This is a genomic window from Streptomyces sp. bgisy130, assembly GCF_057708345.1.
This window is the reverse complement of the sequence record NZ_JBYISA010000003.1, coordinates 1-56,013: the sequence shown is the minus strand read 5'-3', so window position 1 is coordinate 56,013 and position 56,013 is coordinate 1. Positions and strand designations below refer to the sequence as shown.

The following is a 56,013-nucleotide window of genomic DNA, read 5'->3' as shown; positions in this document are numbered from 1 at the left end:
CGCCCTGCGGCGCTTCACCGGCGAGCAGGAAGTGCCCGGCTACGACGCGGGCCTCGTGCCCGACTTCGAAGCTCACGCCAGCCTCGTACGCACCGCCTTGGCCGCACTCGATGAAGAAGAGCAGGCACGGTTCGCGGTCAAGACGGCAACCAGCCGTGCCCAGCAGGAAGAAGCTGAGCGCAAGCGGACCACGTACGCCGACCAGGCCATCTCGGCCAAGTACAACCTCCGCCACCTCCGTCGGGACCTCCGCGACGACGGAGCCACCCCGCCCGACCTGCCACCCGCACTCAACGACGTCGACCCACCCGAAGCCGACGCCAACGCCACCCCGGAGAAACGCCTTTGAAGGGCTCCACCCACCGCCGCTGCTACTGCCGCGACCCCAAGACCGGCAAGCCGCTCGGCAAGAACTGCCCCAAGCTCACCAGCCGCAAGCACGGCTCGTACTCCATACGCCAGGAGCTCCCACCCCGCGAGGACGGCACCCGCCGCTCTTTCAGCCGCGCCGGCTACGAGTCCCTCAAAGCCGCACAGGCCGACCTCGACCACATACGCGCCCTGCTCGGGCTCTCCGACGCCGACGACCCCGAGGGCCTGGCCCAGATCGCCGAGCTGCTGGAGAAGGTGGCGGACGAGAAGGCGCCCCTGCCGAACGTCGAAGAGACCCGGCGGCGCCTCAGCCACGGCCTGGACCTGACCAGCCGCCTCACTGTCGGCGACTGGCTGGACATGTGGCTGGCGGGCAAGAAGGGGCGACCGAGTGCCATCAGCCGGGATGAGGGCAACATCCGCCTCCACCTCAAACCGCGGATCGGGCACCTCCGCCTTGACCGTCTTCGCGTCAGCCACCTGTCGGAGATGTTCGAGGCCATCAGCGAGGCCAACGTCGACATCACCGAGGCAAATGCCACCCGTCGCAGGGCGATTGAGGACCTGGCCGAGATTCCCTGGAAGGGTCGCGTCCACCGCGCCCGCCGCCAGGTGTTGAAGGCTGCCATCGCTGAGATGGATCCTTTCCGCCGCGTCGTCACTCCAGCCACGCGTCAGCGCATCCGCTCCACGCTGCGAGCCGCGTTGAACGCTGCGATCGCCCAGCAGCTGATTACCTTCAACCCGGCCTCCCACGTCGAGTTGGAGGCCGGCAAGCGCCCCAAGGCTCTGGTGTGGACAGAGGAGCGCATCCTCCACTGGAAGCGCACCGGCGAGAAGCCCTCGCCCGTGATGGTCTGGACACCGGAGCACACCGGCCTCTTCCTCGACCACGTCGCCGAGGACCGTCTCTACGCGCTGTGGCACCTGATCGTCTTCCGTGGACTGCGGCGAGGCGAGGCGTGCGGGCAGAGGTGGACCGACACGCACCTGGATGACGGCCGCATCACCGTCGCCAAGCAACTCGTCGTGAGCGGCTGGGAGGTGTACGAGGACGATCCCAAGACCGACGCGGGCGCTCGGACGATCGCGCTCGACTCAGACACGGTCCGGGCCCTCAAGCGGCACCGCATCCAGCAGGACAAGGACCGCGAGGAGTGGGGCAGCGCCTGGGCGGAGACCGGACGCGTCTTCACCAAGGAGAACGGCGAGATACTCCACCCTGCCAACGTCACCCGCCGCTTCATCGAGCTGTGCGAGGAGATCGACCTCCCGCCGATCCGGCTCCACGACCTGCGCCATGGGGCGGCGACCCTCGCCCACGCGGCCGGCGCCGACCTGAAGGACATCCAGGAGATGCTCGGCCACTCCTCGATCGCCATCACGGCGGACACCTACACGAGCTTGCTGCCCGAGACCGACCGGGCAATCGCCGAAGCCGCCGCCCGCCTCGTCCCCCGCGCACGCCCGACGAAGCCGACCCCCGCGACTGAGGTGGACCTCGAAGCGGACGAAGAACCCAGAACCGAAGCCGAAGCTGTGGCGGACAGTGCCGGAGAATCCGCGGCCGAGGGCGGCTCTGGTGCCCCATCCGCTCACGCACCGCGCACGCAAACGGCCCCGGACGAGGAGTCCGAGGCCGAATAGAACGCCTCCCCAGGGAGAAATCCCAGGTCAGCGCGGTGTACGTAGAGCCCCCTGTCGGATTCGAACCGACGACCTTCGCTTTACAAGAGCGGTGCTCTGGCCAGCTGAGCTAAGGAGGCGTGCGTGAAGCAGTGTACCCAGGCGCGCCGGATGCCGGTTCCCATTTCGTGACTGCCGGGCTACTGACATCGGGGCCCGCCGCGGGTAGCGTCACGGAGAGTCCATATCAGTGGACTACACCACTCCTTTTACTCGGATCGTCCGGCACGTTCCTGCCGGTGAAGGGACTTTTCACCATGGCTACGGTCACGTATGACCAGGCAACCCGCATCTACCCGGGTTCCGACAAGCCCGCCGTCGACAAACTGGACATCGCCATCGAAGACGGCGAATTCCTTGTTCTGGTCGGCCCCTCCGGATGTGGCAAGTCCACCTCGCTGCGGATGCTCGCGGGGCTGGAGGACGTCGACGGAGGCGCCATCCGTATCGGGGACCGCGATGTCACCCACCTTCCGCCCAAGGACCGGGACATCGCCATGGTGTTCCAGAACTACGCGCTGTATCCGCACATGACGGTCGCCGACAACATGGGCTTCGCGCTCAAGATCGCCGGTGTACCGAAGGCGGAGATCCGGCAGAAGGTCGAGGACGCGGCCAAGATCCTGGATCTGACCGAGTACCTGGGGCGCAAGCCCAAGGCGCTGTCCGGTGGCCAGCGGCAGCGTGTCGCCATGGGGCGGGCGATCGTCCGGGAGCCGCAGGTCTTCCTGATGGACGAGCCGCTGTCCAACCTGGACGCCAAGCTGCGCGTCCAGACCCGTACGCAGATCGCGGGGCTCCAGCGCCGGCTCGGGATCACGACGGTGTACGTCACGCACGACCAGGTCGAGGCGATGACGATGGGCGACCGGGTCGCCGTGCTCAAGGACGGTCTGCTCCAGCAGATCGATTCGCCGCGGAACATGTACGACCGGCCGGCGAACCTGTTCGTGGCGGGCTTCATCGGCTCGCCCGCGATGAACCTCGTCGAGGTGCCGATCACCGACGGCGGGGTGAAGTTCGGCAACAGCGTCGTCCCGGTCCCTCGTGAGGCGCTGGCCTCGGCGGCCGACAAGGGCGACCGGACGGTGACCGTGGGCGTGCGCCCCGAGCACTTCGACATCGTCGAGCAGAACGGTGCCGCCGCGCAGTCGCTGTCCAAGGAGTCCGCGGACGCGCCGGCCGGTCTGGCCATCACGGTCAATGTCGTCGAGGAACTCGGCGCCGACGGCTATGTGTACGGCACCGCGGAGGTCGGCGGCGAGGTCAAGGATCTCGTCGTACGGGTCAACGGCCGCCAGGTCCCGGAGAAGGGCAGCCGGCTGCACGTGGTGCCGCGGGCGGGCGAGACGCATGTCTTCTCGACGTCGTCCGGGGAGCGCCTCACCGACTGACACGGGCGGAGAGCGAGCGTGGCGGCGGTCCCGGGCGTATCCGGGGCCGCCGCCGCGGCGTTCGCCGGCACCAGCTCCCGCACCACTGCGGCGTCCGCCCGCCGGCAACAACTCCCGCACCGCCGCCACCAAGTCGGCACCAAGTCGCCGCCAAGTCGGCACCATAGGGACATAACCCGACTTTCCACACCAGTGCGTCAACCCCACAACCGCACCGACGAGCCATTGCGTCCCCCAATAAGGTGACCAAATGTCGCCAAATCATCACTCCTCGCTACGATCGCGACCGTGAACTCCGCAGCCCGCCGCATCGGCAGAACTCTCGCCTTCGTCCTCCCCGTCGTCCTGGTGCTGTCCGGGACCCTCGCCGTCACCGCCGTCCCCTGGGCGTCGTCGACGGCCACCGACTCCCAGGTACTCACCGCGGCCGCCGGCCAGGCCGTCACCAAGACCGCCGCCCGCGCCCCCGAGGAGGCCCTGCGCAAGCGCCTCCTGGTCGAGCTCCAGGAGAAGGATCCGGGCGTCGCCCTGACCCACCTCCAGGAGGCGACCACCAAGCGGCCCTCGCTGGCCAAGCACTGCGTCTCCATCGCCCGTGACCTCGGCCGTGCCGCGGTCGCCAAGTACGGCGCCGCACACCGCGCTCAGGCCTTCTCCCGCCCGGTCTGCGACACCTCCTTCGCCACCGGCGTCGCCGCCGCCCAGTGACCCCGTCTCGCACCGCATAGGGTGCGATCCATGACAGGTGCCCCGCATCCTTATCCCACGCAGGCCGTGGTCCTGGCCGGCGGCCAGGGCTCACGTCTCCGCCCGTACACCGACGACCGCCCCAAGCCGATGGTCGAGATTCCCGGCACCGGGACCCCGATCATCGGCCACCAGCTGAACTGGCTGGCCGAGGAAGGCGTCACGGACGCGGTCATCTCCTGCGGGCACCTCGCCGGAGTACTCCAGGACTGGCTGGACCGGGCCGAACTCCCGTTGCGCGTCACGACCGTTGTCGAGACCGAGCCGCTGGGCCGCGGCGGCGGCCTCAAGTACGCGGCCGGCTCACTGCCCCGCCCGGACGAGCCCTGGTACGCCACCAACGGCGACATCTGGACCCGCTTCCCGCTCCGCGAGATGGCCGCCTTCCACCACGAGCGCGCCGCCGAGGCCACCCTCGCGCTGGCCCGCCCCCGCATCCCCTGGGGCGCCGTGGAGACCGACGCGTTCGGGCATGTGCTGGACTTCATCGAGTCGCCGCCCTCGCCGTATCTCATCAACGCCGGTGTCTACGTCTTCTCCGCCGCCTTCACGGAACTGCTCCCCGACCGCGGCGACCACGAGCGCACCACCTTCCCGCGCCTCGCCCGCGAACGCCGGCTGGCCGGCTTCCCGCTCCCCCAGGGCGCCTACTGGCGCGCCATCGACACCGCCAAGGACCTCACCGAGGCCGCCAAGGAACTGAGCGCCCAAGGGCGTTGAAGGGGAGGGCGGGGCGTACGCAGGGCCGTGGCGGGCCCTGAGGGCCCAGGAAGCCGTACGACGCCCCTGCCCCGCCACCACGGCCACCACACGCACGCTGCCGCCAGGTCGGCCGTACGCCGCGCCCCGCCCGCCACCCTCGGCCGTGCACGCCATCCCGCTGCCACCCTCCGGCGCCCCCCACACACAACAGCCCCCGACCACCCCCTCCCCCAACGGCCGGTGCAGAAGAGCCGTGCGGGGAGATCGGGGCGATCGGGGGCGGTGGGTGCGGGGGCGGTGGGTCAGCCCAGGAGGCCGCCGAGGGCGTCGCGGCCGGAGTCGCTTCCGGAGTCGCTGCTGCTGCCGCTGCTGCCGGTGGTGCCGCCGCCGGTGCCGCCCGCCGAGGGCGGTACCCGGCTCGGTACCGGGGCCCGGCGGGTCGGCACGCTCTGCTGCGGTGCGCTGGTGGTCGCGCCGGGCTGCTCCGCGAGGCCGCTGCTGCTGCCCGTCGACCGTCCGGTGCCGGGGGCCGAGGCGGCCGGTGTGCCGGGCTTGCGGGCCTTGTGCGAGGCGCCCGCGGAGGGCGTTCCGGGGCGCGGTGCGGCGCTGCCGGTGTGGCGGTGGCCGGGACGGGTGGCGCGCTTGCCGGGGCGGGGCAGCGGGGAGCCGGGGAGGTTGTTGATCGCGGGCTCGCCGGGACGGGGGACGGTCGCCACGGTCGCGGAGCGGACGGCGCCGCCGAGCAGCGAGCCGATGAGCAGGGTCAGCCCGGCCACCATCGCGGTCATCAGGGCGCCGCGGCGCAGTACCCGGCGCCGCAGGTCGGCCACCTCGACGCGGGGACCGAGCCGCCGCCAGGCCTCACCGGCCAGCCGCCCGTCCATGGAGTAGACCGGGGCGCCCGCGATGATCAGCGGGCTCCAGGCGGCGAGGTAGATGATGTCGGGGGCGTCGTAGGCGGGGACGGTGCGCCAGGTGACGGTCATCAGCAGCGCCGCGGACAGCAGCGTGCCGATCGACGCGGCGACCCGCTGCCACAGTCCGCAGATGGTCAGGACGCCGACGACGACCTGGAGGAAGGCGACGGTCAGGCCGGCGCCGACGGGGTGCGAGACGGCGAAGTCGCGCAGCGGCACGGCCAGCGCCCAAGGGTCGAGCGACAGCAGCCACTTGACCATCGAGCCGCGCTCACCGCCGTCGAAGTAGACGGGGTCGCAGAGCTTGCCCATCCCGGCGTAGACGGAGATCAGGCCGAGGAAGATGCGCAGCGGCAGCAGGACGACGCCGAGGTTCATCCGGCGGCCGGGGTAGTACGCGTGCCGCACGGAGTCGGCGTTGCGCCGCCGGCCGCCGGGGTCGTAGCCGTCCGGTGCCTCGAACCGGTCGTCCTCGTAGCCGTCGTCGAGCGGACCGCGGCTGCCGTACGAGGTGTTCCGGTAGGGGGTGTCGCGGTAGGTGTCGGCGTACGCGCTGCCCACGGGGCGTACGCCGCGCAGCAGCTTGGTGTCGTTCTGGGCGGGGCCGCGCTGGCCGATCACGGTCTGGGCGGGGGGCGCGTCGTCGAGGCGGACCCGGGGCAGGACCTGGGTCGTGCCGACGTCCTCGCCCGGTCCGTCGAGGCCGATGCCCGCGTCGCGTACCGCGTGCAGGAGTTGGGTGGTGGCGCCGGCCGTGCCGCCCGGTGCGGTGCGGCCGCTCCACACCACGGGCGCCCGGCGTCTGGCACCGGCGGACGGGCCCCGGCCGGCGGGGATGTGCGCGGTGTCGGCGGCGCCGCCCGCCACGGGCGCGGCGAGCTGTACGCGGAAGCTGGCGTGGTTGACGATGACCTGCGCGGGATCGCACGGCACCTTGACCGAGCTCAGGCCCGGCTCGTCATCGAAGCCCGGCGAGCGTCCCCCCGTAGGCGTGCGGGGTGTTCTGGTGTCCACGCTCATCTAACCGAGTGACTCGCGGGAAAGACACTGCCTTGACCGGGTCGATCTGTCCGAGACCCGTCAAAAGATCACGGGATCCGGCGAAGACGTACGGAGGGTCAGGCCCTGCCCCGGGGTGGCGCGGCGGTGTGCCGGGCGCCCCGGGGCACCGGACTCAGGCGCGGCGGCGGGCCGCCTCCCACAGGACGACACCGGCCGCGACACCGGCGTTCAGCGACTCCGCGCCGCCCGGCATCGGGATCCGCACCCGGACGTCACAGGTCTCGCCGACCAGCCGCGACAGGCCCTTGCCCTCGCTGCCGACGACGATCACGACCGGGCCGTCCAGCGCCTCGACGTCCTGGAGCTCCAGCTCGCCGTCCGCGGCCAGCCCGACGACCGTCAGACCGGCCTTCTGGTACGACTCCAGGGTCCGGGTCAGGTTGGTGGCGCGGGCGACCGGCGTACGGGCCGCGGTGCCCGCCGAGGTCTTCCACGCACCGGCCGTCATCCCGGCCGCCCGGCGCTCCGGCACGACCACGCCGTGGCCGCCGAAGGCACACACGGAGCGGACCACGGCGCCGAGGTTGCGCGGGTCGGTGACGCCGTCGAGCGCGACGATCAGCGGGTCGGCACCCTCGTCGAAGGCGGCCGCGGCCAGGTCCTCGGGGTGCGCGTAGTCGTACGGCGGGACCTGGAGGACCAGGCCCTGGTGGTTGAGGCCGTTGGTCATCCGGTCCAGCTCGGGGCGCGGCGCCTCCATCAGGTTGATGTCGCCGCGCTCCGAGGCGAGCTGGAGTGCGGCGCGCACCCGCTCGTCGGTGTCGATGAACTGCTGGACGTAGAGGGTGGTCGCGGGCACGCCGTCGCGCAGCGCCTCGAAGACCGGGTTACGGCCGACGACCAGCTCCGCGGTGCCCTTGGCACCGCCGCGCCGCGGGGCCGGGCGGCGCGCCGCGGCCTGCTTCGCCTGGGCGTTGGCCACGCGGTTCTTGACGTGTCCCTTGCGCGCGGAGGCGGGCGGGGTCGGGCCCTTGCCTTCCAGGCCCCGGCGCCGCTTGCCGCCGCTGCCGACCTGCGCGCCCTTCTTGTTGGACGTGCGGCGGTTCCTGCGCTGGCTGTTGCCGGCCATGGGTCACCTGTTTCTTCACTGCTCTCGACGTCTCGCGACGTGGAGTGGGGACGTACGTATGGAATGAGTGTCGCCCGCGGCCACCGGGGCGGTCGAATCCGGGTGGCCGGTGACGGGCGGGACGGGGGTCAGGACAGCGACCAGCGCGGGCCCGAGGGGGTGTCCTCGATGGCGAGTCCGGACTGCTGGAGCTGGTCGCGGATGGCGTCGGCGGTGGCGTAGTCCTTGCGGGAGCGGGCGGCCTGGCGCTGGTCGAGGACCAGGCGGACCAGGGAGTCGACCACGCCGTGGAGGTCGTCGCCGCGGTCCGTCCCGGCGCCGGACCAGCGCTCGTCGAGCGGGTCCAGGCCGAGCACCCCGAGCATCGCCCGCAGCTCGGCGAGCCGGGCCACCGCCGATTCCTTGTCGTCGGCGAGCAGCGCGGAGTTGCCCTGGCGGACGGTGGTGTGCACGATCGCCAGCGCCTGCGGGACGCCCAGGTCGTCGTCCATCGCCTCGGCGAAGGCCGGCGGCACCTCGGGCGCGGGCTCGACGGCGCCGGCCTTCTCGACCGCGCGCTGGATGAAGCCCTCGATCCGCGCGAACGCGGACTCGGCCTCCCGCAGCGCTTCCTCGCTGTACTCGATCATCGAGCGGTAGTGCGGGGTGCCCAGGTAGTAGCGCAGCACGATCGGGCGCCAGTGCTTGACCATCTCCGCGACCAGCAGGGAGTTGCCGAGCGACTTGGACATCTTCTCGCCGCTCATGGTCACCCAGGCGTTGTGGGTCCAGTACGCGGCGAAGTCGTCGCCGTACGCCTTGGCCTGCGCGATCTCGTTCTCGTGGTGCGGGAAGACGAGGTCGACGCCGCCGCCGTGGATGTCGAAGGCCGAGCCCAGGTACTTGTGGGCCATCGCCGAGCACTCCAGATGCCAGCCGGGCCGGCCGCGGCCCCAGGGGGTCTCCCAGCTGGGCTCGCCCTCCCTGGCCGCCTTCCACATCGCGAAGTCGCGGGGGTCCCGCTTGCCGGTCTCGCCCTCGCCCTCCGGCTGGCGGAGGTTGTCCAACTCCTGGTTGGACAGCTGGAGATACTCCGGGAAGGACTTCACGTCGAAGTAGACGTTGCCGTCGGCGGCGTAGGCGTGGCCCCGCTCGATCAGGCCGCGCATCATCTCGATCATCTCGGGGATGTGGCCGGTGGCGCGCGGCTCATAGGTGGGACGCAGGCAGCCGAGAGCGTCATAGGCCGTGTTGAAGGCGACCTCGTTCTCGTAGCCGATCGACCACCAGGGACGGCCCTGCTCGGCCGCCTTCTTGATGATCTTGTCGTCGATGTCCGTGACATTGCGCACGAATGTCACGTCGTAGCCGCGGTAGTCGAACCAGCGGCGCATGATGTCGAAGTTCAGTCCCGACCTGATGTGCCCGATGTGCGGGGCGGCCTGCACGGTCGCGCCACACAGGTAGATCGAGACACAGCCCGGCACGAGCGGGGTGAAGTCGCGAATCTGCCGGGCGCTGGTGTCGTACAGGCGAATCGTCACGGAACCAGGGTAGTCGGAACGAGGCAGTGCCCCGCGACCCATTGGGCCACGGGGAAACAGATCCGCCACAACCGCCCGATTCGCCCGAAGTGCCACCCCGCCCGGAGCGGCCCGGGGCCTGGTCAGATGCTGCCCACGATCTTGCGCGGGGTGATCCGCACCACGACCCGCTCGGCGTCCTCGGCCGACGCCGGGTTGAACTCCGCGTACGGCTTGCCGGTGTACTTCCGCGACAGCTCGTCGATCAGCTCCGGCCCGCCCTCCGTGCTGAGCGAAGCGGAGCCGCGGACCTCGGCGTACGTATAGGGCGCGTCGAAGGGCTGCACGACAACGGAGACTCGGGCATCGCGGCGGAGGTTGCGCTCCTTGCGGCGGCCGACGGTCGTCGAGATCAGCAGATCGTCGCCGTCCCGCTTCACCCAGACCGGGGAGACCTGGGGGCTGCCGTCGGGCTGGACGGTCGCCACGGTCACGAAGACCGGGGTGTCGAGGAGCTGCTTGAGGTCGTCCGACAGGGTGGCAGTCACGAGGGGTCCTTCCAGCGGGCCGTTCCGAGGGACACGAGTACTCCGATGCTCCCCCCAACACCCGCGCGGCGCCCGGCATTCCCGCGCCATACGGGGGAATGCCGGGCGCCGCGTCCGCCGGTCCGGGCCCTGCCGGAAACCGGTCAGGCCGTACGGAAGACGATCGCCGTGGCGACCGCGGCCAGGCCCTCGGCGCGGCCGGTCAGGCCCAGCCCGTCCGAGGTCGTGCCGGAGACCGAGACCGGCGCCCCGACGGCCGCCGACAGCGCCTTCTGGGCCTCGTCCCGGCGCTTGCCGACCTTCGGGCGGACGCCGATGACCTGCACCGCGACATTGCCGATGGTGAAGCCCTCGGCCCGCACGATCCGCGCGGCCTCGGCCAGCAGGGTCACCCCGGACGCGCCGGACCACTCGGGGCGGCCGGTGCCGAAGTGCGCCCCCAGGTCGCCGACGCCGGCCGCCGAGAACAGCGCGTCACAGGCGGCGTGGGCGGCCACATCGCCGTCACTGTGGCCGGCCAGGCCGTAGCCGTCGCTCTCCGCGGCGTCCCAGAGCAGCCCGGCGCACCACAGCTCACGGCCCTGCTCGAAGGCGTGCACATCCGTGCCGATGCCGACGAGCGGGAGCAGCGGGGCGGCGGGGGCCCCGGCGGGGATCGGCTCAGACATAGCCATCGGTGGCCCTCCTGCGGGCGAGTACGGCCTCGGCCAGGACCAGGTCCAGCGGCCGGGTCACCTTGAATGCCTCCTCGTGGCCGGGAACGACCACGACCGGCGAGCCGAGCCGTTCGACCAGCCCGGCGTCGTCGGTGGCACCCTCGCCCTCGACGACGGTGTCATGCGCCTTGCGCAGGGTCGCCAGGTCGAAGCCCTGCGGGGTCTGTACGGCGCGCAGCAGCGCCCGCTCCGGGGTGCCGACGACCGGCTCGGGGGAGCCCTGCGGCTGCGGATCGACCTGCTTGACGGTGTCGGCCAGCGGCAGCGCCGGGACGACGGCGGGCGCACCTGCACGGACGGCGGCGACCACCGCGTCGACCGTGTCGACCGGGACCAGCGGCCGCGCGGCGTCGTGCACCAGCACCACGTCGACGGTGTCCGGGAGGGCGGCCAGACCGAGCTGGACGGACTCCTGGCGGGTCCCGCCGCCGGGGACGACCCGCAGTTCGGTCCGCTCGGGCAGCGGATGCTCGTCGAGCAGGCGGCTGACCTCGGCGGCGCCGTCGGGCGGGGCGACCACCACGATCACGGAGATCGCGCGAGAGGCGGCCATCGCGCGGACGGCGTGCACCAGCATCGGGGTGCCGCCCAGGGTGCGCAGCGCCTTGGGGGTGCCGGGACCGAGCCGGACACCGCGGCCGGCGGCGGGAATCACCGCGGCGGTGCGGAGGGGACGGGAGGGATCTGACATCGATGGCTCCGGAGTCCGGGGCGAGCCCGGAATTGACGCAGACAGGTTTGTTTCCTCGGACGAGGTGGGTATGGCCTGGGCGTGCCCCCTACGGGGGGAGTGCCGGGCGCGACGCCTTGACCGGACCCTTCCGTGACATCGGTCGAGCCAGCTGCCCGGGCCCGGCACGTCACAGGGGGGCGGTGGTCCTCGCGGGTACCAGCTGATCGCCCCCCATGGATCCATCGCAACACCCGCAGATATGCCGCAGCGCCCGGCAACGGACCGCTCCCCTCGGGGAGTCGATCGTCACTCGGGCACCGCGGCATTGCTACGTCGTCGCTGCGTAGGATTTCCTTGGCTGGGATTTCCTGGCGCTGGATTTGCCTGCGTTGGATGGCGCCAACGCCGGGCAGGGCCAGCGCTTCAGCGTCGTCAGGACGCGAGTACCTCGTCGAGCAGGGCCTCGGCCTTGTCCTCGTTGGTGTTCTCCGCGAGGGCGAGCTCGCTCACCAGGATCTGGCGCGCCTTCGCGAGCATCCTCTTCTCACCGGCGGAGAGGCCGCGCTCACGCTCACGCCGCCACAGGTCACGCACCACTTCGGCAACCTTGATCACATCGCCGGAGGCGAGCTTCTCGAGATTTGCCTTGTAGCGACGGGACCAGTTCGTGGGCTCTTCGGCATACGGTGCGCGAAGCACCTCGAAGACCCGGTCCAGCCCGTCCTGACCAACCACGTCGCGTACGCCGACGAACTCCGCATTGTCCGCTGGCACACGAACAGTCAAGTCGCCCTGGGCGACCTTCAGCACCAAGTAGGTCTTGTCCACGCCTTTGATCTGGCGAGTTTCGATGGCCTCGATCAGCGCGGCCCCGTGATGGGGATAGACCACGGTGTCGCCAACCTTGAACGTCATGTGACAGGTACCCCTTCCGTGGCTATCCATGCTAACACGGGAACGGGCCGTTCTGAATGGCGTTTTCGCAGGTCAGGGCATATCTCGGGGCTTGACAACAGCGACCGGAACGTGCTGCGAGGGGTCTCGGGAGATGGGAATTCGCAGGTCGGAGGGGCTGCACGGGTGAGCGGAAACATGCCCGTCATGTACCGGGAAGGCGATGACCGACAGGCCGAACGTCCCGGTTTGCACGGATCCACACGAGCGAGTTCCGGTACTCCGTTCGGCTGCTCAGGGGCCTCTTCGGACGGATTCCGGAATTGATCACGAACCGGCGGGCGAAGAGTGTGATCAATTCCGCGTGCCCTTCACATTCCCTGCGAATACCGCTTTTCCCAGGAAGGAAACCAGCCGCTCGCCACCCGAACGGCCTCTTGCCGAAAATTCATGCCCGTTCTTGAGAACGTTCTCGACTCCGTCTGATCTGCGAAGCGTTCCGTGTGCCGTTCCGCCGGCCGTTCCATCGGTCGTTCCATCGGTCGTTCCGGGTACCGCGTGCGGCCGGCCGTTTCGCGGTGCGTTCTCCCGTCGCTTCCCGGGGGCTCCGGCCGCCGTCGGGTCCCGTACAGGGGCCGCGTACGAGGGCGGTGGAACGGGGCCCGGGCGGCGGTGGCGGGCCGCTGATCGCGCTGGGGGCGGGTCGGGTGCGGCGGCGCGAGGGCGGCTCGGTAACCTAGCGGCGCTGACACACCCTTAGGGCGGCTTTACGCACCCGTCGTCATGACGCGTACGGAGGGCCGCCCCAGCCGTCCATCCGCGACCGGGCACGAACGTTCGGCCGCCGTAGCTCGTCAAGGAGATGCCGCCGCCGTGAGCCGCAGCCTTCGACGCGGCGTCCTCGCCGCCACCGTCCTCTCGCTCTCGATCGCCACGCTGTCCGCGTGCGGGGCCGGGAACGACGCCCAGACGCTGGAGGTCAAGCCGGACAACGCCGCGACCTCCGTGGGCGACATCAAGATTCAGAACGCCAACGTGATCACCCAGCCCGAGGTGGACGCCAAGGGCCCGGCCGTGGTCTCCGCGACGGTGTTCAACAGCGGCACCAAGGACCAGAAGCTGACCGCGCTCTCCGTCGACGGCACCGGCCAGACGGCCAAGCTCGCGCCGGCCGACCACGGCTCCGGCCCGATCACCGTGCCCGCCGGCGGCTCCGTCGTGATCGGCGGCGAGGGCAACCCCTCGGCCGTCCTCGCCAGCGGCCGGGAGGCCGTCCAGGACGGCAACGCGCAGCCGCTGACCTTCAAGTTCAGCTCCACCGGGCAGGTGCGGATCAACGCCTACGTCGTCCCGGCGAAGAACTACTTCGAGGGCTACGGGCCCTCGAAGGTGCCGTCGCCCTCCGGCTCGCCGTCGGCGTCCGGGTCCGGCAAGCCCTCGGGCAAGCCGTCGGGGTCGGCGTCCCCGTCCGGTTCCGGCGAGCCGACCACCGCGGCGGACCACGCCGAGCACTGAGCCGGCCGCACGACGGCGGCAGGCCGTCACCACCACGCGTCAGGGGCGCCCGTCCGATCCGGAGGGGCGCCCCTGACGCGTGGCGTGGCGCAGCGCCGCAGGGCGCCGCGCGGGCCGGTTTACGGCTCGAACTTGTAGCCCAGGCCGCGGACCGTGACGAGGTAGCGCGGCGCGCCCGGGTCGGGCTCGATCTTGGCGCGCAGCCGCTTGACGTGCACGTCCAGGGTCTTGGTGTCGCCCACGTAGTCGGCGCCCCAGACCCTGTCGATGAGCTGCATGCGGGTCAGCACCCGGCCGGCGTTGCGCAGCAGCATCTCCAGGAGGTCGAACTCCTTCAGCGGCAGATCGACCTTGCCGCCGGCGACCGTGACGACATGGCGGTCCACGTCCATCCGGACCGGGCCGGCCTCCAGGGCCTGCGGGGCGACCTCCTCCGGCTCGCCGCGGCGGCGCAGCACGGCGCGGATACGGGCGACCAGTTCGCGGGAGGAGAAGGGCTTGGTGACGTAGTCGTCGGCTCCTATTTCCAGGCCGACGACCTTGTCGATCTCACTGTCCTTGGCGGTCACCATGATGACCGGGACATTGGAGCGGCCGCGGAGCTGGCGGCAGACCTCGGTGCCGGGCAGGCCGGGCAGCATCAGGTCCAGCAGCACGAGATCGGCGCCGTTGCGCTCGAACTCGTCCAGTCCGTCAGGGCCCGTAGCCGCGATGGCGACCTCGAAGCCCTCCTTGCGAAGCATGTACGACAGTGCATCGCTGAACGATTCCTCGTCCTCGACGACAAGCACTCGGGTCACGGAAGGACCTCCGGGGCTGGGTGAGCAGGGAGCGGATCGTTGAAGGTCTCGTACGGGCGGTCCTCGTCGTCGAGGCCCTCCGCGGAGAGGTCGGCGGGCCGTTCGCGGTCGCGTACGGCCCCGGCTTCCGGGAGACGCAGGGTGAAGGTGGAACCTTGTCCCTCGGCGCTCCACACCGTGACCTCCCCGCCGTGCGAGGCGGCCACATGCTTGACGATGGCGAGGCCGAGGCCGGTCCCGCCGGTGGCGCGCGAGCGCGCCGGGTCCACACGGTAGAACCGCTCGAAGATGCGGTCCCGGTCCTTCTCGGATATCCCGATGCCCTGGTCGGTCACCGCGATCTCGATCAGGTCGCCGCCGGGCGCGGAGACATGGCGCCCGGCGATCCCGACGCGGGTGCGCGCCGGGGAGTAGTTGACGGCGTTCTCGACGAGGTTGCCCAGGGCCGCCGCGAGCTGGCCGCGATTGCCCCAGACGCTGAGCTCGGCGGTGCCGCCGGCGGCCATCGTGATCTGCTTCGCGCCGGCCTGCTGGCGGCAGCGGTCCACCGCCTCGGCGACCAGCTCGTCGACCCGGACCGGCTCGGCGTCCTCCAGCGGGTCGTCGTTCTGCACCCGGGAGAGATCGATGAGCTCCTGGACGAGGCTGGTCAGGCGGGTGGCCTCGTTCTGCATCCGGCCGGCGAAGCGCTCGACGGCCTCGGGGTCGTCGCTGGCGTCCATCACGGCCTCGGAGAGCAGCGACAGGGCGCCGACCGGCGTCTTGAGCTCATGGCTGACGTTGGCCACGAAGTCGCGGCGGACGGCCTCTATGCGGCGGGCCTCGGTGAGGTCCTCGACCAGCAGCAGGACGAGCCGGGAGCCGAGCGGGGCGACTCTGGCGGAGACCGCGAGGGCCTCGCCGCGGCCGGTGCCGCGGCGCGGGAGATCCAGCTCGACCTGGCGTATCTCCCCGTCCCTGCGGGTGTCGCGGGCCATCTGCATCATCGGTTCGACGGCGAGCTTGCCGCCGCGGACCAGCCCGAGGGCGTACGCGGCGGAGCTGGCCTTGACGACGGCGTCGGCCTCGTCGAGCACCACCGCGGAGGAGCGGAGCACCGAGAGCACGGTGTCGACGCCGGGCGGCAGCGCGGCGTCGGTGTGCAGCGAGCTGCGGGTGGGCTTGGCCTGATCGCGCTCGCTCCAGCGGAACGCCAGCATGGCGAAGACGCCGGTGCACAAGCCGGCGATCGCTGCCACTGCGGCGACGGCCGCATCCACGTTCATGACTCCAGGTTATGCGCCGGGTCGGACACTTCCCCAGCCGTGCGAGGCCCTGCTCGAACAGCCGTCGCCCAGAGTTCACTGTGGCGTCCCTACGGGTTCACTCCGGAGGCCGGTGCGGAGCGTGCGCCCGTCCACCGGATGCCCCTAGGGAAACCGGCGCGTGCGCCCCACCGATCCGGCGCACGGCCAGGTGAACCGCCCGGCCGGCCCCGGGGCAGCGGTTGCGTCGCCCAGAGTTCACCTTCACGTCGGTGCTGGTTCACCCCCGGTGGCACCGCAGGTCGCGCGGCGCCCGCAGGGTGAGGGTGCGGGTGCCGGACCGGTTCCGCTCCGACCCGCGACCGGACACCCTGAGCGACCGCGGGCGGGCGCCCCTCCGGAGCACGGCACCGCGGAGTACCGGCTCCGCGGAGCGCTCCTCCGGGATCCGCGCCGCGCGGGCACCGGCCGTGAGAGCGTGGGCACAGGTCACCCTGCACCCCGTTCCACCTCCCACCCCACGCCACATCACCACATCGAAGCGAGAGAAGGTCACTGATGCGGGACGCGTACCACGAGGAGCTGGATTCGATCGGCGAGGGCCTGGTCGAGATGGCCCGGCTCGTCGGCTCCGCGATCGGGCGCGCCACCACGGCGATACTCGACGCGGACCTCAAGCTGGCCGAGAACGTCATCGCCGGCGACGAGAAGGTCGATGACCTCCAGCGCGACCTGGAGGCCCGTGCGATCGCCCTGCTCGCGCGGCAGCAGCCGGTCGCCACCGACCTGCGGATCGTCGTCACCTCGCTGCGGATGAGCGCCGACCTGGAGCGCTCCGGCGACCTGGCCCAGCATGTGGCCAAGCTGGCCCGGCTGCGCTTCCCGGAGTCGGCCGTTCCGCGCGATCTGCACGCCACCATTCTGGAGATGGGGCAGCTGGCGCAGCGCCTGATGGCCAAGGCCGCCGAGGTCATCATCACCAAGGACGTCGACCTCGCGCTCCAGCTGGAGCAGGACGACGACGCGATGGACATGCTGCACCGCACGCTCTTCCAGCACCTGATGGACGACCGCTGGAAGCACGGCATCGAGACGGCCGTGGATGTGACCCTGCTGGGCCGCTACTACGAGCGCTTCGCGGACCACGCGGTGTCCGTCGCCAAGCGGGTCGTCTACCTGGTCACCGGTGAGCACGCCGACGAGATCGCCCCGCCGACGGCGGTGGAGGGGGCCTGACGGCACCGGCGGGCGGAGGGCGCGAGTCCGCCCCATGAGCCACCGTGCGCCGTTGACGTGTGCTTCCACGCGCCGTTGACGCGCCTCGTCACCCGGGCTTGCAATGGGCAGCAGGTGACCCCTAGGAGGCAATGCATGGCACCCATGGCGGACTCCCCCAGCCCCGCGGCCGAGGCCCCGACGGCCGTCGACCGCCCGCGGCTCCCGCTGCTCGGCGCCTGTGGCTGCGGCCCCGGCTGTAGCTGCGGCTGCCAGTCGGGCGGACCGTGCCAGTGCGGCGGCGGCTGCTAGCGACCTCGACGGCACAGCGCCACGGCGGCCCCGACCGGTCGGTTCCGGTCGGGGCCGCCGCCGTGTCCCGCGGCCGCGGCGCTCCCCTTACGGGCCGCCGCGAGGCCGGGTCACACAGTGAGCGTCAGCGGATGGATCTCGTCCGCCTTGTGGCCGGCGCGCTCGTGGATGCGCTGCACGGCCCCCGCCGACGGCGCCTCCGACAGACAGAACACATCGCCGGACTCCGTGTCGGCCCAGGCGTGCTCGAAGGTCACGCCCTCCTCGCTCTGGATGGCGAGATCGGCCTGATGCGCGGCTTGGAACTCATCGCGCGTGAGGTCCTTCATACCGTGATGGATGTCCATGAACTTGGGCATCGGGCTCATCCTCCAGGTTGCAGACGACACCCCCTCTTCCATGCTGCACGCTGCCCTTGCTCTCAGCTACGGCTGCCCGCCGGGCGGCGCCGGAGCAGGAGCCGGATGCCGCCCCGGCACGAGGAGGAAGCACCAAGGCCCCCGGCCGACGGCGTCATCGCCGCAGGCCGGGGGCCTTGCTCCGCACGCGGTGCGGACTGCGCTGGCGTGGGCTACTTCTTCTTGCCCTGGTTCTTCACTGCCTCGATGGCGGCCTTGGCGGCCTCCGGGTCGAGGTAGGTGCCGCCGGGCTTGACCGGGCGGAAGTCGGCGTCCAGCTCGTAGGCGAGCGGGATGCCGGTGGGGATGTTCAGGCCGGCGATGTTCTCGTCGGAGATGCCGTCGAGGTGCTTGACCAGCGCGCGCAGGCTGTTGCCGTGCGCGGCGACCAGGACCGTGCGGCCGGCGAGGAGGTCCGGGACGATGCCGTCGTACCAGTACGGCAGCATGCGGACGACGACGTCCTTGAGGCACTCGGTCTTCGGGCGCAGCTCCGGCGGGATCGACGCGTAGCGCGGGTCGTCCGACTGGGAGAACTCGGCGCCGTCCTCCAGGGCGGGCGGCGGGGTGTCGTACGAGCGGCGCCAGAGCATGAACTGCTCCTCGCCGAACTCGGCCAGCGTCTGCGCCTTGTCCTTGCCCTGGAGCGCACCGTAGTGGCGCTCGTTCAGCCGCCAGCTGCGGTGGACCGGGATCCAGTGCCGGTCGGCGGACTCCAGGGCCAGCTGCGCGGTGCGGATGGCGCGCTTCTGGAGGGAGGTGTGCACTACGTCGGGGAGCAGGCCGGCGTCCTTGAGCAGCTCTCCGCCGCGGACTGCCTCCTTCTCGCCCTTCTCGTTGAGATTGACGTCCACCCAGCCGGTGAACAGGTTCTTCGCGTTCCACTCGCTCTCGCCGTGGCGGAGGAGGATCAGCTTGTACGGTGCGTCGGCCATGGCGTCGAGCGTAATCGACGGCCGGACCAGGCCCTGCGCGGGTCCAGGAGCTGGGATCCCCGGCGACGTTTGACGCTTCCCGTCAATTGAGTGGCGGGTCGGGCCGGGCGCTCAGTAGGGTGCGGATGCCGCAGTCACCACTTACACCGCTCGCCTCTTCCGTGCCCGCCGCCCGCCCTTACGGCGCCCGACGCGGCCGGACCTGCCCGCATCCCTGCCACGCACCGCTTCACCATTCGACGGGGGAAATGTCATGTCCGCATCCACACCCGGCCCCACCAGGCGGTCCGGTTTCCGAAGGGCCGCCCTGGAGAGCGTCTCCGGCCTCCCCCGGCAGTTCTGGTGGCTGTGGACCAGCACCTTGATCAACCGGCTGGGTGCCTTCGTCGCCACCTTCCTCGCCCTCTATCTGACCGTCGAGCGCGGCTACTCGGCCTCGTACGCGGGACTGGTGGCGGCGCTGCACGGGCTGGGCGGCGTGATCTCGTCCGTGGGTGCCGGGGTGATGACCGACCGGCTCGGCCGGCGGCCCACCATGCTGATCGCGCAGCTGTCGACGGCAGCGTCCGTCCTGCTGCTCGGCTTCATGACGGACCCGGTCGCCATCGCGGTGGTGGCGGGCCTGGTCGGTATGGCGAGCAACGCCTCCCGCCCCGCCGTCCAGGCGATGATGGCGGACATCGTCGCCCCCGAGGACCGCGTCCGCGCCTTCTCCCTGAACTACTGGGCGATCAACCTCGGCTTCGCCATCTCCTCCACCGCCGCCGGACTCATCGCCGAACACGGCTACTTGGCCCTCTTCGTGGGCGAGGCCACGCTCGTGCTGGCCTGTGCGCTGGTGGTTTTCTGGAAGCTCCCGGAATCGCGCCCCGACCCGAGCACCCCGGGCGGCCCGGACGACGGTGCCACCGGTCCGGCCCCCGCCCCGGTCTCCATGCTGACCGTCCTGCGCGACGGCCGGTTCATGACCGTCGTCGGCCTCAACCTGCTGCTCGCGCTGCTCTTCCAGCAGGCCTATGTCTCGATGCCCGTGTCGATGGGTCAGGACGGCTTCTCCAGCGCCCAGTTCGGCATGGTCATCGCGGTCAACGGCGTGCTCGTCGTCCTGCTTCAGATCCCGGTGACGCGCTTCATCGAACACCGCAGCCCGGCCCTGCTGCTCATCGGCTCCGCCCTGCTCGCCGGCTACGGCTTCGGGCTGACCGCGCTGGCCGGCTCGGTCGCCATGTACGCGGTCGCCGTCACCGTCTGGACCCTCGGCGAGATCATCAACTCCCCTACCCAGATGGGGCTGGTGGTGCGGCTGTCCCCGCTGCACGGCCGCGGCCGCTACCAGGGCATGTACAACCTGTCCTGGTCGGTCGCCTCCCTCGCGGCCCCTCTGCTCGGCGGCGTGGTGATCGACCAGTACGGGGCGGATGTCCTGTGGGCCGGCTGCGCGGCCGTGGGCACGGTGGCGGCGGTGGGCTACGGGCTGCTGCTCCGGGGCCTGCCGGCGGTGGAGGGCACGGGGGCGGTGGCCGCGGGGCAGCCCGTAGGTGACACGCGGGAGTCGGCGGAGCCGGTGTCGTCGCAGTCGGTGTCGTCGGAGCCGGTGCCGCCTTCCGGGCGTGCGCGGGAGGTTGGGGCGCCGGTGGGGGCGGGCGAGCCGGTGGCGTGAGGGGGCGCCGGGCCCTTCGGCGTAACGGCTACGCGGAGGGCCGCTGGGTCAGATGCGCGAAGGCGTCGAGGTTGCGGGTGGACTCGCCGCGGGACACCCGCCAGGCGTACTCCTTGCGGATCGCCGTGGCGAAGCCCATCTCCAGCAGGGTGTTGAAGCTGCCGTCGGCGTTCTCCAGGACCGTGCCGAGGATGCGGTCGAGTTCGTCGGGGGTGACGGCGGCCAGCGGGAGCTTGCCCACGAGGTAGATGTCGCCGAGCTTGTCGATCGCGTAACCGACGCCGTAGAGGCGGGTGTTGCGTTCGAGGAGCCAGCGGTGCACGGCCTCGTGGTTCTCGTCGGGGCGGCGGACGACGAAGGCGTTGATGGAGAGCGAGTGCCGGCCGACGATCAGCGAGCAGGTCGTGGAGAGCTTGCGGGTCCCGGGGAGCTTGATGACGTAGGTGCCGTGGGAGGGGGACTCCCAGTCGAGACCGGCGTCGTTCAGCGTCTGCTCGATCACCTCGTGCGCGGTCGCCCCCGGGGGCACGGCCGGCCCGGCCTGCCCCGTCGCCTTGCTCACGCCGTGGTCCTCGCCCGTGTCACCCATGGAGCGATCGTAGGTGACGGCGGTGCTCCTGCATGGCGGCGGTGTAGACGTCACCGGTCGCCGCGGCGGCGGTGTCCCAGCCGAAGGACTGGGCGTGCCGGGCCGCGTCGGTGCCCATCCGGGTGGGCAGGTCCGGGTCCGCGACGAAGCGGGCGAGCGCGCGGGCGTAGTCGGCCGGGTCATGGCCGGCGACGAGGAAGCCGCTGACACCGTCGCGCACCGCCACCGGCAGCCCGCCGACCGCGGCCGCGATGACCGGGGTGCCACAGGCCTGGGCCTCGATGGCGACCAGTCCGAACGACTCGCTGTACGAGGGCATGACCAGCACGGAGGCGGCGCGGTACCAGTCGGCGAGCTGTTCCTGGCCGACCGGCGGGCGGAACTGCACCAGATCCGCGATGCCGAGCCGGGCGGCCAGCTTCTGGAGGCCCTCGGGCTTGGCCAGACCGCTGCCACTGGGCCCGCCGACCACGGGCACCACCAGACGGGAGCGCAGCGAGGGGTCCCCCGCCAGCAGGGCGGCGGCCGCGCGCAGCAGGATGTCGGGGGCCTTCAGCGGCTGTATTCGGCCGGCGAAGAGCGGAATGACCGCGTCCTGAGGCAGGCCGAGGCGGGCGCGGGCGGCGGCCCGGCTCTCGGCGACATCGCCGCCGGTGGGCCGGAAGCGGTCGAGGTTGACGCCGGGGTGCACCACCGCGATCTTGTCGGGCTCGGCCTCGTAATGCCGGGCGAGCTCGTCCGCCTCCTCGGCGGTGTTGGCTATCAGCCGGTCCGCTGCCCGGACGATCTGGGTCTCGCCGATGACCCGGGCGGCCGGCTCGGGGGTGTCACCCACGGCCAGCGCGGCGTTCTTGACCTTGGCCATGGTGTGCATGGCGTGCACCAGCGGGACGCCCCAGCGCTCGCCGGCCAGCCAGCCGACATGGCCGGAGAGCCAGTAGTGGGAGTGCACCAGGTCGTAGTAGCCGGGGCGGTGGCCGGCCCACGCCTGCATCACGCCATGGGTGAAGGCGCACAGCTGGGCGGGCAGCTCCTCCTTGGCCAGGCCCTCGTACGGGCCGGCGTCCACATGCCGTACGAGGACGCCGGGGGCGAGCTCGACGGCAGGCGGGAGGGTACCCGTCGTGGCGCGGGTGAAGATCTCCACCTCGATGTTGATCGAGGCGAGCTTCCTGGCCAGCTCGACGATGTAGACGTTCATGCCGCCGGCGTCGCCGGTGCCGGGCTGATGCAGCGGGGAGGTGTGCACGCTGAGCATCGCCACCCGCCGCGGACGGCGGGGGCTGCCGGGCAGCCGCAGCCGGGCCTGGCCCGGGAACTGGCCATGGGGACGACTGCGGAGCCGGGACACGTATTGGCTCACGTCGAGCTACCTCCTAGGCGAGGCGGCGGCGCGCCTCCGACCCCGTCCAACAACCGACCGCGGCCATCCATTTCCGTTCGGCACGCACTCCGCGTACTTTGCCAAAGCGTGACCGAGCGGGGGCGGGCGGGTTCTCTGGGAGAGTGGCCGGGAACGGGGCGGGAGGGGCCGGGAGGGCGCGGCCAGGTGGGGCCCGGTGGATGCTCGGCGGGGGCTCGGCGGGGCCCGGCGGGACCTCGGCCGGCCCCGGCAGGACCTTGGCCGGCCCCGGCGGGGGACCTCGGCGGGCGGCGCACCCGCGGCCACCCCATACTCTCGATGCCATGGCCCGCCGCCCCTCCGTCCCCGCCGCCGCCCCGGCGGCCGCACCCTCCCGCCCCGTCGGCACCGCCACCCGCGGGACCACCAACCCCAACCGGCTGCGCCGCATGGACCGCTGGATCGCCGCGGAACACGGCGCCGTGCTGCGCCGCGCCGCCGACCCCGTCGCGGTCGACCTCGGCTACGGCGCCGCGCCCTGGACCGCGGTGGAGCTGCTGGGCCGGCTGCGGACCGTCCGGCCGGACGCCCGGGTCGTCGGCATCGAGATCGACCCGGCGCGGGTCGCGGCCGCGCGGACCTACGAGCGGCCCGGGCTGGACTTCCTCCACGGTGGCTTCGAGGTGCCGCTGCCGGGTCAGCGGACGCGGGCGCCGGTCCTCATCCGGGCCGCGAATGTGCTGCGGCAGTACGACGAGGCCGAGGTGGCGGCCGTGTGGCGGCGGCTGTGCGCACGGCTGGCGCCCGGCGGGCTGCTGGTCGAGGGCACCTGCGACGAGATCGGGCGACGGCACGTCTGGGTGGCGCTGGGCCCCGAGGGGCCCCGCACGGTCACCTTCGCGGCCCGCCTCAGCGCCCTCCAAACCCCCTCTGAACTGGCCGAACGTCTCCCGAAGGCGCTAATCCACCGCAATGTGCCGGGCGAGCCGGTCCATGCCTTCCTACGGGACTTCGACCGCGCCTGGGCCACCGCCGCCCCGCTCGGCGCGCTGGGCGCCCGCCAGCGCTGGCGGGCGGCCGTGGCGGCGCTGGCCACGGACTGGCCGCTGACCGGCGACCCGCGGCGCCGCCGCCAGGGCGAGGTCACCGTGCGCTGGGAGGCGCTGGCCCCTAAGGGGTGAGCAGGGCAGCCCCGGCCCTACACAGGTCAGCGCCGGCCCCCAGGGGATGACCCGGGCCCCGCCCCTACGCGATCAGCGCCGGCTCCGCCAGGGCCCGCCCCAGCTCCCGGATGCGCCGCTCCGTCTCCGAGCCGTGCGGCGCCGTGTACGTCACCAGCGCCTGGTCCGGGTCGTTGCCCAGCCGGAAGCTCTCGAAGGTGACGACGAGCTCGCCCACCTGGGGATGCAGAATCCGCTTGGTGCCGCGCAGACACTCGTGCACCGACTGCGTCTCCCAGATCCGCCGGAAGTCCGGGCTGTGGGCGAGGAGTTCATTGACCACCTCGCAGATCCGCGGGTCGTCGGGGTGCCGGCCGCTGTCGGCGCGCAGATTGCCGACCACCTCCTCGGCCTTCGCCTCCCAGTCCGGGTGCAGGTCACGCGCCGCCGGGTCGAGGAAGACCAGCAGCGCGGTGTTGCGCCGGTCCGGGGCGAGCCCCTCCAGGTCGAAGGCGATCCGGCCGCCCAGCGTGTTCCAGGCCAGGATGTCCAGCCCGCGGCCGACCACGATGGCCGGGACGGTGTCCGCCATCGCGTCCAGGACCTGCTGGATCTCGGGGCGTACGGTCCGCCGGGGCGCGGGGCCGGCGGCGCAGCAGTCCGCACCGGGGCGCCGGGGTACGGCGATATTGCGCAGGTAGGTGATCTCGCCGTCGGTCAGCCGCAGCGCCCGCGCGATGGCGTCCAGGACGGAGTCGGAGATGGCGGGGGCCCGGCCCTGCTCGATCCGGGTGTAGTAGTCGACGCTGATGCCGGCGAGCTGGGCGACCTCCTCGCGCCGCAGCCCGCGCACCCGGCGCCGGTTCACGCCACCGGGCAGGCCCAGGTCGGCCGGGTCGAGCGCCGCGCGGCGCGCCTTGAGGAACGAGCTGATCTCGATTTCCGCGTACAGCATCGGTCCAGTATGCGACGCACGGCCGGTTGGGTGGTTCCCCCCGTCCCAGGATGCGACGGGCCTGGTCCGCTCCCCGTACGGGCAGCAAGGTGGTGCCCGTACGTCTCGGGGGCGCCCCGGAGCGGAGGTCCCCGGGGCGCGCCCCGGAACGCGCTCCGGCACGCCCCGGAGACGCCGTTCGGGACGACCCCTAAGACCTCGCAAACTCGCGGCTCGAAGACTCGCAGAAGGAGCACCTCATGCAGCGCAGGATCCTCGGCGGCACCGGCATCTCGGTCAGCGAGTACGCGCTCGGCGCGATGATGCTCGGCGGCTGGGGCAACACCGATCACGACGACTGCGTACGGATCGTGCACCGCTCGCTGGACGCCGGGATCAACTTCGTGGACACCGCGGACGTGTACGCCGCCGGCGAGTCCGAGGAGATCGTCGGCAAGGCGCTCAAGGGCCGCCGCGAGGACGTCGTCCTGGCCACGAAGGCCGTCAGCTCCATGGGCCCGGACGCCAACCACGGCGGCAGCTCCCGGCGCTGGATCATGCGCGCGGTGGAGGACAGCCTGCGCCGTCTGGGCACCGACTACATCGACCTCTACCAGATGCACCGCCCCGACCCGACGACCGATATCGACGAGACGCTCGCCGCGCTCTCCGATCTCGTCCGCGCCGGGAAGGTGCGGGCCATCGGCTCCTCGACCTTCCCCGCCGAGCAGATCGTCGAGGCCCAGTGGACCGCCGAGCGCCGCGGCCACCTCCGCTTCCGCACCGAGCAGCCGCCGTACTCGATGCTGGCCCGCGGGGTGGAGAACGCGGTGCTGCCGACCGCACAGCGCTACGGCATGGGCGTGCTGACGTGGGGCCCGCTCAGCGCCGGCTGGCTGTCCGGCCGCGACCTCTCGGCCAGTTCCCGGGCCGGAATGGAGAGCCAGAAGTTCGACCTCTCGATCCCCGGGAACGCCCGCAAGGCCGAGGCGGTCACCGCCCTGTCGAAGGTCGCGGCGGAGGCCGGCCTGTCCCTCCCCCACCTGGCGACCGCCTTCATCCGTTCGCACCCCGCCGTGACGTCCGTGATCATCGGCCCCCGCACCCTCGACCAGCTCGACAGCATGCTGGACGGGTCCGGGGTGACGCTCGACGCGGCCATCCTCGACCGGATCGACGCCATCGTCCCGCCCGGCACCGACCTCAACCGGGCCGACAGCTACTACCTGCCGCCGGCCATCGCGGACGCTTCGCTGCGGAGGCGGTGAGGGGGAGGCTGCGGGGGGGGGGAGCCGGTCTCTTCACTGCGGGGGCCGGACACGGGCATGGCGGGCGAGCCACAGCGGCCAGCCGAGACCGTCCTGAACATCGAGGCTGGTCAAGGCATATGGCGAAACACCGGAGGAGGCTGCGGCTCGGGAGGTGGAGGAAGAGACCGGCTGGCGTCCCGGCCCGATGAAGCCGTTGATCTATGCCGAACCGGCGAACGGCATCACGGATTCCCAGCACTACGTATTCCGGGCAGACGGCGCGACGCACATCGGCCCGCCCACGGAGAAGAACGAGTCCGACCGTATCGAGTGGGTTCCCTTGGCACGGGTCCGCGGAATGATCGACCGTCGGGAGGTCGTCAGTAGCGGTTCGCTCGTCGGGCTGCTCTATGTCCTCATGGACGAGGCGATCCGTGGTCCGCATGCGGCGTCAGCGGAGTCCCGTCCTACGCGCACTACGCTGCCTTGAGCCGCCCCACTTCCCGTGCCTGGTCGGACAGTTGACGCACGGCAGCAAAGCGGCGATACGGGCGCAGCCCCTCCCGCAGGGTGGCGAAATGCTCGTCCCCGCGAGCGCCGGAGGTCCCCGCGTAGTCGTCCATGAAGCGGCCCCATGCCTCGCAGGACTCTTCCACGTGGCGCATGGCGAGGAGGCGTCGGGCGAGAAGTCCGTTGGTGTGCAGGCGGCCCTGGCGTTCCTGCGCCGGCCGGACACGGTTCGAGCGGCGCAGCGCCCGGACCGATTCCGGGCGGTCGCCCAGCTCCCACAGCACGTGCGCCACGTGGAACTCGTAGGCGGCACGGTCGTAACCGCCGATGTGGTCGTTACGGCCGTCAGCCCGTGACAGGGCCGCTTCGGCCTCCCGCAGCCGGGTGAACGCCTGGCGTCGGTCCTTCACCATCGCGGCGCCGTGTGCCTGTTGTCCCCGGAGGAACGCGGTCAGGCGCGGGCCCGCGACGGGGGCGGCTTCTGCGGCGGAGTCGGCGAGTTCAAGGGCCTTCGCGCCGTGGCCGAGGTGGGATGCCTGCAACGCCATGCCCCGCAGGGTCCGGCAGTAGGTGAGGTGGTCCTCGGCGGCGCCGGCGAGTTTGAGGGCCTTGACGAAGTACCGCTGCCCGACGCGGTGTTCCCGTTCGTACATGGCCATCCAGCCCGTGAGATAGACCAGGTCGGCGGCGGCCGACCGCATCGCCTTCCGGGCCTCTTCCGTGCCACCGGCCTTCAGATAGGGGCCGACGGTATTGACGAGGAAGGCTGCGGCCATCGGCCGGGCGTGCGCTCCGCCGAGGTCATCGAGGATGTCCGCGATGTTCTCCGTCATCTTCCGGACGGTCTCGATATCGCCTACGCCGATCCGCACCGTACGCCCGGCGGTCGCCGCGTCGCCCCTCCCCGCGACGGCGTCAAATCCCGGCACGACCAGCGCAGCCGAGTACAGCCCGGCGCCGAGCACCGCCCGCCGTGAGGGGTCCATATCGGCCCTGCCCAAATCCATCACTCCCGCCGCGATGTCGGCTGGTTCTCCCGGGTCGGCGCTCTCACCGAGGCCGGCTTCGGCCCGCGTGACGGGGCGCTTCAGCAGCCGGGAGAGCGCCTCGGCGACAGCGTCGCGCGCCTCCTCCTTCGGCACGGACCCCTTCAGCCAGTGGGACACCGATGATTTGTCGTAGTGCGTCGTCACGCCGAGTTCGGCGGCGGCCAGGTTCACCGCCCGCGCGAGCTGCGCGTTTCCGATCCCACCTGCCCGCATGAGACCAGCGAGTGCGAGGTTCGGCGTTCGTGAGCGTGATGCCATCTCGTGAACCCCCGAGCGTTCAACCCGTTCAACCGTCCCTCCACTCTGCTCCCTTACCCGGTGAGCCGTCGGGGAGTTGAGTGAATACCAGCCGTCGGGAGGCTCCTTCCGTCGGATGCTTGACAGCTCTGTTCGCGCCTGCCGCCAAGAGGTTGGGCGGATCGGGCTGCCGACCGATGAGGAGACCTCGTGATCTCACACATCACGATCGATCAGCGGGACATCGCCTACGACGCCCGCGCCCAGCAGGCCGCGCTGTCGGTGACCGTCCACCACCGCGACGGTGCTACGGAAGCGTCCCTGCTCGTCATGGACCCGGGACAGGTGGAGCTGTACGCCATCCAGCTGGGTCAGGCGATTGCCAAGCGGAAGGCCGCGCAGGAAGCGGCATGGCGATGAATGGCCGGCCCGAGGTCGGTGACGAGGTGGAGGATGGCGGCCGCCGGACGATCGTCACCGATATCCACCAGGGCGTTTACCTGTTGCGGCGTGGTGCGCGCGTATGGCCCGCTGCGGACCCTGCGGGACTGAGGATCATTCGGACGCGGGCACAGCGGCTCGCTGACAGCGACTTCGGATGAGGGATACCCGCCGGCGAGGGCTCCCACTACGCAAGTCACTGCGTTTTCGTCACGCACGAACCGGCGACCGTGCTGCGCAAGGAACCCGGCCTGGACCTGCGCTGAACAAACATCATCCGGCACCCGAAATCGAGGGCCGAATCCATTAGATGGTGGATGTGCATCCGGCTGCCCGCACCTACGTTGATGATGCCGCGGTGGCCTGGGCGCACGGGGTGAACCGGTGTCCGGCCAAGTCCCGGTTACGGCGCTGGGGTGCGCAATAAGCAGCAGCCCGAATCACCGGATGCATCACCGTCCGTTGTGCCGTCGCCTCAGCGTCGGGTGGTCGCAGCGCTGGAAACGCGAAGAAGAGACGAAAGGAACATGGCTCATGCCCCCTCCACAAGCCCCGCGAAGTGCGAAGCGAAGAATGTCGGCGTTCCTTGCGGGGGCACTCGCCGTACCACTGTCGCTGCTCGCTACCACGCCGGCTCATGCAGAGGATCCCTCGTGTGACAAGAGTTCCAACACCGGATGCCTGACCATCACCCGCGTGCAGCACGATACTGGGGTGGGTCTCGGGAGGGTCGCGGACCCGAATGGCACCGTTGATCTGCTGAATGGCGACTCATCGGACAGCAATGACCTCGTCCTGCGGATCGTCGACGCGGACAACCCGGACACGGCGCCAAGCGATCAGTGGAGCTTCAAGCCCAACCCCAACAACGACGGCAGCTTCCAAATCGGCAACAACATCCCCAGCAAGAGCGGCTGCGTCGAAGTCGACGAAAATGGCTACATCACCATGGACGCCACCTGTGATGCCACCAACCAGAAGCAGCTGTTCTATGCCCAACCGGTCAACGACGAGGCCAACACCTACCTGATTCGGCGCGTCGACAACGACGATTGCATCAGCTCGCATTGGGACCAGTACGCCCCCGCCTACGACGGCGGTCACTCCCTCCAGATAAATTCCCGTGGCTGCACCCCAGATTCGGGCAACAGCGGGCAGGACCACACTGTGCAGTGGACTGTGACCGCGGCCCCCGGTGAGGGCGCAACCGGCCCGACCCTCGATGATCTGGCGACGCAGTACGCGCTGATCCAGCGCAACAATGGATCCGGCGTCATCACGGCGAGTTCGTACACCATCACCGACGACTCCCAGCCCGCCTTTGTCGGGCCCTACTCGCTCGTTTCCACATCGAGTGACAAGGATCCCTCCTCCCCCGTCTGCAAGAACTCCAGCACCGAGGGCAATTTGAGCTGCGCCTTCAGCTGGTCATCGTCCACAATGGACACCGTCACCGAAACAGACACCATCGGCGTCAATCTCACGCTCGGACCGGGCAAATGGGATGGCGAGGATCTGAGCCCACTGAAATCCGACGTCCAGATCGGATACCAGCACACCTTGACCAAGACTCAGACCAGCACTGAGACCTCGGGCACCAATTACACGGTCGATGTTCCGCCCGGCCAGACCGCGTGGCTGGCGCGAGCCCTGGCGCTCAAGACGACCACCGGCGACTGGACATTCACCAACGATGTGGGGTCGACGTGGACGCACCACATGACCGTCACCCTGCCGGTGGAGGGCGTCGACAATGTCCACAGCGTCATGGTGAAGTGCAGCGCAGACTCCACAGCACCTGAGTGCACGTCCACCAAGCCGGGTGGAGTGTAGTCAGCCCGGCGCGAGTCGCGGGTTCGAAGCAGGTCCGTAGCTCCGCCGGTTGACTGATCCCGGCTGCCTCGCACATCCGAGGCAGCCGGGATCGGTGTGTGCGAGCGGCTTCCAGGGAACGCAGGCAGGGGGCTCAGGCGTCACGCCAGATGGAGTGCCGCCAGCAGCGCGTCCACCAGGGGGCGGTCGCGTTCCTGGGTGAGGCGGAGGCGGGCGTCCGCTGGGGAGAGCCACTCCAGGCGGTCTACCTCGGTGTTGGGGGTGAAGGCGCCGGCGAGGGCCTCGGCGGCCCAGTAACGGACCTGTTTGGGACGGCCGTTGGCCATGTAGTAGGAGGTGGGCAGGGGGGCGCCGGGGCGGCAGTCCATGCCGGTTTCCTCGGCCACCTCGCGCACCGCGCCGGCCAGGGCGTTCTCGCCGCGCTTCAGCTTGCCTTTGGGGTGGGACCAGTCGTCGTACTTGGGGCGGTGGACGAGGGCGATCTCCAGCCCGTCCTCGGTCGGGGCGCGGCGCCACAGGACGCAGCCCGCGGCCCGTACCGGATTCTGAAAAGACGTCACCTCGGCACCCCTTTCCGTGCGGTCATGGGGCCACCTTCTCAGCCCGGCCGCGCCCCGTCCGCGCGTTCATGTCCCGCGTCGCCTCCTCAGCCTTTGCGGTCCGGTGCCCGGGGCAGCCAGACGCGGCCGAAGGCGAAGCGGGCCGCCTCCACCTCGTGGCGCTGGTCGGCGTGCAGCACGCCCAGGGCGTAGGCGGTGGCCGGGGCGATGCGGGGGGTGCGGGCCGCGGCGGCGGCTGCGGCGGCGGCCTCCGCGGCGTCCCGGTGCCACTCCAGGGCCCGGCCGGCCTCCGCGAGCCGGAGGTCGCTGGTCTCCGGCGCGATCACCTCCCGGGCGTAGCGGCTCAGCCGCACCAGCATCCGGACCTGGTGCCAGGGCGCGTCCTGGCGCTGGTCGGCGGCGAGGGCCGCGGCGTTGTACGGGTAGCCCGCGCGGGACAGCGGCAGGGCGGCGACCGCCTCCGCGAGCCGCCGGTGCGCCTGCTCGACGAGCGGCGGGAGCGCCTCGCCGGCCGGCAGCTCGGCGGTCTCGGGGGCCAGTGGCACCTCGGAGGCGAGCACCGCCACGGAGTCGGCGACGGCATGGAAGCGGGAGGAGCCCAGGGCCTGGAGCGCGGCGGAGTGGGCGCGGGTGCGGGCGAGGGTGAGCTGGCGGTCCAGCAGCGCCCCGGCGCGCGCCGCACCGGCCGACAGCGCGCCGTCGGGGTCCGGGTCGGAGGAAGGGACGGAAGGGGAGGAGGGGGAGGAGGGGGGCTGGCCCGTGGGGGTGCGGTCGGGGCGTTTGCCCCGTTCTCCCCGGCCGGTCCGGTCGCTGCGCTCGGGGCCCCGGCCAGTGAGTCGCTGGAGGGCCGTCATCAGCCGTTCGCGGCGGGCCGCGCAGGTCTGTTCGCGGGCCAGGGTGCCGGACAGCCAGCCCAGTTCGGAGCGGAGCTGGTCGGCCCAGTCCTCTTCGGTCAGCGGCCGGAAGGTGTGCAGGGTGGCGCTGATCCGGCGGGCGGCGCGGCGCAGCTGCCGGGCGGCCTCACCGGCGCCCTCGGCGTCCGAACCGCTCTCCCGGTGCAGCCGCAGACTGCGCAGGAAGTCCGCGGACTGCTGGTGCAGGTACTCGGCGAGCACCTCGTCGGCCGTATGGGAGGCGAGGCCGGCACCGATGTCGGGGCCGGTTCCGCGGTCTCCGCCGTCGTCGTCGCCGGTGCGGGCGGCCGTCACGGGCCCGTACCCGGTGTCATCCTGCCCGTACATGCCGTCGTTCCCCCCGTACGGCCCGTCCACCACCGCGGCACGGGCTCCGGGCGCCCGGCCGGGCTCGTATCCGAATCCGAGGAGACCCGCCGGTCCTCCGCTCGGCTGGTCATGTCGCTGGGCCACGCCGGCGCCTCCGGGCGTCAATGAGCATTTCCTGTACGTTGCGCAGCGGCGCGCCGTCCGCGTCCACCGCCTGCCGGTTCCAGTCCCCGTCCGGGCCCAGGTGCCAGGACGAGGTGGCATCCGACGTCCCCCGCTCCAGCAGCCGGTTGAGGGAGGCGCGGTGCGCCGGGTCGGCGACCCGCACCAGCGCCTCGATCCGGCGGTCCAGATTCCGGTGCATCATGTCGGCGCTGCCCAGCCATACCTCGGGCTCCCCGCCGTTGCCGAAGACGAAGATCCGGGAGTGTTCGAGGAAGCGGCCGAGGATGCTGCGGACCCGGATGGTCTCGCTCAGGCCGGTGACGCCCGGCCGGAGCGCGCAGATGCCGCGCACCCAGATGTCGATCGGCACCCCGGCCTGGGAGGCGCGGTAGAGCGCGTCGATGACGGCCTCGTCGACCATCGAGTTGACCTTGATACGGACGTAGGCGTCACGGCCCGCGCGCTGGTTCTCGATCTCCTTGTTGATCCGCTGGACCAGGCCGTCCCGCAGGGACTTGGGGGCGACCAGGAGGCGGCGGTAGGTCTCGCGGCGGGAGTAGCCGGAGAGCCGGTTGAAGAGATCGGAGAGGTCGGCGCCGACCTGGGGGTCGGCGGTCAGCAGCCCGAGATCCTCGTAGAGCCGGGCCGTCTTGGGGTGGTAATTGCCGGTCCCCACATGGGAGTAGCGGCGCAGCATCTCGCCTTCCTGGCGGACCACGAGCGAGAGCTTGCAGTGCGTCTTGAGGCCGACCAGGCCGTAGACGACATGGCAGCCGGCCTCCTCCAGCTTCCGCGCCCACTTGATGTTGGCCTGCTCGTCGAAGCGGGCCTTGATCTCGACGAGGACGAGCACCTGCTTGCCGGATTCCGCGGCATCTATCAGGGCGTCCACGATCGGTGAGTCACCGGAGGTGCGGTAGAGCGTCTGCTTGATCGCGAGCACATCCGGGTCGGCGGCGGCCTGCTCCAGGAACGCCTGGACGGAGGTGGAGAAGGAGTCGTAGGGGTGGTGCAGCAGAACGTCGCGGGCGCGCAGGGCGGCGAAGATGTCCGGCGCGGACGCCGACTCCACCTCGGCGAGGTCACGGTGGGTGCCGGCCACGAACTTGGGGTACTTCAGCTCGGGCCGGTCCAGGGCGCCTATCCCGAAGAGGCCGGTCAGGTCCAGCGGGCCGGGCAGCGGATAGACCTCGGCGTCGGAGATCTTCAGTTCCTGGACGAGCAGGTCGAGCACGGCCGGGTCGATGGACTCCTCGACCTCCAGACGGACCGGCGGTCCGAAGCGCCGCCGCATCAGCTCCTTCTCCAGCGCCTGGAGGAGGTTCTCCGCGTCGTCCTCCTCGACCTCCAGGTCCTCGTTACGGGTCACCCGGAACATGTGGTGCGCGCGCACCTCCATGCCCGGGAACAGCTCCTCCAGGTGGGCGGCGATGACGTCCTCGATGGGGACGTAGCGCTGCGGGGAGGCCTCCAGGAAGCGGGAGAGCAGCGGCGGCACCTTGACCCGCGCGAAGTGGTCGTGGCCGCTGACCGGGTTGCGTACGACGACGGCCAGATTCAGCGAGAGGCCGGAGATGTACGGGAAGGGGTGCGCGGGGTCCACCGCCAGGGGCGTGAGCACCGGGAAGATCTGCTGGCGGAAGAGGGTGAACAGGCGGGCCTGCTCCTTCTCGGTCAGCTCGGGCCAGCGGATCAGATGAATGCCCTGGTCAGCGAGCTCGGGGGCGATGTCCTGCTGGAAGCAGGCGGCATGCCGGGCCATGAGTTCGCGCGAGCGGGTCCAGATCAGGTCCAGCACCTCACGGGGCTGGAGCCCGGACGCGGAGCGGGTGGCGACGCCGGTGGCTATCCGCCGCTTCAGACCCGCGACCCGGACCATGAAGAACTCGTCCAGGTTGCTGGCGAAAATCGCCAGGAAGTTAGCCCGTTCGAGGAGCGGGGTGGCCGGGTCCTCGGCCAGTTCCAGCACCCGCTCGTTGAAGGCCAGCCAGCTCCGCTCGCGGTCCAGGAACCGGCCGCTGGGCAGCTCCTCGCCGTCCGCGCCCACCACGCCCTCGTCCTCGTACGCATCCGGATCGGCGTCGAGATCGGGCTCCAGGCCGGGCACCGTGCCCCGGACCGCGTTCGGGCGGTGCGCGGCGATGGAGCCCACGGAAGGCTGGGCCGAGGGGCCCGGGGCCTGCGTGGTGGGCATCTCGGGCTGGACCTGTGCCTGAGCGCTGGGCTGCTGGTTCATGGCCTTATTCTTCCGCGTTCCGGGGGTTCCAGGCGCGTCAGGAGGTGGCGGCGGCGCGAGATGGAGCCTCGGGTTCGGGACGGTCGGCACAGCGGGCTGCATTCAGCGATGCTCGCAAGCGACGTTGAATCGCCGGTAACGCGGATATGGCGGACAGGCAAGCGGGGTGCTACTCCCAGGGGTATTTCGGGTCGGCCGGGGCCCGGCGCCACGCCGGGGGCGGCGGGGCTCGGAGGCCCGGGGCCGGAGGCCGATCGGCGGGCCGCGTCCCTTGTCTTTCCCCTGCGCTGCCTTTGTAACACGCGCGGAGAGCGGGGAGAAATGCGCCGGCTTTCCGATCAAGGAATTGCGGGGGTGGTGATCTTGCGGAATGCGGGTGGGGAATGACGGGGGAATGCGGTCACGGGGGGGGGAGGGGAGATGCGGGAGGCGGTGGGATGCGGCGGGATTCTGCAATTCCCGGCATTCCGGTGGGGCGCCGGCGGCGGCCGGGCCCGCCGGGCGGTGCCTCGCACCGGGGCCGGGGCCCCGCCGGTCCGCCGGTCCCGGCCGTCCGCCAGTCCGCCGGTCCGCAGGGACGGCCCCCGGCTCACCCCGCCCCCCGTCCCCCTCCCGCCCTTTCCACGCCCGAGCCGGAATTCCCGTGGCACGAAATGCCACGGCGATCGGGGCGGGAGGGGAAATCCCGGAAGCTCCCGGAGTTCCGGGCGGAGAACCCGCCGGAATTCCGCGGCGGCGCCTCAGCCTTGTTCGCGGCGCATCACCCGGAAAGCGATCACGGTCAGTACGGCCGTCAGGGCGAGCACGATGCCGCTCTCGATCCACGCCAGCGGCCAGTGGTGCGACGCCGGGTGGTGGTCCATGTACTGGCCGACCACCTGGTGCGACCGCAGACAGCCCTCGTAGTTGCCCGCGGACTCACAGACGGTGTCAGGCAGATGGGCGCCGGAGCGGGTGTAGTACCCCTGGCTCACGAGCCAGGCGTTGTCCGGCAGCTGGGCCGACTCCTTGGGCGCGAACTCGGTGGTCCCGGCCGGCAGCAGGTACCGCCTGAGCTGCTGGAGCGCGACCTGGACCACGACCATGGCGCCCAGCGTCACCCCCATCGTCAGCACCGTACGGCGCAGCAGCAGCCCGGCCAGCACCCCGATCGCCAGGGCCAGCAGGGAATGGGTGACCGGCACCGGGCCGAGAGCGGCGAAGCCGAGGGTCGAGTACCAGTAGGAGCCGGAGACCTCGTCGCCGACGACCTGCCACATCCAGGCGAACGCCGCCGAGAGCGCCGTGGTGGCGGTCAGCACGACCAGCGCGGGCAGCGCAATCTTCGCCGCCAGCCAGCGCAGCGGGCCGACCGACTGGGTCAGTACGAGCTTGTGGGTGCCGGCCTCCAGCTCGCGGGCGATCAGCGGCGCGCCGAGGAACACGCCGATCAGTACGGGCAGCAACAGCAGCCCCGCCTCGGCGAGTTCCAGCGGCCGGCCGTAGGTGCTGCGGAAGGCGATGACCGCGTCCTGGGTGCCGTCGCAGCGCGGGACCAGGGAGATCATCGAGCAGCCGTCGAGATGGTGGGCGTCGATGAACGCGGCCGCCCGGCTGCGCAGCACCACGCACCAGACGATGCCGGCGGCCACGGCGGCGAGCAGCACGCCGAAGAACAGCCGGTGCTGCCGCCGGACCAGCCAGACGAGACCGCCCAGCCGTCCACGGGCGCCCGCCTCCCGGGTCGCGTCCGGATCGCCCGTGGCGGGTCCGGCGCCGTTCTCCCCGAGGTGTGCTGTGGTGGTCATGCCGCCGCTCCCTTGCCGCTGTGATGGATGTGCCGTGTGCGTGGTGCGCTGTCCGGCGGGTACTGCCAGGCGCCCCGCATGCCTGCCGGGCCGGGCGGCCCGTTGCGCGGCAGGCCGGGGATACCGGGCTTGTTGCCGGGCCGGCGGCGCCCGGGCACCGAGACCGGTTCCGCGCTCGGTGCGATCAGGTCGGGTGCGCCGGGCGCCCGCAGATAGGCGAGCAGCAGCTCCTCCAGGGACGGCTCCGCGACCTCCCAGGGCCCGGCCGCCACGGGGCCCTCGCGCCGTACGACCGCGGTGAAGTGACGCCCCGACAGCTGTGCCTCGACGACCGGATGCGCGGCGATCTCGGGCGGCAGCGCGGCACCCGGGCGCTGCCCCATCACCAGGGCGTGCGCCCCGATGACGTCATCGACCTCGCCCGCGAGCCGCACCCGGCCGCCACCCAGCACCAGCAGATAGTCACAGACCCCGTCGAGCTCGGCGAGCAGGTCCGACGACAGCACGACGGTGGTGCCCTGCTCGGCGGCCTGGGCCAGCAGCAGTGCGGTGATCCGGTGCCGGGCCAGCGGGTCGAGACCGGCCAACGGCTCGTCGAGCAGCAGGAGTTCGGGGCTCCTGGCGAAGGCGAGGGCGAGGGCGAGACGGGTGCGCTGCCCGCCGGAGAGGGTGCCGACCCGGGCGTCGAGGGAGAGGTGGCCGTCCCGGACGATCCGTTCGGCGCATTGCCCGCTCCAGCGGCCGGGGTTGAGCGCACGGCCCAGCCGCAGGGTCTCGGCGACCGTCAGCCGCGGGTAGAGGGGTTTGCCCTGGGTGAGGTGGGCGACCCGGGGGCGGGCCAAGGCACCGGACGGGGCCTCGCCCCAGACCCGTACGGAGCCTTCGCGGGGGCGGATCAGCCCGGAGACCAGCGAGAGCAGGGTGCTCTTCCCGGCGCCGTTGGGCCCCACCAGCGCGCAGATACGGCCGGCCGGCAGCCGGAAGGTGCAGTCGCGCAGCGCCCAGCGGCGGCGGTACCGCTTGCCGAGGCCGACCGCCTCGATGGCAGTACGCCCCGAGGTCCGGCCGGTCACCTGGTCCATGCCCATCGGCCGCATCCCGCCCCCTAAGCCATTCCACTAATTAAGTAGTGAAAGGGTGGGGGAAATGGGCTGCACCTGTCAACCTCAGCTCCTTACGCTGCCCAGGTGGCCACCTTTTCCGCACCCGCGACAGCGCCGCCGCCGTACACCCCCGACTACCCGATACGCACCGAGCGCCTGGATCTGCGCCCCATCGCCCTCGACGACTTCGAAGCGGTGCACGCCTACCGGTTCCGCCCCGAGGTCAGCCGCTACCTCTACTCGGGCCCCTTCGACGAGGCCGCGTCCCGGGACTTCGTCGCCTCCAGGTCCACCCGCACCACGCTGCGCGAGTCCGGCGACGGCCTCCAGCTCGCCGTCGTCGTCCGCGACAGCGGCACCCTGGTCAGCGATGTCACCTTCCTCTGGAAGAGCAGCCGCCAGGGCCGCATCGGCTATGTCTTCCACCCCGGCCACGCCGGCCACGGCTACGCCACCGAGGCGAGCCGGGCGCTGCTGAAGCTGGGCTTCGAGGAGCTGCGACTGCACCGCATCCAGGCCGAGTTGGACGGCCGCAACACCGCCTCGGCCCGGCTGCTCGAACGGCTGGGCATGCGCCGGGAGGGCCGGCTGCGGGAGAACGCGTTCCTCGACGGGGAGTGGAGCGACGAGGTCATCTACGCGATGCTGGCGCGCGAGTGGCGGGCCCTGCAGGAGGGGCGCGGCCAGTAGGAGGGGCGCGCCCGGCAGGAGGCGCGGTAGGAGGAGCCCGCCCGGCAGCGATGACGAAACGGGGCGGGCCCTTAGGGGCCCGCCCCGCCGCGGCACACTCGTCCGGCGCCCGGTCTCCGTCCCGGCCTCAGTCCCGGTCCCCGTCTCGGACTCAGGTCTCAGGTCTCAGGTCTCCGACCGATACATCAGATCCGTCTCGTGCGTCGCGAACCCCATCCGCTCGTACACGGTCACCGCCGCCTTGTTGTCCGCGTCCACGTACAGCATCGCCGTGGGCAGCCCCTGGCCGGCGAGATGGCGCAGCCCGATCGAGGTCAGCGCCTTGCCCAGGCCGCCGCCCTGGGCGCCCGGCCGCACGCCCAGCACATAGACCTCGCCCAGGCCCTCGTCGGCGTGCACCTTGGTCCAGTGGAAGCCGACCAGCCGCCCTTCCTTCTCCGCCAGGAAGAAGCCCTTGGGGTCGAACCACGCCTCGGCCTTGCGGTCGTCCAGATCGCGCTGGATCAGCGAACCCTGCTCCGGATGGTGCGCGAACGCCTCCGCGTTCACCTCCAGCCAGGCCGCGTCATCGGTGCCCGGCTGGAAGGTCCGTACGGACACACCCTCCGGCAGCACCGGCTCCGGCAGCTCCAGATCCGCCAGCCGGCGCCGCATCTGCCGCAGCTCCCGGAACATCGTCAGCCCCAGGGTCTGGGCGAGGTGCCGGGCCGCCGGATGCCCGCCGTGTGCCCAGACCCGCAGCCGGCGCCCGGACTGCTCCAGCAGCTCGCCGCCCAGCGCCCGGCCGTGCCCGCGGCCCCGGTGCCCCGGGTGGACCACCAGTTCGGCGGCCGGTGCCTCCACGGGGTCGGTGTCCTCCAGCTGCCCGTAGGCGACCAGCTCCTCACCCTCGTCGCCGCGCGTGTACACCAGCACATGGCGCACGCCGGCGCGCCGGCCCCCGCGCAGCTGGAGCCGCCCCTGCTCGGACACGGCGGGCTGTCCGTCCGTCCGCGCGGCCCGCTCGATCAGCTCGAGGACGGCCGCGGCCGCTTCCGGCGCCGGCTCGTCTACCACCTGGATCCTGCGGCCGGCCCGGCCCATCTCCTGTGCAGCGTCATTCATGTGTGAAGCGTACGACTCCCCCGGGCCCCCGGCGGGGTACCACCCGCACTCGGTCCGCTCCCCCGCAACCAGCTCGTCACCCGCGCCCCCCTGTTGCGCTACGCGCGTGGACCTTAAGCTGCCGTCCGCTCAGGAACATCCAGGAGGGGACCCCCATGCCCGCGACACCGCAACGGCGCCGCGCCGTACGAAGATTGACGATCGGCGCCGCCGTACTGGCCGCCGCAGGAATCGCCGCCGGCGCGCTGCCGGCCGGCGCCGACACCGGCCGCGACGCCCGCACCGGCCGCACCGGCCGCACCGTCGACGTTCAGCTGCTTTCCTTCAACGACTTCCACGGCAACCTGGAACCGCCGCAGGGCTCCTCCGGCACGGTCGAGGAGCTCCAGGCGGACGGCAGCAAGAAGAGCGTTCCGGCGGGCGGTGCCGAGTACCTCGCGCAGTCGCTGAGGACGGCCCGTAAGGGTCATCCCTACTCGGTGACCGCCGCGGCCGGTGACCTGGTCGGGGCCAGCCCGCTGCTGTCCGGGCTGTTCCACGACGAGCCGACCGTCGAGGCGATGAACAAGCTGGGCCTCGATGTCACCTCCGTCGGCAACCATGAATTCGACGAGGGCCGCACGGAACTGACACGCCTTCAAAAGGGCGGCTGTCACCCGAAGGACGGCTGCTACGAGGACGGCAAGAAGTTCCGGGGCGCCGGCTTCCCGTACCTCACCGCCAATGTCACGGACGAGAAGACCGGCAAGCCGCTGCTCAAGCCGTACTCCGTCTGGAAGCGCAAGGGCGTCAAGATCGGCTTCATCGGGGTGACGCTGGAGGGCACCCCGGACATCGTCAACGCCGAGGGCATCAAGGGGCTGAAGTTCCATGACGAGGTCGAGACCATCAACAAGTACGCCAAGGTGCTGAACAAGCAGGGCGTGAAGTCGATCGTCGCGCTCATCCACGAGGGCGGCATGCCCGCCTCCACCTCGTACAACTACAACTGCGACAGCCCCGGCCCGGGCGACGGCATCTCCGGTCCGATCACCGAGATCGCCCAGCACGTCACCCCGAAGGTCGACGCGCTGGTCACCGGCCACACCCACCAGGCGTACGCCTGCACCATCCCGGACCCGTCCGGCCGGCCGCGCACCGTCACCTCCGCCGCGTCGTACGGCAAGCTCTACACCGACACCACGCTCACCTACGACCGCCGCACCCACGACATCGTGCGGACCACCGTCAAGGCGCCCCACGCGGCCAACCACGTCGTCGACCGCACGCAGCCCAAGGCCGCGGACATGACCTCGCTGATCGCCCGCTGGAACAAGCTGGCCGCGCCGGTCGCCGGCCGCCCCGTCGGCCATATCTCCGCCGATATCGCGGGCCGCGGCGCCAACGCCCCCGAGTCACCGCTCGGCGATGTCATCTCCGACGCCCAGCTCGAAGCCACCAAGGCGGACGGCAAGGGCGGCGCCCAGCTCGCCCTGATGAACCCGGGCGGCATCCGCTCCGACCTCGCCTTCAAGGCATCCGGCTCGGAGGGCGACGGGGTCGTCACCTACGGGGAGGCGTTCACCGTCCAGCCGTTCACCAACATGATGAACGTCATCGACCTCACCGGCGCCCAGCTCCTCACCGGCCTCCAGCAGCAGGTCAGCGGCCCCAACGCGGCCTCCCCGAAGATCCTCCAGGTCTCTCAGGGCCTGACCTACACCCTGGACATGACCAAGACGGGCGCCGACCGCATCGTCAAGGACTCGGTGAAGCTGAACGGCGAGCCCCTCGACCCGGCCAAGACCTACCGCGTCGCCATGAACGAGTTCCTGGCCGGCGGCGGCGACGGCTTCCCCGCCTTCAAGAACGCCAAGAACAAGCACGTCGGCCCCTCCGACCTCGACGCCTTCACCGCCTACCTCACGGCCCACTCCTCGGCGGACAAGCCCCTCACACCGCCGAAGGCTGACCGGATCACGGTCGTGAAGTAGGACGCGGCAGACAAGCGGCGCCCCTCGGCCAGGGGGCGGCGCCCGGCTCCGTCCCGATAAACACCGCGCCCCCGCTCCGGCTACCTACCGGGGCGGGGACGTTGGTGTGGGGGGCGGGACCCTCTCACCCCGCACGGCCCTCCGCGCCACGAGCCGGTCGGCCCGCTTCAGCAGCTCGCCATTGGCCGCTTCGTACGCTTCCCGGCTCGCCGCGTCGTACGGCATGGTCACCACCTCAGCAGCAGCGACCAACCGGTCAAAGACAGGGGCATGATCGGGTTTGACCTTCACCTGCCGGTAGTCCCGCGAGGGCAGCACGACGACCAGACGTCCGCCTGCCGCGACGACCCTCTCGGCAAACAGCGTGTCGGAGCCGCGTGCCAGGCAGGTGACCCCGGTCAACTCGCCTGCGCGGTATTCGCGCAATAGGTCCCGCAGCGCCTCCTCCGCCAGAGGCACGGTGCTCTCCGTGAGGTCCATGTGCCCGGTGACGGCGATGGTGGCCATTCTCTCCGTGTCTCCCTACTTCGCCGGCAACTCGCGGATACGGTCCCGGGCCTCGCGGAGTGGGCCGGGGCGGCAGTGCTAATCACGCTCTGCCCCGTCGGGCCAGACGATGTCCACCGGCACCCCGGTGCGCCGTGCGTAAGCGACCACGTCGGCGGTCCCGCCGAAGCCACGCGCCGCCTTCCCGTCCCACACGGCGATCAGCCGGTCGACCAGCCCCATCAGGATCTCGCTCCCCGCCATATGCGCCTGTGAGGTCGATTGGTCCATGCCCGTGTGGTGGACTTCCACGGCCTGTCGTAGCAGCGCGTCGTAGGTGGCGTGATGCTCGGACGGCAAGCCGTCTCGGTACCGATCCGCGGGAATCACCACCTCGATCCGGCCGCCGACGACGAGCACGGACTCGGCGAACCACGAGTCGGGCCCGTCTGCGACGCACGAGACACCGCACAGCTCCATCGGTTCGTACTTCGTCACCTCGGCCTCAAGACTCGCCCTGACGAGCTTCTCGACCGCAGCCGACAGCCCGCGATGCCCCGTGAGCCCGACCTTCACAACAGCGCACCTTTCGTCGTGGTCAGAGGAAGACCCCATAGAGACGTTCATCGAAATCACGCACGATCTTTGCCGGCGCTGCCGATGTGTAGCCCCCGCGTTGCGCACGCCTCGGTGGGCCCTCACCGAGTGCAGACGAGCATTCCGCCAAGACACCCGATCTCGAACGCGCCATGTCTCTCAATGTGCTCGGACACGATCTCCCGGGCTCGCGCGACCGTCTCGTCGAACGGGACTGCATGTTGATCGGCCCAGGCGCGGTAGGAGTTCATATGAGCAACTACCGGCTCGGGACTGCGCACGGCGATGGTCCCCGGTAGCTCGATCTTCTCGACCTTGTCGAACGCGGCGCCGAGCAGACCTGATGCCTGTTCCAAGGAGAAGCGGGCGCTGAGGGAAATCCTGGCCGGCCCCTTGTCCACGCCGAGCACGTCGCCCGCAGAGCGCTCCCACAGATGATCGAGTTCCGCTTTGTCGCGGGTGCTGTTGGTGGACGCAATCATGACTCCGCCCGGCTTGACGACTCGGGCGAGTTCCCTGACAGCCGTCGGAATGTCCCCGACGTGGTAGAGCATGTGAAGGGCGAGCGCACCCTCGACGCTATTCGATGCCAAGGGGAGCTGCACGGCGTCCGCAACAGCCACTGGGCGCGGCACTCCGGCGAGAATGCCGAGCGAGACATCGAGGCCGAGCAGCCGCAATTCGGGTCGTTCCCGCCGCAGGCGCTCGATGAACTTGCCGTTGCCGCATCCCACGTCGACGACCGTGCCCCGCGTCTCCTGAAGCCGCTCGACGACGATTCCCGGCAGGTCATAGCGCGGATTTTGCCACTGATAGAGCGACTGTCGGGCGGCAAGGTCGCGCCCGGTGTTGTAGGCACTACCAGTAAGGATTGCGCGATCGGTCACGGCGGCGTCGTGCTCGGCGGAAAGGTCGGTCACGTCAGCGGCTCCGATGAGTCAGCGGCAGACAGTGCCGCGGGCATAGCGGCGTTCACGATGCGTTCGCGCAGATGGGCGATCCCTGGTGATCCACGGTACTGCGCGGCTCCCAGCTCACCGGCCAAAGCCCCAAGCCGGTTAAGGATGCTGGCGGAAAGCTGCCCCGGCCCGGAATCCAGAACAGCGCCGAGCAGCACCTCGGTCGCGTCGGCTTCCCCCGCGAGCAAGTGCCCCCGGGCAAGGTCGAGATTGGCGGCGAGCAGGTCGAACGTCGAGCGGTCCTCGGCTGCGGCCATGCCATACAGGTCAACTGCCGTCCCAGCACAGTCGATCGCCTGCTGCACATGGCCGGGCCCGCCAATGGCCAAGTGCGTGGTTCCGGCGTACGTAAATTGCTTGGCAGGCGGGAAGCTGAAAACGCCGGGCATCACGTCCGGCCCCTGCATCGCGTCCCTGGCCTGCTCGGCCGTCATCAGCGCCGCGACGGCGCCTTGAGCATCGCCGGCGACGGCGAGAGCCCTCGCCTCAAGGCTCGCGAGCCGAACACCCACGCTCCCGGAGGCCGAGTAGCGCTGACCATGCCGGGCGAGGTCCGCGGCTCGCTGCGGGTTGCCGTTCCAAAAGGCAATGAGCGACTCAACCGACCTGACCCAGGCTTGCATCTCGTGGTGTCCGGCAGCCTCCGCGCAGGACCAGGCAGTACGCGCATGACTGCCGGCTGAGTCGTAGTCGCCGGCGTCGAGGCAGACGTGCGCCGACAGGCCGCACAGCCTGCTCGCGGTCACCAACAGGTCGGACGTCTGCTGTGGCCGTTGCCGACCCCGCAGCAGTTCAAACGTCTCATCACGCAGCTCTCGAATCTCGGCGTACAACTCTTTCAGCGGACGGCTGACGAAGTGCCGAGCGAGCCGGGCAACATCCGCGTCGAGCTGCTCGACCGTAGACGCATCCGAGTTCGTCAAGGCGATCAACCGCGCGAACCTCGCCGACCGGGCTGCATCCGCGGCAAGCTCACAGGACGACGGAGGCAGGGCCGCTCGCCGAGCAGTGGCCATGACAGCTGTTGAGTCTGACGGGGCCGCCTTCCCGCGCTCATCTGCCTTGCGCCGCCGACTGACAGCGTGGGCCTGGTCCAGCATCGCCGAGTCGACACCGAACACGCGCGCCAAGAAGCCGCGTGTCCTCTCGGAGGGCAGACGCACCTCGCGCTCGTACCTGCCGATTTCCTTGCCCGTCATCGTGGGCACCGAACTGCCCTCGACTTCGTTGTACTCCGCTGCGATCTTCGCCTGCGTCACCGATCCGCGAGCATGGCGCAACCGAACGAGCAGCTCCCCGATACCTAACCCGTCGTCCATGGCGACTCCCAAGCACAGCTGTAACTGGCCTCCATACTGGCCCCCCAATTGGCCCCCTTGTGGGCTCCCGACCCAAACGAGCGACGGCAGTTAGCTGAAGCCATGCCGTCACGAAACGTCAGCACTCCACCTATGTGGCCGACCCCGAGCGTCGGCACCCCACTCCCGCCGCGCTCCGGCCCTTTCGAACCTGCTCCGGACAGCTGCCAACTGCCGCCGGATTCCAGCACGGAAGAGCGGTCGGCAACTGAGGGCCCCACCGCGAAGCCGCAGCAGCTGGAGTCGGCAGGCGAGGCAACTGCAACGAGCCATGCCCGAAGGGTTCCCCTCGACCTCGAGCCAGTACGGCATGTGATCAGCCGCGCACGAGGTCAGAGCAGTGTGCCGCTGCGCCATGCCGAGCTGACCGAGCTGGAGGCCGAACTCTGCGGCCACATCCACCGGTTGTTGCCGGCCGCCAAGGCGGCTGTCGACAAGCTCTGGCACGGTGGTGCCGCATGGCACCAGCAGATTTCCCGTCTGGACGGCATCGAGCGTCAGGTCGGACAGGGGTTGGGGGCGGGGGTGCTCTCGGCGCACGTCCAAGTGCAGCAGCTCGCCAAAGACTGCCAATGGCTCATCGACCACCAAGGGCAGCAGCAGTGACGAACCGGTCAAAGGCGAGCCTGCCGAAGGTCACGGCCGTGCGGAACCAGGGAACGCCACAAGGACCATGGAGCCCACCCGTGGGGGCGCGAGTGGTGCCCATGCGGATCGGCGAGATCCTGGACGTAATCGAGGCCCCCGGCATCATCGGCACAGCAATGCTCGCCCTGGGGACGACTCCCGTTTCACACATCGTCGACCCGGATGACGACACGGTGTGCTGGCTGCTCCCGCGCGGCGCCGTCAGCCGTCGTCCATGGCCCTGGGCTCGCATCTCCCGTTACGTCAAAGTCCTCACCAGCATCGAAGAGTTCGGGGTACCTGGAATCGGCCTCACCGACGGGCCCGGCACCCACTGGGTGTACCCGGGTGGATGGGAGGGCGGCTACATCGCTGATGAGTGGCTCGTGGAAGATCTCGCGGTCTGCACCCTCGTGCACCTCGGGCCGCCCGCGCAGCGCTGCGAACTGTGTCCCAAACCCCTGTGGCCCGAGGACGGTGTGCGTGTCGTCCTCTCCCGCAGCCCCTTGCGGACGCTCGCCGGCAACACCATCCGCGTGCACAGGCATTGCGCCCGAACCCGGGGCCTCAAGCCCCTCCCTGACGGGGCTCGGCCCTGAGCAGCGATCCGACGGGCCGAACAGTGCCGAAGTCCGCCAACCACTGCGCAGGGCTCGCTGCTCCCGCCCCGCCTCACCCCACCCCGAACCACGTCTCCGCCAGCGACTCCAAGGTCGGCTCCGGTGGGGCGGGGAGTTCGCGGAGGTAGCGGGGGAGGTTGCTGTGGACGTGGAGGAGGGTGTGGGTGAGGAGGTCGGTGGGGGTGAAGGTTTCGCCGTAGGCGCGGAAGATGCGGGACAGGAGGCGGGGGTCGGCGCGGGAGACGTAGAGGCCGACGGCGACGAAGTCGTAGGCGGGGCGGCCGAGCATCGCGGGTTCGAAGTCGAGGAGGCCGGTCAGGCGCCAGTCGTCGTGGGCGTCGACGGTCAGGTGCTGGCGCATGAACTCGGTGTGGAGGAGGACGTCGGGCCCGGGGGCGGAGGGCGGCGCGGCGGCGAGGAAGTCGGGGAGCTGTTCCAGCCAGGGGCCGGGGAGGCCGTGGGCGCGCTGGCGGTCGACCGCGGTGGTGCGCTGCCGGGTGCGGAAGTCGTCCCAGTTGCCGGGGCCGAGGATTCCGGCGAGCGGTGCGGGGTCCAGGGCGTGCAGGGCGGCCAGGGTCTCGCCGGCTTCGGTGGCGATCCGGTCCTGGTCGGCGCGGGGTATGCGGGGCCAGGTGACGGCCAGGTCGGTGCCGCGCAGGCGGGACATCAGGACGTAGCGCCAGCCGTTCTCGTACGTACCGGCGTCGTGGACGTACGGGGTGGGGACGGGGAGTTGGCCCTGGAGGTGGGTGAGGACGTGGGCCTCGGTCATGCCCTCGTCGGCCGAGGCGGCGGGGAAGAGCTTGAGGACATAGCGGTTCCCGACGGCGTAGACGGGCAGGGAGCCCGCTGAGTAGCGGGTGAGGGGATCGGCTCGGAGACCGAGCCGGGTGCAGAGCGCGGCGACGCCCGGCCGCATCACCGTTTCGTCGGGGACGATCGCGTCCCACTCGTCTTCCGTGTCCACGCGAGGCAGCATGCGCGGACGGTAGGGCGGGGAGCCCGGCCGCGGCAAAGGAATTTAGTTAAGTCCGGGGGGCCTTGGGGTCCCCTAGGGGGACTGGGGGCTCCGCCTGGTGGGGGAAGGGGGCCGGTCCGTGGGAGGACGCCGTTGGGGCGGGGCGTTCGTAGCGTGGCGGGCATGAGGACTTCTGTGAGTGGGGCGGGGCGTGGCGCGTCGGGGGCGCAAACGGTGTGCGGGCGGCCGGTGTTCTGGGCGTATGCGGCCTTCGGGTGGCTGGTGGTGTCGTTCGTCTGGCATCTGTGGATGGGGATCGATTACCGGTCGGCGATGGGCGGCGGGGGCCGCGTCCCGGTGTGGGGGTTTCTCGCCTACGACGGGCTGATCACCGCGATGTCGGCGGCCGGGGCGGTCCTCGCGCTCGCGACCGTACGGCCGTGGGGCCGCCGGCTCCCGCCCTGGATGGTGCTGCTGCCGCTCTGGTTCGGGGCGGTGCTGCTGGTCGTACGGGGTGTGCCGGGGCTGGTCGAGAACGTCACCACGGCCATCGGGCTCACCCCCTACGGGCTGCTGGGGCTGGCGGAGCAGCCGGCCGATCCGTCGTCCGGGGAGTTCTGGACCGAGATGGCCATCAATACGTACTTCTTCGTGGGCGCGGTGCTGTTGCTGCCGCTGGCCGTGCTCCACCACCGGAGCCTCGGGGCCGCCGGGGGCACCGGCGGCCCGTCCGGTCAGGAGAAGTCGGCGGCGTGATCCCTCGCCCACTGGGCGAACGTCCGGGCCGGGCGGCCGGTGATCCGCTCGACGGCGTCCGAGACGGGGAAGGCCGGCGCCTCGACCGTGCGGCCGAACATCCGGACCAGTTCCAGCGCGGCCTCCTTGGGGAAGTGCGGCCCGGCCATCGCCTCGGCCGCCGCCTCCTCGGAGATCTGCTCGACCCGGGTCTCCTTGCCGGTGGCCCGGCCGATCTCGGCGACCTGCTGAGCCACGGTCAGCTCCGCCGGGCCGGTGACGGGATACGCCTGGCCGAGGTGCGCGCCGGTGCGGTCCAGCAGGGCGGCGGCCGCGACATCGGCGAGGTCGGCCTCGTGGACGGGGACGCCGCGGGCGTCCGGGTGCGCGTCGCGGACCACGCCGGACGTGCGGATCGCCGGGGCCCAGGCGAGCGCGTTGGTGGCGTAGTTGCCGCCGCGGACAAAGGTCCACTCCAGGCCGGAGTCCCGCACCGCGCGCTCCGGACCGGCGTGCAGGCGGGCGATGTGGTGCGCGTCGTCGTCCGGCGTATCGGTCACCGCCATCGAGGAGTTGAGGACGATCCGGCGGACACCGGCCCGGACGGCGGCCTCGGTCAGCGCCACCGCGGCGTGGTCGCCGCCGGCCGCGAGATTGAGGAACAGCGCCTCGGCACCGGCCAGCAGCGGTTCGAGGGCATCCGCGCCGGTGAGGTCGGCGCGGACGGTCTCGGCCCCGGCGGGCAGCCCGGCGCGCGCCGGGGTGGGGGTACCTCCCGTGCCCTTTAGGCACGGGGGAGGGTCAGCGCGCGGACCGCGGCGCCCTCCGCGAGGAGCCGGGTGACAAGTACGCGGCCGATGTTGCCTGTTGCGCCGGTCACAACGATCATGGGGGCAGCTTCCTGCGACTTCATGGCTGACGTCAGCCTTCCGTTCGTCGGGTGAATGAGCTCAATGCGAGGAAGGAAAAGGAGCCGGACAATGGCGCGGAGAGTCCAGGTATGGATCAATGGACGCGGACAAGCCGCGCACTGTCGCCCGGGTCACATAAAGAGCTGACGGTAGTTCAAGTCGCTGTCTCCGCACGGCAATTTTTTGCCAAGACCGGCGGGACAACCTTCATCTATCCGACTTACTTCCGGTACGACTTGCGTTCGAGGGTCCCGCTCGTGGTGAGATGAGCGGATGCGAACCCCCACACGCATATCTTCACCCTCGCCCACGCCCGCCGCGCCGCACTCCTCGGATTACCCCGCGCCCGGCGCCCAGGACGACCCCACCGGCGACACCAGAAAGCTCGACGCGATCAATCCCTACGCGGACCTGGCGGCCCTCGCCGACCCCGAGCCGGAGCCGGAACCCGAGCCGGAATTCGGCTCGTTCGACGCCGACGGCACCCCGCGGCGGCGCACCTACCTCAACGAGCGCGACGACAGCGACGACCCGCTGGGCCTCGGACTGCGCTCGGACGAGGAGACCGGCGAGACATGGAAGCCGCCGAACCACCGCCGCCGCAACGGCACCGGCACCCGCAGCCGCGGCCGCAGCCGTCGCAAGAAGCGCGGTCTCAGCAAGTTCGCCGCCATGTCGATCACCTTGAAACTGCTGGTCACCGCTTTGGTCGGGGTGGCATTCCTGACGCTCTTCGACCGGTTCGCGGTGCTGTACGTCCAGAACGCGGCGGCGAAAAAGGTGAAGAGCGCGCTGCATCTGAACGCCACTCCCGAGGTCGACATCAAGGGATTCCCGTTCCTCACCCAGGTCATGGACAAGCATGTCGACCAGGTGAAAGTCACGATTCCCGACCTGGCCGCCGACCGGGTTTCGCTGGCGAAATTCGAGGCCACCGCGAATGACGTACGCATCGACGGCGATCTGCCCAGCTCCATCAAGGGCGCCACGATCGGCACCATGAACGGCAGCGTGCTGCTCGCCTTCGACGACATGAACCGCGAGCTGGGGGCCTCGCAGGTGAAGTTCAGCGAACGGGGGCCGAACGCGGTGCGCGCGGTCGGTCAACTGCCGATCGCCGGCCATGAATTGCGCGTACGGGCCGAGGCGCGCATCCGGCGGGCCGGGGACCGCGGGGTCTCCACCGACATCAGCCGGATGCGCTTGGACATCGGCGATATCGCCGTCTACCGCCCCGGCACCGGCAAGGAGGAGGGCCTGCGGCTGACCCGCAAGACCGCCGCCGAGCTCAGCCGGCAGGCCGCCAAGGTCAAGTCGATGCTGAGCATCCCGGCGATCGCGGACCGGATCGGCATTCCCAAGCCGTACATCCAGGAGGCGCTGCGCAACGAGGAGAAGCTGCACGAGCTGACCGGGTCGCCGCGCTTCGTCCAGAAGCTGATGAAGGTCAATCTGGTCGATGTGGTGGCCGACCACCCGTGGCTGCTGGAGAAGGTCGGCATCGACCCGAAGATCCTCGGCGCGCTGACCGGGCTCACCAAGCCGCAGCTCGCGGACCAGCTCTCGCTGTCCTTCCAGCTTCCCAAGACGCCCGGGAACGTGCGGCTGCGCAACATCTCCGTCGAGGAGGACGGCATCCGCGCCGACATCACGGGGTCGGAGCTGCCGTTCGGGGACGCAGCGAAGAAGCAGCCGAAGAAGTAGCCGGAGCAGCGGCCGCACAGGGGCCGCGGTGGCGGGCGCCGTAGGGGGCGGTTCCGCTGCCGCGGCCCCTCGGCATTCGGCGGGCCGGCTACCGGGTGCCCGTCGGCCCCGGCATCCCGGGCGGCGGGGTCGCGGCGCCCGGCAGGGTCAGCACCGCCTCGGTGCCGCCGACGTCCGCGGACCGCAGCCGCACCGCACCGCCCGCCTGCTCCGCCGTACGCGCCACGATCGACAGCCCCAGGCCACTGCCCGGCAGGCTGCGGGCGGACGGCGAGCGCCAGAACCGCTCGAAGACATGCGGGAGTTCGTCCTGCGGAATTCCGGGGCCGTGATCGCGTACGGTCAGCTCGCCGCCGGTCAGCCGCACCTCGACGGTCCCGCCGGGCGGGCTGAACTTCACCGCGTTGTCCAGCAGGTTCACCACCGCCCGCTCCAGCGGGGCCGGCTCGGCCCGGACGAACCAGGGGTCCAGGTCCGCCGCGATGGTCAGCGACGGGCCGCGCAGCCGGGCCCGCTCCAGCGCCGCGCCGACGATCTCGTGCAGCGCCACCACGGCGACGGCGCTCTGGCCCGGCGCCGGCGGCCGCGACAGCTCCTGGAGATCGCCGATCAGCTCCGCCAGCTCCCCCATCTGCGCCTTCACCGAGACCAGCAGTGCCTCCTTGTCGGCGGGCGGGATCGGCCGGCCGGACCGCTCGCTGCGCACCAGCAGATCGATATTGGTACGCAGCGAGGTCAGCGGCGTCCGCAGCTCATGGCCCGCGTCGGCGATCAGCTGCTGCTGGAGATCGCGGGAGGCGGCCAGCGCCGCGGTCATGGAGTTGAAGGAGCGGGAGAGCCGGGCGATCTCGTCCTCGCCCTCGGCCGGGATGCGGATGGTCAAGTCCTCGGTACGGGCGACCTGTTCGACCGCGTCGGCCAGCCGGTCCACCGGCTTGAGGCCGGAGCGCGCGATGACCAGACCGGCGGTGCCCGCGCCGACGACGCCCAGCCCCGCGACGGCGATCAGCAGCAGCGCCAGGCGGTTCAGCGCACTGTCGACCTCGGTCAGCGGACGCGAGATGGACACCGCGAACTGCACGCCCTGGACACCGATGTGCTTGGTCAGCACCCGGACGTCCGCGCCGCCGGTGGTGACCGCGTCATGCAGGGTGTCCCGCGCCAGGCCCTGCGCCACCGCGACATCCGCGCGCTGGACCTGGACCGGCTGGGAGTTGGGGCCGATGCAGCGTGAGCCGTCGACCTGGACGATCTGGACGTTGTAGTAGGAGGGCGGGGCGTTCTTGCTCTCGGTCGGGTCGGTGGGCTGGCATTTGGCGTAGGTCAGCTGGAGATAGTCCGCGGGGACGCTGACGTTCTGGAGCGAGCTGTCCACCTCGTCGCGCAGCTGGGCGCGGGCGAGCAGCCAGCAGGCCAGCGCGGAGACCGCCACCGCCACCGCCACCGCGGCCGCGGTCAGCAGGGTCAGCCGCTGGCGCAGCGGCAGCCGCGCCATCCAGGCGCCGAGCCGACTGTGCGCACCGACCGCCGCCGCTCCCCCGTATGTGGTCGCCGTGCTCATTCCACCCCGCCGTCCGTCCGCAGGACGTAGCCGACCCCCCGCACGGTGTGCACCAGCCGCGGCTCGCCGCCCGCTTCCGTCTTGCGGCGCAGATACATCACATACACATCGAGGGAGTTGGAGGTGGGCTCGAAGTCGAAGCCCCATACGGCCTTCAGGATCTGCTCACGGGTGAGCACCTGCCGCGGATGGGCGAGGAACATCTCCAGCAGGGTGAATTCCGTACGGGTCAGCTCGACCTGCCTGCTGCCCCGGGTCACCTCGCGGGTCGCCAGGTCCATCCGCAGGTCGGCGAAGCTCAGCACCTCGCCCGCCTCGGGCGGGGCACCGGCCGCCGCCGCGTACGAGCTGCGGCGGAGCAGGGCGCGGATCCGGGCGAGCAGCTCGTCCAGCTCGAAGGGCTTGACGAGGTAGTCGTCGGCGCCGGCGTCCAGCCCCGTGACCCGGTCGCCGACGGTGTCCCGGGCGGTCAGCATCAGGATCGGCACCGTCACCCCACTCGCCCGCAGCCGGCGGGCGGCGGTCAGCCCGTCCATCCGGGGCATCAGGACATCCAGCACGATCAGTTCCGGGTCGTAGGCGGCGACCTTCTCGACCGCGTCCAGACCGTCGACCGCCTGCTCGGTCACATACCCCTCGAAGACCAGCGAGCGCTGGAGGGCCTCACGGACCGCGGGCTCATCGTCGACGATCAGGATGCGGGCGGGATGATCACCGTGCTCGGCGGGGCTCATGTGCGTGGTTACCTCGGACCTCGGGTGTGCGGACGGCTGATGCTCAGCCTTGCACGACGACGGGCGATCCGAGAGGGGGACGCAGCCTCTCGTGCCGGGCGGGGGCAGGGCGGCGGGGCAGGTGGTCAGACGCCGCTGCTTCCGCCACCGCGCAGGGTGTCGAGATCGTCCTTGACGGTGTTGATCGGTATGGCGAAGCCGAGGCCGACGCTGCCCGCGCTGCTGCTCGATGCCGAACTCGGTGAGTACATCGCGGAGTTGATGCCGATGATCTGCCCCTGCATATTGATCAGGGCGCCACCGGAGTTGCCGGGGTTGAGCGAGGCGTCGGTCTGGATGGCCTTGTACGAGGTCTTCGACGAGCCGGTGTCGCCGTTGTACTGATTCCCGCCGAACTCGAACGGCCAGCCGCCGCGACCACCCTGCTGCCCCTGCCCCTGCCCCTGTCCCTCCTCCTTGGGGACGGTGACATCCCGGTCGAGGGCGGAGACTATGCCGCTGGTCACGGACCCGGTGAGACCCTCGGGCGAGCCGATCGCCACCACCTGGTCGCCGACCGTGAGCTTGCTGGAGTCGCCGAGCGAGGCCGCGGTGAGGTTCTTGGCGCCGCGCACCTTGACCAGCGCCAGGTCCTTGTCGGGGTCGGTGCCGACGACGTCGGCCCTCTTCCGGCTGCCGTCGCTGAAGGTGACGCTGACCGAGTCCGCGCCGGCCAGCACATGGTTGTTGGTGACGATCTCGCCGCTGCTGGTGATGACCACCCCGGAGCCGGTGGACTCGCCGGCGGCGGTCCGCGCCTTGATCTCCACGATCGCCGGGCTGACCGCCTTGGCCACCGCCGAGACCCCGCTGCCACTGGTCTTGCCCGCGTTGACGAGCGGGGTGGAGGAGGTGTTCTGCGTCGCCTTGTTGGTGGCGCCGGCGATCAGCGCCGCGCTGCCACCCCCGATGAGACCCGAGGCCAGCGCCACCGCCGCGATCAGCGCGACCGGCCGCCGGGCCCGCCGCCGCGGCTCGGGTGCGTACGAAGGCTGCGGCGGAACCGCCTGCTCACCGAACCCGGCGTACGAGGCCCCCGGGCCACCCGCCGCGGTCCCCCCGTACGTCTCACGGCCGTAGCCTTGGCCGTAATCCCGGCTCTGGCCGTAATCCGGGCTCTGGCCATGATCCTGGCGCCGGCCAAATTCCTGGCCACGGCCCTGATCCTGGCCGTGGCCCTGCTCGTCGTCGCCGTACGCGTACGGCCGCTGCTGTGGCATCTCATCGCCGCTTCGGCGGTAGCTCTCGGTCATGGTGATGACTCTGCGACTGCAGCATGAGAGCTGCCTGAGAACGTCCTGAGAGACCCGACAGAAGTGGGTATGCCCGGTATAAGGACGGCCGGATCAGCGGCGCGTACCCGGCTCGCTCAGCCGCCGCAGCCGCAGGAGCGCCGGACCACCAGCCGCGACGGGAACTGCCGCAGCCGCTCCCGCCGGGAGCCGACCACCCGCAGCCCGTCGTCCAGCACCAGATCCACCGCCGCCCGCGCCATCGCCTCCCGGTCCGAGGCGACCGTGGTCAGCGGCGGATCGGTCAGCGCGGCTTCCTTCACATCGTCGAAGCCCGCGACCGCCAGCTCGCCGGGCACATCGATACGCAGCTCGCGGGCCGCCCGCAGCACCCCGATGGCCTGGTCGTCCGTCGCGCACATGATGGCCGGCGGCCGCTCCGGACCGGCCAGCAGCTTCAGCGCGACCTGGTAGGCGTCATAGCGGTTGTACGGGGACTGGAAGTAGTAGCCCTCCGGCGACCGCCCGGACTCCAGCATGGCCCGCCGCCAGCCCTCGACATGGTCGGTGACCGGGTCGCCGGACTTCGGGGTCTCCTCCGTACCGCCCAGGAAGGCGACATACGGATGGCCGTGCTCCAGCAGATGCCGGGTCGCCAGCTGCGCGCCCCACACGTCGTCCGTCATCACCGCGACATCGTCGATGGCGTCCGGCCGCCGGTGCAGCAGCACCACCCGCGCATCCCACGCATCGATCTCGGCGGCGGCATGCTCACTGGGCCCCTGGCTGATCAGGATCAGCCCGGACACCCGCATCCCGAGGAACGCGCGCAGATAGTGCACCTCGCGCTCGTCGAGATAGTTGGCGTTCCCGACCAGCACCATCTTTCCGCGCTCGGCGGCGGCCTGCTCGACCGCGTGCGCCATCTCCGCGAAGAACGGCTGCCGGGTGTCCGGCACGATCAGACCTATGAGATCGGTACGGCGGGACGCCATCGCCTGGGCGACGCGGTCCGGCCGGTAGCCGAGCTCCTTGATGGCGGCGAGTACCCGCTCGCGCGTGGCCGGGGCGACCGGCCTTGGTCCGTTGTTGATGACGTAGCTGACAACGGCGGTGGACGTACCCGCCAGTCTTGCCACATCATCCCGCGTCACCTTGGCCACGCGCGGCAGTCTACGCGGGTGGTGCTACCGGCGGGCAGGTCGTACGGTCCCGGAGTCCGCGCCCGCGGTGACCGCCTTCCCGGAGCCGTCACCCTCCCCGGTACCGCGGCCCTCGGACGGCGCCCCACCACGGCCGGACTGCGCCGCCTTCGCCGCGTCCTCCTTGGCCTTGGCCTCCGCCGCCCGCTCCACCTTCTCCGGCGTCACGAAGCGGTAGCCGACGTTACGGACCGTACCGATCAGCGACTCGTGCTCGGGCCCGAGCTTGGCGCGCAGCCGCCGGACGTGGACGTCGACCGTCCGCGTACCGCCGAAGTAGTCGTAGCCCCAGACCTCCTGGAGCAGCTGGGCACGGGTGAAGACCCGGCCGGGGTGCTGCGCCAGATACTTCAGCAGCTCGAACTCCTTGAAGGTCAGGTCCAGGACCCGCCCCTTCAGCTTCGCGCTGTACGTCGCCTCGTCCACCGAGAGATCACCGTTGCGGATCTCCATCGGGCTGTCGTCGGTGGTGATCTGCTGGCGGCCCATCGCCAGCCGCAGCCGCGCCTCGACCTCGGCCGGGCCCGCGGTGTCCAGCAGGACATCGTCGACGCCCCAGTCCGCGGTGACGGCGGCGAGCCCGCCCTCCGTCACCACCAGGACCAGCGGACAGCCCGGCCCGGTGGACCGCAGCAGCTGGCACAGGGACCGCACATGCGGCAGGTCGCGGCGGCCGTCGATCAGTATGACGTCGGCCCCCGGGGTGTCGATCAGGGCCGGGCCCTCGGCGGGAGCCACCCGCACGCTGTGCAGCAGCAGGCCGAGCGCCGGGAGCACCTCCGTCGACGGCTGGAGTGCGTTGGTCAGCAGCAGAAGTGAACTCACGTCCGACCACCTACCCGGTTCTCGGGGTGCTGTGTCCTCGGTTGCGTGCGGTCCTGCCTGCTTCGCTCGCCCATGACGTCTGGTTCCTCCTCGGTCCCTGCGACGGGGGGCACCTCCCGGCCCTGGCCGGGGGAGTCTGCGGCACTGCTTCGTACGGTCCTTCCCACCGCGCAACAGGCGGTTGAAAGCACAAAAGGACCCGGGGGCAACGCTGCCCGGATCCTTCTTGCCCAGCAGAATAGCTCACCTGGGTTGCGGACCCGAGGCGACTTTTGCAGCTTTTTGTATTCCGCCGATCACTTCGAGTGGTCAACGGGTGCCGTCGTTGACCATCCGACGCAACCACTTGCTGGCGCCCGCGACGCCGACCGGCCCCCATTTAACGGGGCCGGGGCGTCTTGGCCCGGGCCCGGGCGGGGCCCTCGCGACGGGGTTCGCCGACGCGGCGGAAAGTGGCGAATTTTTTGGCGCGGCCGTCCCACGATGTGGACGGCCTCCCACGTTTTCGGCCGTCCCGCCGTGGGTGTTGCTCGCCGTTGCCGGTCCGCTGCGCTTGGCCTCGGCCGACGTTTGTGGCTTCCCCGCCGTTGCGCCTGCGGCGGGCCGGGTCCGCTGCGCGGGGCTGTCGGGGTGCGGTGACGGGCCTCCGCGGGTGGGGGTTTCCGGACTGCTTCGCTTTACGTCCGGAAACCCCCACCCGCTCCGACCCGTCCCCTCCCGTTGAGGGATGGGAAAACCGATGTGGGTGGACCCGTAAGTGGTCCGGTGCGCCTTGTCGATCACACGCCATGGCCACGGCCACGGCCACGGCCACGGCCACGGCCACGGCCACGGGCATGGGCATGGGTGGCGCGCCCCCACCCACCGTCACTCACTCCCCCAACGGGAGGGGACGGGCCGGAGGGGGGGGGGGGGGGG

General features: G+C 71.1%; 53 protein-coding genes, 1 tRNA gene and 1 pseudogene (1 of these 55 only partly in view). 21 read left to right on the top strand and 34 right to left on the bottom strand.

What is annotated here, in order from left to right:
- Both AC3EUV_RS05455 and AC3EUV_RS05450 read left to right on the top strand, forming a co-directional pair.
- On the top strand, positions 1-349 hold the 3' portion of the coding sequence (locus AC3EUV_RS05455; RefSeq protein ID WP_435602297.1) for a helix-turn-helix domain-containing protein. 332 nt of this gene lie to the left of the window's left edge; 349 of the gene's 681 nt are visible here — the last part of the coding sequence; its start codon lies off the left edge, out of view; it ends in the stop codon at positions 347-349.
- Positions 346-2,019, top strand: a complete 1,674-nt coding sequence (locus tag AC3EUV_RS05450; protein ID WP_435602295.1) for a tyrosine-type recombinase/integrase — start codon at positions 346-348, stop codon at positions 2,017-2,019. The genes AC3EUV_RS05455 and AC3EUV_RS05450 overlap by 4 nt, the downstream gene beginning before the upstream one ends.
- A 45-nt stretch (positions 2,020-2,064) precedes the next feature.
- Here AC3EUV_RS05450 and AC3EUV_RS05445 read toward each other — a convergent pair.
- Positions 2,065-2,138: transfer RNA gene (locus AC3EUV_RS05445), tRNA-Thr, on the bottom strand.
- 177 nt (positions 2,139-2,315) lie between these two features.
- Between AC3EUV_RS05445 and AC3EUV_RS05440 the strand changes: the two genes are divergently transcribed.
- The 3 genes from AC3EUV_RS05440 (at position 2,316) to AC3EUV_RS05430 (ending at position 4,919) form a co-directional block, all read left to right on the top strand.
- Positions 2,316-3,452, top strand: coding sequence for an ABC transporter ATP-binding protein (locus tag AC3EUV_RS05440; protein ID WP_435602293.1), 1,137 nt, complete (start codon positions 2,316-2,318; stop codon positions 3,450-3,452).
- 288 nt (positions 3,453-3,740) lie between these two features.
- On the top strand, positions 3,741-4,160 hold the full coding sequence (locus tag AC3EUV_RS05435) for a hypothetical protein (protein ID WP_432143611.1): 420 nt from the start codon (positions 3,741-3,743) through the stop codon (positions 4,158-4,160).
- 30 nt (positions 4,161-4,190) lie between these two features.
- Positions 4,191-4,919 carry a nucleotidyltransferase family protein gene (locus tag AC3EUV_RS05430; RefSeq protein ID WP_432143612.1) on the top strand — a complete coding sequence of 243 codons (729 nt, stop codon included), beginning with the start codon at positions 4,191-4,193 and terminating at the stop codon, positions 4,917-4,919.
- A 284-nt stretch (positions 4,920-5,203) separates the two neighbouring features.
- Here AC3EUV_RS05430 and AC3EUV_RS05425 read toward each other — a convergent pair whose 3' ends face one another.
- The 7 genes from AC3EUV_RS05425 to AC3EUV_RS05395 form a co-directional block, all read right to left on the bottom strand.
- The gene (locus AC3EUV_RS05425) at positions 5,204-6,838 is read right to left on the bottom strand and encodes a DoxX family protein (protein WP_435602292.1); all 1,635 of its coding nucleotides are present in this window, start codon (positions 6,836-6,838) and stop codon (positions 5,204-5,206) included.
- Positions 6,839-6,992: 154 nt separating this feature from the next.
- Positions 6,993-7,949, bottom strand: coding sequence for a 23S rRNA (guanosine(2251)-2'-O)-methyltransferase RlmB (gene rlmB, locus AC3EUV_RS05420; protein ID WP_432143614.1), 957 nt, complete (start codon positions 7,947-7,949; stop codon positions 6,993-6,995).
- A gap of 128 nt (positions 7,950-8,077) precedes the next feature.
- Positions 8,078-9,472: a cysteine--tRNA ligase gene (gene cysS, locus AC3EUV_RS05415; RefSeq protein WP_435602291.1), complete on the bottom strand. Its 1,395-nt coding sequence runs from the start codon at positions 9,470-9,472 to the stop codon at positions 8,078-8,080.
- A gap of 122 nt (positions 9,473-9,594) precedes the next feature.
- The gene (locus AC3EUV_RS05410; protein ID WP_432143616.1) at positions 9,595-9,999 is read right to left on the bottom strand and encodes a PPOX class F420-dependent oxidoreductase; all 405 of its coding nucleotides are present in this window, start codon (positions 9,997-9,999) and stop codon (positions 9,595-9,597) included.
- A 143-nt stretch (positions 10,000-10,142) separates the two neighbouring features.
- Positions 10,143-10,667 carry a 2-C-methyl-D-erythritol 2,4-cyclodiphosphate synthase gene (ispF, locus tag AC3EUV_RS05405; RefSeq protein WP_435602453.1) on the bottom strand — a complete coding sequence of 175 codons (525 nt, stop codon included), beginning with the start codon at positions 10,665-10,667 and terminating at the stop codon, positions 10,143-10,145.
- A complete protein-coding gene (ispD, locus tag AC3EUV_RS05400) occupies positions 10,660-11,406 on the bottom strand; it encodes a 2-C-methyl-D-erythritol 4-phosphate cytidylyltransferase (RefSeq protein ID WP_432143618.1) in 747 nt (248 codons plus the stop codon). The genes ispF and ispD overlap by 8 nt, the downstream gene beginning before the upstream one ends.
- A 414-nt stretch (positions 11,407-11,820) precedes the next feature.
- The gene (locus AC3EUV_RS05395) at positions 11,821-12,303 is read right to left on the bottom strand and encodes a CarD family transcriptional regulator (protein ID WP_003953493.1); all 483 of its coding nucleotides are present in this window, start codon (positions 12,301-12,303) and stop codon (positions 11,821-11,823) included.
- Positions 12,304-13,155: 852 nt separating this feature from the next.
- Here AC3EUV_RS05395 and AC3EUV_RS05390 point away from each other — a divergent pair.
- Complete coding sequence (locus AC3EUV_RS05390) at positions 13,156-13,797, top strand: copper chaperone PCu(A)C domain-containing protein (protein WP_435602290.1); 642 nt, start codon at positions 13,156-13,158, stop codon at positions 13,795-13,797.
- A 119-nt stretch (positions 13,798-13,916) separates the two neighbouring features.
- On the opposite strand, the gene phoP is transcribed toward AC3EUV_RS05390, so the two are convergent.
- Positions 13,917-14,588 carry a two-component system response regulator PhoP gene (gene phoP / locus AC3EUV_RS05385; protein ID WP_465270490.1) on the bottom strand — a complete coding sequence of 224 codons (672 nt, stop codon included), beginning with the start codon at positions 14,586-14,588 and terminating at the stop codon, positions 13,917-13,919.
- A gap of 5 nt (positions 14,589-14,593) precedes the next feature.
- Complete coding sequence (gene phoR / locus AC3EUV_RS05380; protein ID WP_387243078.1) at positions 14,594-15,862, bottom strand: two-component system sensor histidine kinase PhoR; 1,269 nt, start codon at positions 15,860-15,862, stop codon at positions 14,594-14,596.
- Positions 15,863-16,399: 537 nt separating this feature from the next.
- Between phoR and phoU the strand changes: the two genes are divergently transcribed.
- Both phoU and AC3EUV_RS05370 read left to right on the top strand, forming a co-directional pair.
- Complete coding sequence (gene phoU / locus AC3EUV_RS05375; RefSeq protein ID WP_432143620.1) at positions 16,400-17,077, top strand: phosphate signaling complex protein PhoU; 678 nt, start codon at positions 16,400-16,402, stop codon at positions 17,075-17,077.
- A 135-nt stretch (positions 17,078-17,212) separates the two neighbouring features.
- Positions 17,213-17,368, top strand: a complete 156-nt coding sequence (locus tag AC3EUV_RS05370; RefSeq protein WP_432143637.1) for a hypothetical protein — start codon at positions 17,213-17,215, stop codon at positions 17,366-17,368.
- Positions 17,369-17,478: 110 nt separating this feature from the next.
- Here the strand turns inward: AC3EUV_RS05370 and AC3EUV_RS05365 are convergent, their stop codons facing one another.
- The gene (locus AC3EUV_RS05365) at positions 17,479-17,727 is read right to left on the bottom strand and encodes an SCO4226 family nickel-binding protein (protein WP_432143621.1); all 249 of its coding nucleotides are present in this window, start codon (positions 17,725-17,727) and stop codon (positions 17,479-17,481) included.
- Between the two features lie 212 nt (positions 17,728-17,939).
- Positions 17,940-18,701 (bottom strand): phosphoglyceromutase, encoded by a 762-nt coding sequence (locus AC3EUV_RS05360; protein ID WP_042149646.1) that lies wholly within the window; start codon positions 18,699-18,701, stop codon positions 17,940-17,942.
- Positions 18,702-18,954: 253 nt separating this feature from the next.
- Between AC3EUV_RS05360 and AC3EUV_RS05355 the strand changes: the two genes are divergently transcribed.
- Positions 18,955-20,361: an MDR family MFS transporter gene (locus AC3EUV_RS05355; RefSeq protein ID WP_435602289.1), complete on the top strand. Its 1,407-nt coding sequence runs from the start codon at positions 18,955-18,957 to the stop codon at positions 20,359-20,361.
- 28 nt (positions 20,362-20,389) lie between these two features.
- Here the strand turns inward: AC3EUV_RS05355 and AC3EUV_RS05350 are convergent, their stop codons facing one another.
- Complete coding sequence (locus AC3EUV_RS05350) at positions 20,390-20,950, bottom strand: type III secretion system chaperone family protein (RefSeq protein ID WP_432143623.1); 561 nt, start codon at positions 20,948-20,950, stop codon at positions 20,390-20,392.
- Positions 20,943-22,313, bottom strand: coding sequence for a D-inositol-3-phosphate glycosyltransferase (gene mshA / locus AC3EUV_RS05345; protein WP_432143624.1), 1,371 nt, complete (start codon positions 22,311-22,313; stop codon positions 20,943-20,945). Before mshA ends, AC3EUV_RS05350 begins: the two co-directional genes overlap by 8 nt.
- A gap of 323 nt (positions 22,314-22,636) precedes the next feature.
- Between mshA and AC3EUV_RS05340 the strand changes: the two genes are divergently transcribed.
- Positions 22,637-23,473 carry a class I SAM-dependent methyltransferase gene (locus tag AC3EUV_RS05340; protein ID WP_432143625.1) on the top strand — a complete coding sequence of 279 codons (837 nt, stop codon included), beginning with the start codon at positions 22,637-22,639 and terminating at the stop codon, positions 23,471-23,473.
- A 64-nt stretch (positions 23,474-23,537) separates the two neighbouring features.
- Here the strand turns inward: AC3EUV_RS05340 and AC3EUV_RS05335 are convergent, their stop codons facing one another.
- On the bottom strand, positions 23,538-24,407 hold the full coding sequence (locus tag AC3EUV_RS05335; protein ID WP_432143626.1) for a helix-turn-helix transcriptional regulator: 870 nt from the start codon (positions 24,405-24,407) through the stop codon (positions 23,538-23,540).
- A 239-nt stretch (positions 24,408-24,646) separates the two neighbouring features.
- Here AC3EUV_RS05335 and AC3EUV_RS05330 point away from each other — a divergent pair, with 239 nt between their 5' ends.
- Positions 24,647-25,654, top strand: a complete 1,008-nt coding sequence (locus AC3EUV_RS05330) for an aldo/keto reductase (protein WP_432146732.1) — start codon at positions 24,647-24,649, stop codon at positions 25,652-25,654.
- Between the two features lie 121 nt (positions 25,655-25,775).
- A pseudogene (locus AC3EUV_RS05325) lies at positions 25,776-26,126 on the top strand (NUDIX domain-containing protein); the annotation flags it as partial.
- Here the strand turns inward: AC3EUV_RS05325 and AC3EUV_RS05320 are convergent.
- Entirely contained in the window at positions 26,113-27,453 is a 1,341-nt protein-coding gene (locus AC3EUV_RS05320; RefSeq protein ID WP_488187955.1) for an NsdA family TPR-like regulatory protein, read from the bottom strand. The pseudogene AC3EUV_RS05325 and the gene AC3EUV_RS05320 overlap by 14 nt on opposite strands.
- A gap of 189 nt (positions 27,454-27,642) precedes the next feature.
- On the opposite strand from AC3EUV_RS05320, the gene AC3EUV_RS05315 reads away from it, so the two are divergent.
- The 3 genes from AC3EUV_RS05315 (at position 27,643) to AC3EUV_RS05305 (ending at position 29,706) form a co-directional block, all read left to right on the top strand.
- Positions 27,643-27,852: a hypothetical protein gene (locus AC3EUV_RS05315; protein WP_432146727.1), complete on the top strand. Its 210-nt coding sequence runs from the start codon at positions 27,643-27,645 to the stop codon at positions 27,850-27,852.
- Positions 27,843-28,034: a hypothetical protein gene (locus tag AC3EUV_RS05310; protein WP_435602287.1), complete on the top strand. Its 192-nt coding sequence runs from the start codon at positions 27,843-27,845 to the stop codon at positions 28,032-28,034. The genes AC3EUV_RS05315 and AC3EUV_RS05310 overlap by 10 nt, the downstream gene beginning before the upstream one ends.
- Positions 28,035-28,569: 535 nt before the next feature.
- On the top strand, positions 28,570-29,706 hold the full coding sequence (locus tag AC3EUV_RS05305; protein ID WP_435602286.1) for a hypothetical protein: 1,137 nt from the start codon (positions 28,570-28,572) through the stop codon (positions 29,704-29,706).
- A 140-nt stretch (positions 29,707-29,846) separates the two neighbouring features.
- Here the strand turns inward: AC3EUV_RS05305 and AC3EUV_RS05300 are convergent, their stop codons facing one another.
- From AC3EUV_RS05300 to AC3EUV_RS05280, 5 genes are all read right to left on the bottom strand, one after another.
- Positions 29,847-30,266, bottom strand: a complete 420-nt coding sequence (locus AC3EUV_RS05300) for an NUDIX hydrolase (RefSeq protein ID WP_432146724.1) — start codon at positions 30,264-30,266, stop codon at positions 29,847-29,849.
- Positions 30,267-30,352: 86 nt separating this feature from the next.
- On the bottom strand, positions 30,353-31,654 hold the full coding sequence (locus AC3EUV_RS05295; RefSeq protein ID WP_435602285.1) for a CHAD domain-containing protein: 1,302 nt from the start codon (positions 31,652-31,654) through the stop codon (positions 30,353-30,355).
- Complete coding sequence (locus AC3EUV_RS05290) at positions 31,617-33,890, bottom strand: RNA degradosome polyphosphate kinase (RefSeq protein ID WP_432146722.1); 2,274 nt, start codon at positions 33,888-33,890, stop codon at positions 31,617-31,619. Before AC3EUV_RS05290 ends, AC3EUV_RS05295 begins: the two co-directional genes overlap by 38 nt.
- Positions 33,891-34,630: 740 nt before the next feature.
- Positions 34,631-35,677 (bottom strand): ABC transporter permease, encoded by a 1,047-nt coding sequence (locus AC3EUV_RS05285; RefSeq protein ID WP_432146721.1) that lies wholly within the window; start codon positions 35,675-35,677, stop codon positions 34,631-34,633.
- Entirely contained in the window at positions 35,674-36,759 is a 1,086-nt protein-coding gene (locus tag AC3EUV_RS05280; protein WP_488187935.1) for an ABC transporter ATP-binding protein, read from the bottom strand. The genes AC3EUV_RS05285 and AC3EUV_RS05280 overlap by 4 nt, the downstream gene beginning before the upstream one ends.
- Before the next feature lie 105 nt (positions 36,760-36,864).
- Between AC3EUV_RS05280 and AC3EUV_RS05275 the strand changes: the two genes are divergently transcribed.
- Positions 36,865-37,470: a GNAT family N-acetyltransferase gene (locus AC3EUV_RS05275; RefSeq protein WP_435602284.1), complete on the top strand. Its 606-nt coding sequence runs from the start codon at positions 36,865-36,867 to the stop codon at positions 37,468-37,470.
- Between the two features lie 165 nt (positions 37,471-37,635).
- Here the strand turns inward: AC3EUV_RS05275 and mshD are convergent, their stop codons facing one another.
- Positions 37,636-38,553, bottom strand: coding sequence for a mycothiol synthase (gene mshD / locus AC3EUV_RS05270; RefSeq protein WP_432146731.1), 918 nt, complete (start codon positions 38,551-38,553; stop codon positions 37,636-37,638).
- A gap of 176 nt (positions 38,554-38,729) precedes the next feature.
- Between mshD and AC3EUV_RS05265 the strand changes: the two genes are divergently transcribed.
- Complete coding sequence (locus AC3EUV_RS05265) at positions 38,730-40,547, top strand: bifunctional metallophosphatase/5'-nucleotidase (RefSeq protein WP_435602283.1); 1,818 nt, start codon at positions 38,730-38,732, stop codon at positions 40,545-40,547.
- Positions 40,548-40,631: 84 nt separating this feature from the next.
- Here the strand turns inward: AC3EUV_RS05265 and AC3EUV_RS05260 are convergent, their stop codons facing one another.
- The 4 genes from AC3EUV_RS05260 to AC3EUV_RS05245 form a co-directional block, all read right to left on the bottom strand.
- Positions 40,632-41,054 carry a hypothetical protein gene (locus tag AC3EUV_RS05260; protein ID WP_432146718.1) on the bottom strand — a complete coding sequence of 141 codons (423 nt, stop codon included), beginning with the start codon at positions 41,052-41,054 and terminating at the stop codon, positions 40,632-40,634.
- Positions 41,055-41,132: 78 nt separating this feature from the next.
- The gene (locus tag AC3EUV_RS05255) at positions 41,133-41,609 is read right to left on the bottom strand and encodes a hypothetical protein (RefSeq protein WP_435602282.1); all 477 of its coding nucleotides are present in this window, start codon (positions 41,607-41,609) and stop codon (positions 41,133-41,135) included.
- A gap of 122 nt (positions 41,610-41,731) precedes the next feature.
- Positions 41,732-42,550, bottom strand: coding sequence for a class I SAM-dependent methyltransferase (locus AC3EUV_RS05250; protein ID WP_432146716.1), 819 nt, complete (start codon positions 42,548-42,550; stop codon positions 41,732-41,734).
- Positions 42,547-43,908, bottom strand: coding sequence for an NsdA family TPR-like regulatory protein (locus AC3EUV_RS05245; RefSeq protein WP_435602281.1), 1,362 nt, complete (start codon positions 43,906-43,908; stop codon positions 42,547-42,549). The genes AC3EUV_RS05250 and AC3EUV_RS05245 overlap by 4 nt, the downstream gene beginning before the upstream one ends.
- 351 nt (positions 43,909-44,259) lie before the next feature.
- On the opposite strand from AC3EUV_RS05245, the gene AC3EUV_RS05240 reads away from it, so the two are divergent.
- Together AC3EUV_RS05240 and AC3EUV_RS05235 are read left to right on the top strand one after the other, a co-directional pair.
- Positions 44,260-44,553, top strand: coding sequence for a DUF6415 family natural product biosynthesis protein (locus AC3EUV_RS05240; RefSeq protein ID WP_432146714.1), 294 nt, complete (start codon positions 44,260-44,262; stop codon positions 44,551-44,553).
- Positions 44,554-44,633: 80 nt separating this feature from the next.
- The gene (locus AC3EUV_RS05235; protein ID WP_432146713.1) at positions 44,634-45,173 is read left to right on the top strand and encodes a hypothetical protein; all 540 of its coding nucleotides are present in this window, start codon (positions 44,634-44,636) and stop codon (positions 45,171-45,173) included.
- A gap of 73 nt (positions 45,174-45,246) precedes the next feature.
- Here the strand turns inward: AC3EUV_RS05235 and AC3EUV_RS05230 are convergent, their stop codons facing one another.
- Positions 45,247-46,173 carry an aminoglycoside phosphotransferase family protein gene (locus AC3EUV_RS05230; RefSeq protein WP_435602280.1) on the bottom strand — a complete coding sequence of 309 codons (927 nt, stop codon included), beginning with the start codon at positions 46,171-46,173 and terminating at the stop codon, positions 45,247-45,249.
- Positions 46,174-46,335: 162 nt separating this feature from the next.
- Between AC3EUV_RS05230 and AC3EUV_RS05225 the strand changes: the two genes are divergently transcribed.
- Positions 46,336-46,908 carry a DUF3995 domain-containing protein gene (locus AC3EUV_RS05225; protein ID WP_432146711.1) on the top strand — a complete coding sequence of 191 codons (573 nt, stop codon included), beginning with the start codon at positions 46,336-46,338 and terminating at the stop codon, positions 46,906-46,908.
- Here AC3EUV_RS05225 and AC3EUV_RS05220 read toward each other — a convergent pair.
- The gene (locus AC3EUV_RS05220) at positions 46,887-47,570 is read right to left on the bottom strand and encodes an NAD(P)H-binding protein (RefSeq protein ID WP_432146730.1); all 684 of its coding nucleotides are present in this window, start codon (positions 47,568-47,570) and stop codon (positions 46,887-46,889) included. The two genes, AC3EUV_RS05225 and AC3EUV_RS05220, sit on opposite strands and share 22 nt — an antisense overlap.
- A 101-nt stretch (positions 47,571-47,671) precedes the next feature.
- The gene (locus AC3EUV_RS05215) at positions 47,672-47,776 is read right to left on the bottom strand and encodes an NAD-dependent epimerase/dehydratase family protein (RefSeq protein WP_432146729.1); all 105 of its coding nucleotides are present in this window, start codon (positions 47,774-47,776) and stop codon (positions 47,672-47,674) included.
- A gap of 295 nt (positions 47,777-48,071) precedes the next feature.
- Here AC3EUV_RS05215 and AC3EUV_RS05210 point away from each other — a divergent pair, with 295 nt between their 5' ends.
- Positions 48,072-49,502 (top strand): LmeA family phospholipid-binding protein, encoded by a 1,431-nt coding sequence (locus tag AC3EUV_RS05210; RefSeq protein WP_432146710.1) that lies wholly within the window; start codon positions 48,072-48,074, stop codon positions 49,500-49,502.
- A gap of 88 nt (positions 49,503-49,590) precedes the next feature.
- Here AC3EUV_RS05210 and AC3EUV_RS05205 read toward each other — a convergent pair whose 3' ends face one another.
- The 5 genes from AC3EUV_RS05205 to AC3EUV_RS05185 form a co-directional block, all read right to left on the bottom strand.
- Positions 49,591-51,063 carry a HAMP domain-containing sensor histidine kinase gene (locus AC3EUV_RS05205; RefSeq protein WP_432146709.1) on the bottom strand — a complete coding sequence of 491 codons (1,473 nt, stop codon included), beginning with the start codon at positions 51,061-51,063 and terminating at the stop codon, positions 49,591-49,593.
- Positions 51,060-51,797: a response regulator transcription factor gene (locus AC3EUV_RS05200; protein WP_432146708.1), complete on the bottom strand. Its 738-nt coding sequence runs from the start codon at positions 51,795-51,797 to the stop codon at positions 51,060-51,062. The genes AC3EUV_RS05205 and AC3EUV_RS05200 overlap by 4 nt, the downstream gene beginning before the upstream one ends.
- 125 nt (positions 51,798-51,922) lie before the next feature.
- Positions 51,923-53,089 carry a S1C family serine protease gene (locus tag AC3EUV_RS05195; RefSeq protein WP_432146707.1) on the bottom strand — a complete coding sequence of 389 codons (1,167 nt, stop codon included), beginning with the start codon at positions 53,087-53,089 and terminating at the stop codon, positions 51,923-51,925.
- Positions 53,090-53,205: 116 nt separating this feature from the next.
- Positions 53,206-54,231, bottom strand: coding sequence for a LacI family DNA-binding transcriptional regulator (locus AC3EUV_RS05190; RefSeq protein WP_026169660.1), 1,026 nt, complete (start codon positions 54,229-54,231; stop codon positions 53,206-53,208).
- Positions 54,232-54,255: 24 nt separating this feature from the next.
- Positions 54,256-55,095, bottom strand: a complete 840-nt coding sequence (locus AC3EUV_RS05185) for a response regulator transcription factor (protein ID WP_432146706.1) — start codon at positions 55,093-55,095, stop codon at positions 54,256-54,258.
- Between the last annotated feature and the right edge of the window lie 918 nt (positions 55,096-56,013).

Coding starts and splice junctions, on each gene's coding strand:
- AC3EUV_RS05340 (WP_432143625.1), top strand. CDS start 22,637: ATGGCCCGCCGCCCCTCCGTCCCCGCCGCCGCCCCGGCGGCCGCACCC.
- AC3EUV_RS05350 (WP_432143623.1), bottom strand. CDS start 20,950: ATGGGTGACACGGGCGAGGACCACGGCGTGAGCAAGGCGACGGGGCAG.
- AC3EUV_RS05335 (WP_432143626.1), bottom strand. CDS start 24,407: ATGCTGTACGCGGAAATCGAGATCAGCTCGTTCCTCAAGGCGCGCCGC.
- AC3EUV_RS05245 (WP_435602281.1), bottom strand. CDS start 43,908: ATGGACGACGGGTTAGGTATCGGGGAGCTGCTCGTTCGGTTGCGCCAT.
- rlmB (WP_432143614.1), bottom strand. CDS start 7,949: ATGGCCGGCAACAGCCAGCGCAGGAACCGCCGCACGTCCAACAAGAAG.
- AC3EUV_RS05265 (WP_435602283.1), top strand. CDS start 38,730: ATGCCCGCGACACCGCAACGGCGCCGCGCCGTACGAAGATTGACGATC.
- AC3EUV_RS05310 (WP_435602287.1), top strand. CDS start 27,843: ATGGCGATGAATGGCCGGCCCGAGGTCGGTGACGAGGTGGAGGATGGC.
- AC3EUV_RS05440 (WP_435602293.1), top strand. CDS start 2,316: ATGGCTACGGTCACGTATGACCAGGCAACCCGCATCTACCCGGGTTCC.
- AC3EUV_RS05360 (WP_042149646.1), bottom strand. CDS start 18,701: ATGGCCGACGCACCGTACAAGCTGATCCTCCTCCGCCACGGCGAGAGC.
- AC3EUV_RS05290 (WP_432146722.1), bottom strand. CDS start 33,890: ATGAACCAGCAGCCCAGCGCTCAGGCACAGGTCCAGCCCGAGATGCCC.
- AC3EUV_RS05320 (WP_488187955.1), bottom strand. CDS start 27,453: ATGGCATCACGCTCACGAACGCCGAACCTCGCACTCGCTGGTCTCATG.
- AC3EUV_RS05365 (WP_432143621.1), bottom strand. CDS start 17,727: ATGCCCAAGTTCATGGACATCCATCACGGTATGAAGGACCTCACGCGC.
- AC3EUV_RS05195 (WP_432146707.1), bottom strand. CDS start 53,089: ATGACCGAGAGCTACCGCCGAAGCGGCGATGAGATGCCACAGCAGCGG.
- ispD (WP_432143618.1), bottom strand. CDS start 11,406: ATGTCAGATCCCTCCCGTCCCCTCCGCACCGCCGCGGTGATTCCCGCC.
- AC3EUV_RS05260 (WP_432146718.1), bottom strand. CDS start 41,054: ATGGCCACCATCGCCGTCACCGGGCACATGGACCTCACGGAGAGCACC.
- AC3EUV_RS05370 (WP_432143637.1), top strand. CDS start 17,213: ATGGCACCCATGGCGGACTCCCCCAGCCCCGCGGCCGAGGCCCCGACG.
- AC3EUV_RS05205 (WP_432146709.1), bottom strand. CDS start 51,063: ATGAGCACGGCGACCACATACGGGGGAGCGGCGGCGGTCGGTGCGCAC.
- AC3EUV_RS05285 (WP_432146721.1), bottom strand. CDS start 35,677: ATGACCACCACAGCACACCTCGGGGAGAACGGCGCCGGACCCGCCACG.
- phoU (WP_432143620.1), top strand. CDS start 16,400: ATGCGGGACGCGTACCACGAGGAGCTGGATTCGATCGGCGAGGGCCTG.
- phoR (WP_387243078.1), bottom strand. CDS start 15,862: ATGAACGTGGATGCGGCCGTCGCCGCAGTGGCAGCGATCGCCGGCTTG.
- AC3EUV_RS05230 (WP_435602280.1), bottom strand. CDS start 46,173: ATGCTGCCTCGCGTGGACACGGAAGACGAGTGGGACGCGATCGTCCCC.
- AC3EUV_RS05430 (WP_432143612.1), top strand. CDS start 4,191: ATGACAGGTGCCCCGCATCCTTATCCCACGCAGGCCGTGGTCCTGGCC.
- AC3EUV_RS05200 (WP_432146708.1), bottom strand. CDS start 51,797: ATGAGCCCCGCCGAGCACGGTGATCATCCCGCCCGCATCCTGATCGTC.
- AC3EUV_RS05330 (WP_432146732.1), top strand. CDS start 24,647: ATGCAGCGCAGGATCCTCGGCGGCACCGGCATCTCGGTCAGCGAGTAC.
- AC3EUV_RS05355 (WP_435602289.1), top strand. CDS start 18,955: ATGTCCGCATCCACACCCGGCCCCACCAGGCGGTCCGGTTTCCGAAGG.
- AC3EUV_RS05210 (WP_432146710.1), top strand. CDS start 48,072: ATGCGAACCCCCACACGCATATCTTCACCCTCGCCCACGCCCGCCGCG.
- AC3EUV_RS05215 (WP_432146729.1), bottom strand. CDS start 47,776: ATGATCGTTGTGACCGGCGCAACAGGCAACATCGGCCGCGTACTTGTC.
- AC3EUV_RS05225 (WP_432146711.1), top strand. CDS start 46,336: ATGAGGACTTCTGTGAGTGGGGCGGGGCGTGGCGCGTCGGGGGCGCAA.
- ispF (WP_435602453.1), bottom strand. CDS start 10,667: ATGTCTGAGCCGATCCCCGCCGGGGCCCCCGCCGCCCCGCTGCTCCCG.
- mshD (WP_432146731.1), bottom strand. CDS start 38,553: ATGGGCCGGGCCGGCCGCAGGATCCAGGTGGTAGACGAGCCGGCGCCG.
- AC3EUV_RS05280 (WP_488187935.1), bottom strand. CDS start 36,759: ATGGACCAGGTGACCGGCCGGACCTCGGGGCGTACTGCCATCGAGGCG.
- AC3EUV_RS05425 (WP_435602292.1), bottom strand. CDS start 6,838: ATGAGCGTGGACACCAGAACACCCCGCACGCCTACGGGGGGACGCTCG.
- AC3EUV_RS05395 (WP_003953493.1), bottom strand. CDS start 12,303: ATGACGTTCAAGGTTGGCGACACCGTGGTCTATCCCCATCACGGGGCC.